This is a genomic window from Corynebacterium falsenii, from assembly GCF_020099275.1.
GTDB classification, from domain to species: Bacteria; Actinomycetota; Actinomycetes; order Mycobacteriales; family Mycobacteriaceae; genus Corynebacterium; species Corynebacterium falsenii.
In genome coordinates this window covers 1152379-1210049 of sequence record NZ_CP083646.1, presented here as the reverse complement: position 1 = coordinate 1210049, position 57671 = coordinate 1152379, and the positions used below count along the sequence as shown (strand labels likewise).

At 63.7% G+C, this 57671-nt stretch carries 49 protein-coding genes and 2 tRNA genes (2 of these 51 only partly in view); 15 read left to right on the top strand and 36 right to left on the bottom strand.

Annotation, left to right across the window (positions count from 1 at the left end):
- Positions 1–1060: the 3' portion of an aminotransferase class III-fold pyridoxal phosphate-dependent enzyme gene (locus LA343_RS05360; RefSeq protein ID WP_025402322.1), read on the top strand. Its footprint begins 341 nt before the window's first position; the window shows 1060 of its 1401 coding nt (coding positions 342–1401); the start codon falls outside the window, past its left edge; the stop codon is at positions 1058–1060.
- Between the two features lie 88 nt (positions 1061–1148).
- On the opposite strand, the gene LA343_RS05355 is transcribed toward LA343_RS05360, so the two are convergent.
- The 6 genes from LA343_RS05355 to LA343_RS05330 all read right to left on the bottom strand — a co-directional run bounded on the left by LA343_RS05355 (position 1149) and on the right by LA343_RS05330 (position 8321).
- Positions 1149–1346 carry a CsbD family protein gene (locus LA343_RS05355; protein ID WP_182840959.1) on the bottom strand — a complete coding sequence of 66 codons (198 nt, stop codon included), beginning with the start codon at positions 1344–1346 and terminating at the stop codon, positions 1149–1151.
- Between the two features lie 164 nt (positions 1347–1510).
- Positions 1511–2365 carry a 3-hydroxybutyryl-CoA dehydrogenase gene (locus LA343_RS05350; protein WP_025402320.1) on the bottom strand — a complete coding sequence of 285 codons (855 nt, stop codon included), beginning with the start codon at positions 2363–2365 and terminating at the stop codon, positions 1511–1513.
- A gap of 129 nt (positions 2366–2494) precedes the next feature.
- The gene (locus LA343_RS05345; RefSeq protein WP_081737282.1) at positions 2495–4642 is read right to left on the bottom strand and encodes a BCCT family transporter; all 2148 of its coding nucleotides are present in this window, start codon (positions 4640–4642) and stop codon (positions 2495–2497) included.
- Between the two features lie 335 nt (positions 4643–4977).
- Positions 4978–6810: a thiamine pyrophosphate-binding protein gene (locus LA343_RS05340; RefSeq protein ID WP_025402318.1), complete on the bottom strand. Its 1833-nt coding sequence runs from the start codon at positions 6808–6810 to the stop codon at positions 4978–4980.
- An 83-nt stretch (positions 6811–6893) separates the two neighbouring features.
- Positions 6894–7655: a hypothetical protein gene (locus LA343_RS05335; RefSeq protein ID WP_025402317.1), complete on the bottom strand. Its 762-nt coding sequence runs from the start codon at positions 7653–7655 to the stop codon at positions 6894–6896.
- 63 nt (positions 7656–7718) lie between these two features.
- Positions 7719–8321, bottom strand: a complete 603-nt coding sequence (locus tag LA343_RS05330; protein ID WP_025402316.1) for a metallophosphoesterase — start codon at positions 8319–8321, stop codon at positions 7719–7721.
- 183 nt (positions 8322–8504) lie between these two features.
- Between LA343_RS05330 and LA343_RS05325 the strand changes: the two genes are divergently transcribed.
- Both LA343_RS05325 and LA343_RS05320 read left to right on the top strand, forming a co-directional pair.
- On the top strand, positions 8505–9581 hold the full coding sequence (locus LA343_RS05325; protein ID WP_025402315.1) for a bile acid:sodium symporter family protein: 1077 nt from the start codon (positions 8505–8507) through the stop codon (positions 9579–9581).
- Between the two features lie 34 nt (positions 9582–9615).
- Positions 9616–10578, top strand: a complete 963-nt coding sequence (locus tag LA343_RS05320; RefSeq protein WP_025402314.1) for an NADP-dependent oxidoreductase — start codon at positions 9616–9618, stop codon at positions 10576–10578.
- Between the two features lie 32 nt (positions 10579–10610).
- Here the strand turns inward: LA343_RS05320 and LA343_RS05315 are convergent, their stop codons facing one another.
- Positions 10611–11141, bottom strand: a complete 531-nt coding sequence (locus tag LA343_RS05315; protein ID WP_025402313.1) for a hypothetical protein — start codon at positions 11139–11141, stop codon at positions 10611–10613.
- A 28-nt stretch (positions 11142–11169) separates the two neighbouring features.
- Positions 11170–13020, bottom strand: coding sequence for a translation elongation factor 4 (lepA, locus tag LA343_RS05310; RefSeq protein WP_025402312.1), 1851 nt, complete (start codon positions 13018–13020; stop codon positions 11170–11172).
- Positions 13021–13138: 118 nt separating this feature from the next.
- Here lepA and LA343_RS05305 point away from each other — a divergent pair, with 118 nt between their 5' ends.
- From LA343_RS05305 to LA343_RS05290, 4 genes are all read left to right on the top strand, one after another.
- Positions 13139–13693, top strand: coding sequence for a type II toxin-antitoxin system PemK/MazF family toxin (locus LA343_RS05305; RefSeq protein ID WP_025402311.1), 555 nt, complete (start codon positions 13139–13141; stop codon positions 13691–13693).
- Positions 13694–13940: 247 nt separating this feature from the next.
- Entirely contained in the window at positions 13941–14204 is a 264-nt protein-coding gene (gene rpsT / locus LA343_RS05300) for a 30S ribosomal protein S20 (RefSeq protein ID WP_025402310.1), read from the top strand.
- 250 nt (positions 14205–14454) lie between these two features.
- The gene (locus LA343_RS05295; protein WP_025402309.1) at positions 14455–15495 is read left to right on the top strand and encodes an ADP-ribosylglycohydrolase family protein; all 1041 of its coding nucleotides are present in this window, start codon (positions 14455–14457) and stop codon (positions 15493–15495) included.
- Positions 15496–15516: 21 nt separating this feature from the next.
- Positions 15517–16008: an arsenate-mycothiol transferase ArsC gene (locus LA343_RS05290; protein ID WP_025402308.1), complete on the top strand. Its 492-nt coding sequence runs from the start codon at positions 15517–15519 to the stop codon at positions 16006–16008.
- A 46-nt stretch (positions 16009–16054) separates the two neighbouring features.
- On the opposite strand, the gene holA is transcribed toward LA343_RS05290, so the two are convergent.
- The 7 genes from holA to nadD form a co-directional block, all read right to left on the bottom strand.
- Positions 16055–17032, bottom strand: coding sequence for a DNA polymerase III subunit delta (holA, locus tag LA343_RS05285; RefSeq protein ID WP_025402307.1), 978 nt, complete (start codon positions 17030–17032; stop codon positions 16055–16057).
- A 5-nt stretch (positions 17033–17037) separates the two neighbouring features.
- Complete coding sequence (locus tag LA343_RS05280; RefSeq protein WP_081737281.1) at positions 17038–19131, bottom strand: ComEC/Rec2 family competence protein; 2094 nt, start codon at positions 19129–19131, stop codon at positions 17038–17040.
- The gene (locus LA343_RS05275) at positions 19115–19972 is read right to left on the bottom strand and encodes a ComEA family DNA-binding protein (RefSeq protein ID WP_039910881.1); all 858 of its coding nucleotides are present in this window, start codon (positions 19970–19972) and stop codon (positions 19115–19117) included. Before LA343_RS05275 ends, LA343_RS05280 begins: the two co-directional genes overlap by 17 nt.
- 110 nt (positions 19973–20082) lie before the next feature.
- Positions 20083–21186: a DegV family protein gene (locus LA343_RS05270; protein WP_025402304.1), complete on the bottom strand. Its 1104-nt coding sequence runs from the start codon at positions 21184–21186 to the stop codon at positions 20083–20085.
- Positions 21183–21947 carry a histidine phosphatase family protein gene (locus tag LA343_RS05265; protein ID WP_025402303.1) on the bottom strand — a complete coding sequence of 255 codons (765 nt, stop codon included), beginning with the start codon at positions 21945–21947 and terminating at the stop codon, positions 21183–21185. The genes LA343_RS05270 and LA343_RS05265 overlap by 4 nt, the downstream gene beginning before the upstream one ends.
- A gap of 6 nt (positions 21948–21953) precedes the next feature.
- On the bottom strand, positions 21954–22424 hold the full coding sequence (gene rsfS, locus LA343_RS05260; protein WP_025402302.1) for a ribosome silencing factor: 471 nt from the start codon (positions 22422–22424) through the stop codon (positions 21954–21956).
- Positions 22425–22609: 185 nt separating this feature from the next.
- Positions 22610–23245, bottom strand: a complete 636-nt coding sequence (gene nadD, locus LA343_RS05255) for a nicotinate-nucleotide adenylyltransferase (protein ID WP_052337522.1) — start codon at positions 23243–23245, stop codon at positions 22610–22612.
- Positions 23246–23491: 246 nt separating this feature from the next.
- Here nadD and LA343_RS05250 point away from each other — a divergent pair, with 246 nt between their 5' ends.
- The gene (locus LA343_RS05250; protein ID WP_025402300.1) at positions 23492–24466 is read left to right on the top strand and encodes a YwiC-like family protein; all 975 of its coding nucleotides are present in this window, start codon (positions 23492–23494) and stop codon (positions 24464–24466) included.
- A 12-nt stretch (positions 24467–24478) separates the two neighbouring features.
- On the opposite strand, the gene LA343_RS05245 is transcribed toward LA343_RS05250, so the two are convergent.
- The 6 genes from LA343_RS05245 to LA343_RS05220 form a co-directional block, all read right to left on the bottom strand.
- Positions 24479–25792: a glutamate-5-semialdehyde dehydrogenase gene (locus tag LA343_RS05245; protein WP_025402299.1), complete on the bottom strand. Its 1314-nt coding sequence runs from the start codon at positions 25790–25792 to the stop codon at positions 24479–24481.
- A gap of 130 nt (positions 25793–25922) precedes the next feature.
- On the bottom strand, positions 25923–27260 hold the full coding sequence (gene proB, locus LA343_RS05240; protein WP_025402298.1) for a glutamate 5-kinase: 1338 nt from the start codon (positions 27258–27260) through the stop codon (positions 25923–25925).
- 85 nt (positions 27261–27345) lie between these two features.
- Positions 27346–28872: a GTPase ObgE gene (obgE, locus tag LA343_RS05235; RefSeq protein WP_025402297.1), complete on the bottom strand. Its 1527-nt coding sequence runs from the start codon at positions 28870–28872 to the stop codon at positions 27346–27348.
- Between the two features lie 157 nt (positions 28873–29029).
- The gene (gene rpmA, locus LA343_RS05230; RefSeq protein WP_025402296.1) at positions 29030–29311 is read right to left on the bottom strand and encodes a 50S ribosomal protein L27; all 282 of its coding nucleotides are present in this window, start codon (positions 29309–29311) and stop codon (positions 29030–29032) included.
- Between the two features lie 56 nt (positions 29312–29367).
- Entirely contained in the window at positions 29368–29670 is a 303-nt protein-coding gene (rplU, locus tag LA343_RS05225; protein ID WP_025402295.1) for a 50S ribosomal protein L21, read from the bottom strand.
- Positions 29671–29983: 313 nt separating this feature from the next.
- Entirely contained in the window at positions 29984–33355 is a 3372-nt protein-coding gene (locus LA343_RS05220; protein ID WP_025402294.1) for an Rne/Rng family ribonuclease, read from the bottom strand.
- A gap of 281 nt (positions 33356–33636) precedes the next feature.
- Here LA343_RS05220 and LA343_RS05215 point away from each other — a divergent pair, with 281 nt between their 5' ends.
- From LA343_RS05215 to LA343_RS05200, 4 genes are all read left to right on the top strand, one after another.
- On the top strand, positions 33637–34422 hold the full coding sequence (locus LA343_RS05215; RefSeq protein ID WP_025402293.1) for a hypothetical protein: 786 nt from the start codon (positions 33637–33639) through the stop codon (positions 34420–34422).
- A gap of 88 nt (positions 34423–34510) precedes the next feature.
- On the top strand, positions 34511–35743 hold the full coding sequence (locus LA343_RS05210; RefSeq protein ID WP_025402292.1) for an ammonium transporter: 1233 nt from the start codon (positions 34511–34513) through the stop codon (positions 35741–35743).
- A gap of 163 nt (positions 35744–35906) precedes the next feature.
- A complete protein-coding gene (locus LA343_RS05205) occupies positions 35907–37043 on the top strand; it encodes a tyramine oxidase subunit B (RefSeq protein ID WP_025402291.1) in 1137 nt (378 codons plus the stop codon).
- A gap of 78 nt (positions 37044–37121) precedes the next feature.
- Entirely contained in the window at positions 37122–38315 is a 1194-nt protein-coding gene (locus LA343_RS05200) for an FAD-dependent oxidoreductase (RefSeq protein WP_025402290.1), read from the top strand.
- A 130-nt stretch (positions 38316–38445) separates the two neighbouring features.
- On the opposite strand, the gene ndk is transcribed toward LA343_RS05200, so the two are convergent.
- The 6 genes from ndk to LA343_RS05170 form a co-directional block, all read right to left on the bottom strand.
- Positions 38446–38856, bottom strand: a complete 411-nt coding sequence (gene ndk, locus LA343_RS05195) for a nucleoside-diphosphate kinase (protein WP_025402289.1) — start codon at positions 38854–38856, stop codon at positions 38446–38448.
- A 19-nt stretch (positions 38857–38875) separates the two neighbouring features.
- Entirely contained in the window at positions 38876–40138 is a 1263-nt protein-coding gene (locus LA343_RS11725; protein WP_025402288.1) for a peptidoglycan recognition protein family protein, read from the bottom strand.
- Positions 40139–40281: 143 nt separating this feature from the next.
- Positions 40282–40761, bottom strand: a complete 480-nt coding sequence (locus tag LA343_RS05185; RefSeq protein ID WP_025402287.1) for a DUF4233 domain-containing protein — start codon at positions 40759–40761, stop codon at positions 40282–40284.
- A 139-nt stretch (positions 40762–40900) separates the two neighbouring features.
- On the bottom strand, positions 40901–42472 hold the full coding sequence (gene folC, locus LA343_RS05180; protein WP_025402286.1) for a bifunctional tetrahydrofolate synthase/dihydrofolate synthase: 1572 nt from the start codon (positions 42470–42472) through the stop codon (positions 40901–40903).
- Positions 42469–45324 carry a valine--tRNA ligase gene (locus LA343_RS05175; RefSeq protein WP_039910879.1) on the bottom strand — a complete coding sequence of 952 codons (2856 nt, stop codon included), beginning with the start codon at positions 45322–45324 and terminating at the stop codon, positions 42469–42471. The genes folC and LA343_RS05175 overlap by 4 nt, the downstream gene beginning before the upstream one ends.
- A gap of 13 nt (positions 45325–45337) precedes the next feature.
- The gene (locus tag LA343_RS05170; RefSeq protein ID WP_025402284.1) at positions 45338–46336 is read right to left on the bottom strand and encodes a malate dehydrogenase; all 999 of its coding nucleotides are present in this window, start codon (positions 46334–46336) and stop codon (positions 45338–45340) included.
- Positions 46337–46532: 196 nt separating this feature from the next.
- Here LA343_RS05170 and LA343_RS05165 point away from each other — a divergent pair, with 196 nt between their 5' ends.
- Positions 46533–47387, top strand: a complete 855-nt coding sequence (locus LA343_RS05165) for a hypothetical protein (RefSeq protein WP_025402283.1) — start codon at positions 46533–46535, stop codon at positions 47385–47387.
- On the opposite strand, the gene clpX is transcribed toward LA343_RS05165, so the two are convergent.
- The 7 genes from clpX to LA343_RS05130 form a co-directional block, all read right to left on the bottom strand.
- Positions 47384–48661 (bottom strand): ATP-dependent Clp protease ATP-binding subunit ClpX, encoded by a 1278-nt coding sequence (clpX, locus tag LA343_RS05160; protein WP_025402282.1) that lies wholly within the window; start codon positions 48659–48661, stop codon positions 47384–47386. The genes LA343_RS05165 and clpX overlap by 4 nt on opposite strands.
- A 317-nt stretch (positions 48662–48978) precedes the next feature.
- Complete coding sequence (locus LA343_RS05155) at positions 48979–49599, bottom strand: ATP-dependent Clp protease proteolytic subunit (protein ID WP_025402281.1); 621 nt, start codon at positions 49597–49599, stop codon at positions 48979–48981.
- A 5-nt stretch (positions 49600–49604) separates the two neighbouring features.
- Positions 49605–50159 (bottom strand): ATP-dependent Clp protease proteolytic subunit, encoded by a 555-nt coding sequence (locus LA343_RS05150; protein WP_052337632.1) that lies wholly within the window; start codon positions 50157–50159, stop codon positions 49605–49607.
- Positions 50160–50508: 349 nt separating this feature from the next.
- Positions 50509–52062: a trigger factor gene (gene tig, locus LA343_RS05145; protein WP_025402279.1), complete on the bottom strand. Its 1554-nt coding sequence runs from the start codon at positions 52060–52062 to the stop codon at positions 50509–50511.
- A 324-nt stretch (positions 52063–52386) separates the two neighbouring features.
- Positions 52387–52460: transfer RNA gene (locus LA343_RS05140), tRNA-Pro, on the bottom strand.
- Between the two features lie 137 nt (positions 52461–52597).
- On the bottom strand, positions 52598–53455 hold the full coding sequence (locus LA343_RS05135) for a potassium channel family protein (protein ID WP_052337521.1): 858 nt from the start codon (positions 53453–53455) through the stop codon (positions 52598–52600).
- Between the two features lie 103 nt (positions 53456–53558).
- Positions 53559–53633, bottom strand: a tRNA-Gly gene (locus LA343_RS05130).
- A gap of 285 nt (positions 53634–53918) precedes the next feature.
- Between LA343_RS05130 and LA343_RS05125 the strand changes: the two genes are divergently transcribed.
- Positions 53919–54146 (top strand): helix-turn-helix transcriptional regulator, encoded by a 228-nt coding sequence (locus LA343_RS05125; protein ID WP_081737279.1) that lies wholly within the window; start codon positions 53919–53921, stop codon positions 54144–54146.
- Between the two features lie 256 nt (positions 54147–54402).
- Here LA343_RS05125 and LA343_RS05120 read toward each other — a convergent pair whose 3' ends face one another.
- Positions 54403–54882, bottom strand: coding sequence for a ribose-5-phosphate isomerase (locus LA343_RS05120; RefSeq protein WP_025402277.1), 480 nt, complete (start codon positions 54880–54882; stop codon positions 54403–54405).
- Between the two features lie 94 nt (positions 54883–54976).
- Positions 54977–55636 (bottom strand): DsbA family protein, encoded by a 660-nt coding sequence (locus LA343_RS05115; protein WP_025402276.1) that lies wholly within the window; start codon positions 55634–55636, stop codon positions 54977–54979.
- A 122-nt stretch (positions 55637–55758) separates the two neighbouring features.
- Between LA343_RS05115 and pepN the strand changes: the two genes are divergently transcribed.
- A protein-coding gene (pepN, locus tag LA343_RS05110; protein WP_025402275.1) for an aminopeptidase N crosses the window boundary here: on the top strand, positions 55759–57671 show its 5' portion. 814 nt of this gene lie beyond the right edge of the window; 1913 of the gene's 2727 nt are visible here — the first part of the coding sequence; its start codon is at positions 55759–55761; the stop codon falls past the right edge of the window.

Genomic DNA, 57671 nt, shown 5'->3' with positions numbered 1-57671 from the left:
CGCCAACGACGTGCGCGGCGAATTGGCAGACACCATCGTGGAGCGCGCCCAGGGCGAGTTCTCCCACGTGTTCTTCACCAACGGCGGCGCGGACGCCATCGAGCACGCCATCCGCATGGCTCGCCTGACCACGGGCAAGCAGAAGATCCTCAGCGCCTACCGCAGCTACCACGGAGCGACGGGTTCCGCGATCATGGCCACCGGTGAGGCCCGCCGTCTCGGCAACCCGACCACTGACGGCGATATCAAGCACTTCTGGGGCCCGTTCCTCTACCGTTCCCCCTTCCACTCCACGACGGAGCAGGAGGAGTGCGAGCGCGCTTTGGAGCAGCTCGAGCAGACGCTCATCTTCGAGGGCGATGTGGCCGCGGTCCTCGTAGAGCCCGTGGTGGGTTCGTCCGGCATCATCGTCCCGCCGGAGGGCTACCTGCAGGGCGTGCGCGAGATCTGCGACCGCCACGGTGCCAAGTGGATCGCCGATGAGGTGATGGTGGGCTTCGGCCGCACGGGTCGGATGTTCGCCTACGAGCACGGCGGCAGCGACCTGCAGCCCGATCTCGTGACCTTCGCCAAGGGCGTCAACGGCGGCATGGCGCCGCTCGGTGGTGTGATGATGACCGAGGAGATCTACAACCGCTTCAAGGACAGCTCCTACCCCGGTGGGCTTACCTACTCCGGTCACCCCGTGGCCTGCGCTCCCGGCGTGGCCGCCCAGGAGGTCTACCGCCGCGAGGGCACGTTCGATCACGTGGCTCAGGTGGGCGATGAGGTGATCCGCCCGGCCCTCGAGAAGATCTCGGAGGCGCACTCCGAGGTAGGCAACGTTCGTGGCCGCGGGTTCTTCTGGGCAATTGAATTTGTCGCCGACGCCACCAGCAAGCAACCCATGGATGCCGACCGGATGGGTGCACTGGGCGCTGCCCTGAAGGCATCCGGGTTGTGGCCCATGGTGTCGGGCAATCGCCTGCACATCGCTCCCCCGCTGGTGACCACCGGCGAGCAGATGGAGTGGGTCATGGAGCAGATCACCGCCGCGGTGGATGAGGTCTTCGGCGCCTAGTTTGCGGCGTACGCGCCCCGACACAACGAAACACCACGGGGGCTGTGCTCGTGCACAGCCCCCGTGGTGTTTTACTTCGCTTCGCGGCTTAGTTCTTTGCGTCGCCCACGATCTTGTTGAAGGCGTCGGAAGCCTTGTCCTTCAGCTCGTTGGCCTTCTCCTTGATGTCAGACTTGGTCTGATCAGCGCGGCCTTCGTTCTTGAGGCTGTCGTTGTCGGTGGCTTCGCCGGCAGCTTCCTTAGCCTGGCCTGCAACGCCCTCTGCCTTGTTCTTCAGTTCATCCATGGACATAGTATGCCCTACCTTTCTTGAGCCGTCGTGGCTCAAATCAAAAGTGTCGACGGTGCCCAGGTAGCTTGTCACCGTAGTGATACCTGGTTGTAGGTCACAAACAACGTGGCGTTGTTCTCCCGCAACCATATACGGCTTGTGCCAACTAGGCAGTGGGATTAATTGTACTCGTAGAATCCCTTGCCGGATTTACGCCCGGTGTGGCCGGCGGTGACCATGCGGCGCAGCAGCGGCGGGCATGCGTAGCTCGGGTCGCCGTACTCCTTGTACATGACATCGGCGATAAAAGCGCAGGTGTCGAGGCCAACCATGTCCGCGAGGGTGAGCGGACCCATGGGGTGGTTAGCACCCAGCTTCATGCCGGCATCGATGTCTTCGGGGGTTGCCACACCGTTTTCCACCATGCGAACCGCAGACAACATGTAGGGAACTAGCAGGAAGTTCACAATAAAGCCCGAGCGATCCTTCGCGCGGATGGCGGTCTTGCCGAGCACGTCGGTGGCGTAGGTCTGGGCGCGCTCCACGACGGACTCATCGGTGGTGAGCGCGGGAATGACCTCGACGAGCGGCAAAACCGGCACGGGGTTGAAGAAGTGCAGGCCCATGACGCGCTGCGGGTTCTCCGTGGCGCTGGCGATCGTCTGAATCGGCAGGGAGGAGGTGTTGGAGCACAGCGGAGCGTTCTTGTCCTCCACGATCTTGTCCAGCTTGGAGAAGACGTCCTTCTTGATGTCCTCGTTTTCGATGATGGCTTCCATCACCATCTCGCGGTCGGCGAAGTCCTCCAAGTTGGTGGTGAAGGTCAGTCGGGACAGCGCTGCATCGCGGTCCTCTGCAGACAGCTTGCCGCGATCCACGGCCTTGCTCAGGGACTTCTCGATCCGCTGCTTGCCAGCGTCCGCGAACTCCTGCTTAGCTTCCCACACCAGAACGTCACTGCCTGCCTTGGCGGCAACCTCTGCAATGCCGGAGCCCATGAGGCCAGCACCGATAACGCCTACACGTTGAACCATCTTTGTTGCTCCTCTCGTCTGCCCGGAACGACCCTGTCCCGCACAGCTTGATTGCGGTTATTTTTAGATCTTTTCAACCTGTAGCCAGTGTAACGCTTCTCACTACCCCACTGGCTTGGTTCGACAAGATCACTGCTGAGGGCTCTCCCCTGCCGGGCGATCCGGTTCGCCGGTAAGGTCTTCTAGCCGACGACCTTGCTCGTCGATGCGGTAGCCTTCGGCGTCGACCCAATGACCTTCCTCGTCAATGAGGTTGTCATCCTCATCGACCAAGTGACCGTCCTCGTTGATGAGGTTGCCCTCTTCGTCGACGAGGTGACCGTCTTGGTCGTAGAGCTTCTTAGTGGGAGTCGGTTCAGGTTCTTCCTCCATGCGGCCGAACACGCCCAGGTCGCCCTCGATGAGGACGTTGCCGGGAATGATGAGGTTGCCCTTCTCGTCGAACTCGAAGCGCGGGAAGGCGTTGCCTTCTTCGTCGTAGCCGGGGGCGGGGGCGGCCTCGAACTCGGCGAGCTTCTCCGCGCTGTCTGCCTTGCCCCACTGGCGGGTGACCGGCTCGGGGCGGGCGGCGTAGTCGGAATTCATGCCCTTGATGAGCGAGTACATCATCACCACGTTGGTCAGCATGAAGGGGAAGCCCACGATGATCACGGTTTCCTGCAGCGCCGTGATACCGGATCCAGGTGCCATGATCAGGATGGCGCCGGCCACGGCGCCGATGACCACGGCCCACAGGATGCGGAAGTACACCGGGGTGGCGGCGTCCTCACCGGAGGCAAACATGTCGTTGATCAAAGCGGCCGAGTCGATGGACGTCACGAAGAAGATTGCCACCACGAACAGCGCCAGCAGGCTCACCGCGAAGGTCCACGGGAAGTGCTCGAGGAATCCGAAGAGTGCCGCGGACGTGTCGCCGTCTTGGACCACCGGTCCGGACAACACGCCGGGATCCTTACGCTCGATGTCCAGACCCGCGTAGCCGAAGATGGCGTACCACACGATCACGAAGGCAGTGGGCAGCAACAGCACGCCACCGATGAACTCGCGCACGGTGCGGCCGCGGGAGATGCGGGCCACGAACATGCCCACGAAAGGCGACCAACAGATGGTCCATGCCCAGTAGAACACGGTCCACTTGCCCTGCCAGCCCGGGTGTACGTCTTGGGAGTCAGACCAGAACATGATCTTCGGCAGGTATTCGGCGTACAGAGACGTGGCATCCATCGTGCCGCGCAACAGCAACAGCGTGGGGCCGGTGAGCAGCACGAAGACCATCAGGCCGGTGGCGGTGAGGATGTTGATATTGGACAGCCACTTGATGCCCTTGTTCAGGCCGGTGGAAACGGACACGGCCGAGGCCGTCACGATGACCGCGAGGATTCCGATCTGCACCCACGCCACCTGGGGAGCACCGAACAGCTTGGCCAGGCCGGAGTTGATCTGGAGCGTTCCCAGGCCCACGGACACGGCGATGCCGAAGACCGTGCCGATAATCGCTAGCGCGTCGATAATTTTGCCCGGCCAGCGGTAGATCGCATACCCCAGCAGCGGGGCGAAGATACTCGAGACGCGTGGCGGCAGGTGGCGCTTGTAGATGAAGTAGCCCAAGGCCAGTCCCGGCAGCGCCAGGATGACCCACATGTGCAGACCGAAGTGGTACAGGGTGAAGCCCATGGCCTCGCCCACGGCCTTGTTGCTCAGCGGCTCGGCATCTTGCATGGGGACGTTGACCGCGTGGTTGAGCGGTTCCGCCACGCCATAGAACATCAGGACGGATCCCAGGCCACCAGCGAAGAGCATGGCGAACCAGGACTTCGTAGAGTGCTCGGGTTGTTCACCATCGACGCCCAACCGCATCCTGCCGAAACGGGATACGAACAGCACCATGAGGAAGATGAAGCAGATCGACACGCTGCCGATGTAGAGCCAGTTGAAGTTCGTCAACAGCCAGTTGGCGGCGGTGCTGAGGACGTCCGCAGCACGCTGCTTGAACGTGATGGTGGTGATGACGAAGATGAGGATGGAGCCGAAGGACAGCCCGAAGATGAGCGGATCAACCTTGGCCTTCTTGCGCGTCGGTTCCGTTGCGGAGTCGCTAGACGCTGCGGGGGCATCCGCGGTGGCTACCGAGCCGGTGGAGCCCGCGGCTGTGATGCCGGCAGTAGTGGTGCCGGTGGTCTCGCCGGAGCTACCTCCCTTGTTGGGGAGGGTGGAGTACTCGGAGAGTATCTCGGAGCCCTTTCGCACCCGGACTGCGCGAATCTTTTTATTCGCCATCAACGATCACTCTTTCTTGCACTCGATGTTCTCCTTGCGACGTCAGTCATCCGTACACATTATCGGCAACGGGGAGCCTGCTGGAAAAAAGTAGCGCTGCAGGCACTGAAGAATTCACTACAGAACCTCTACCGACCTAGCAGAGCTCCCACAGCTTTCCTCAAGGAAGGCAGTTTAGATTAGTGATCACTGGTCAACAGAAAGGATCACAATACGAACGGTCATTCTCCTCTTGAAACGTCAGCGCTGAGCCCCCAGGTCTAACGGACCTGGGGGTTTGGTGTTGTTCTGGAGAAGGTCGCTCGACTGTGGTGCGCCTAGGCACACCGGGCCCGCTATTCGCGCAGGAAGTCGGCGATGGGGTCGCGGCTGATCTTCACATCGACGATCACGGCCTCGCCGCGATGCTGCTCGAGGAACGTCGCCAAGGCCCCGCCGACCGCCAGCTCCTCCGGGCTGGTGATCGTGATGCCCTCCACCCCGAACGGCGCTCCGGCCGCGGCGAAGCTAACATCCGGCACCTCCATGGGATCCAGCTCCAAGCCCTTCCGGGCGTACTGGTGGACTTCGGCGCCATAGGCCGCGTCGTTGAGAACAATAAGCGCCCCTCCCCCGGCCGAGTTCCCCACTTCCGCCAGGAATGGCTGCGCGTCGGCCAGCCCCATGAGTGTTCCGCCATCACCGCTGATCAGCGCCGTGAATGATTCCGGACGCGCCGCCGCCACACCCACGCCGGAGGAAAGCCCCAGGCCGATGGTCATCACTGCCGTGCCCACGAGGATCGTGCTGTACGGATCCGGTGCGTCCACATACTTCGGCACCCACCCCAGGAAGTGCCCACCATCCGTCACCACGCTGCGGCGTGGGGGAAGAAGGGCGTTGAGGCGTCGGAGAACAAAACGAGGATCGAGCTTTCCATCGCTGGCCACCTCATTGAAGCAACCCAGATCCAGCTCCTCGGTTTCCTCCGGCGGCAACGTGCCGAGTTGATCGCGCCACGTGCCTGCCGGAACGTCCGTGGCATCATCCGCCACGGCGGCCAGCAGGTGCGGAATCGCCTGCTCGAGCGGCGCGCGCAGATCGCTATCGACGGTGACGAACGGGCGGTGCAGCGGATTGGAGTCGATGCGCACAACGCGGGCGCCATCGCCAAAGAGCGTGCCGGCCCGCGTCTGCAACTTGTTCAGGCTCGCGCCCAGAACGAGCACAAGATCCGCGCTGCGGAACGTTTCCAGGCGACCGCGGTGGGCAAAGCCACCGGCAACACCGAGGTTCCAGTGGGGATCCACGCTGCTGCGCGCCATCACGGTGGTGCAGGTCAGGGCGCCGAGGGTCGCGGCCAGTTCGTCGATCTGCGAGCATACCCCGGCCTCCACGGCACCTCGGCCGACGACGATGAGCGGACGATGTGCCGCGCGCAACTCGTTTGCCAGGGACTGAATGAATTCATCGGTGTTGTCCACGATGGTGCGCACTGTGTTGTGGTTCCCGGCGGCCTCGGTGTCAGGTGCGTTGACCACCGCCCACTGCGTGCGGCGCATCTCTGCCCGGCCTGCCACGGCGACACTCTCAGGGTCCTCCCCCGCCTCGCGATCGGTGGGGTGATCGATGCTAACGGCACCCGGATCGGCCAGGGTCCCCTCCCGCACCACCAAGTCGAAGGGGACGAACACCACGACCGGCAAGGAGGTCCGCCGGGCCGTGTTGAAGGCTTCGGCCACGAGGTCGGCGGCCTGCTGCACATCCGCGCAATGCTCCTCGGTCACCACCACGGACTGCAATCCCATGGCAGCGGCGATGGCGCGCTGATCAATGTCGATGGGTCGCAAACCCGCCGCCGGAGCGTCGGCGGTGATGTAGACCAGGGGAATCCTGGCCGCGTGGGCCTCGCTCAGGGGTGTCAGGGCATTACTGAACCCCGGCCCGTACGTGCTGGTCGCCACCGCGATCGTTCCGGTGGCGCGATAGAAGGCGTCAGCTGCGGCGACGGCACCTGCCTCGTGCCGCGTGGAGATGTACCGTCCCCCGGCGCGGTGGAAGTCGCTGACGATGTGAATGTTCCCGTTGCCCACCACACCGAAAACGGTTGCCTGCTCGGCGAGGAGTTGGCGGGCGATGAAGTAGGCTACATTCTTGTGTTCGACATTCTTATGTTCGACATGATTCACGATCGCTAAGTGTAGCTAGTGGACGCGACAAGCACATGGCTTATCGCCTCTACTGCCAGTGCTCCGTCACCCCGCCGTCACCGCTACGGTCGCGGTAGATCGGGCACCTCGCTGAGGAGGCTCTCGATCGGGCTCGGCACATCGGTGATCGTGGGCAGTTCGATGCTCGGCGGGGTTATCTCCGGCAGATCCGAACGCCCAGGCAGCTGGAACCCGCCGTTGTCCTCGGGGGTCGTTTGGGTCGGGGTGGGCGTAGGCGTGTTGGCGGTCTGCTCGGTGCTGGTGGTCTTTTTATCCGACGCCGGATCGTCCCCGCTGCCCAGGGTGTTAAACAGAATCACGCCGATAATCACCAACACAATAACGGCGATGAGCGTGATCGCGATCTTTGCAACGCCGGAACCGCCGCCCCGCCCCGAGGACGCTGGCGTGGCCGCGCGGGAGCCAGGACCGGGGCCGAACGACGGCTGTCCGTTGCGCGGGTCGTAGCCGGGGCGGGGTTGCCTAGGTTGCTGCGCGGGTTGTTGCGGCCCCTGTTGCATCGGCTGCTGCATGCCTGGTTGCATGGGCAACTGCTGGTAACCACCTTGCTGATAACCGCCTTGATGGACCCCTGCCCCGTATGCCGGGCCGGCGCTAAAGTATTGCGTCTCGTCGTGGCTGTAATCCGAGTTGTAGTCCGGGTTGTAATCAGCAGCCCGGCGGTACTGCGGAGGCTTCGGTCCGCGCTGCGGTTCGGACTCGAGGTCGGGGCGGCGAAACTGCTGGGTCTTATCGTTAGCGTTGTCAGCGTTGTCGGCGTTATCGGCATTACCCGAGTAGTCAAAGCCCTTGTCGGAACTCATGGGGGTTTCTCCTGTTGCGTCAGTTCACCAGCGTTGCTGGCAGCTCAATCGTTGGTGGCAGGGTCAGCGGAAAACGAGGTTCATCACGTCGTCGCGGCGCACGGGGCTCAAATCCCACGCATCCACTCCCACATCCACTTGGCCCGGCCCGGTCACCGGCTCGACGGAGTGCAGGTGGCCATGGACGAGGTGCGGAACATCCAGCCGCAGGGGATCATGGCGAGACACCATTCCCTCGTGGTCATAGCCCGGCCTTGGGAAGTGGCACATCCAGTAGTCCTGCCCCTCCCAGATCGCGTACTGGAATGACTGTACCGAATCGAAGACATCGAGGAAGTCCGCTTGAGACTCCGAGCTGTGCTCATGCAGCGGATGGCTGGAATCGTGGTTTCCGCTAATGAGGTGGAATCGCACGGGCTCCGCAGCATCGCCGGTGTGGCGCAGCGGGGTAAACAGCTCCTTGAGCAACCGCAGTGCCCGTTGCTCTTGGGGCGCCCATCCGGAAGAGATGTCACCGAGCACCCACAGAGTGTCGCCCGGGGAGAGGGCCTGGGACAGGTTGTGGAGAATCACGCGGTCGTGTTCCTCCACGTCGTCGAAGCCTCGAAGTCCCGCCACAAAGGGGTGGCCGAGGTGGAGGTCGCTGGTGTACCACGTCTGCGCCATGTGGTGTTCGTGCCTCCTGCTCTGTCTCGTCTCTGTCTCGTTTGTTTCTCGTCGGGTGCGATGGGGTCGACTCGTCGCCGCCACTCACAGCTGCCACGTGTAGCCGCCAGTATAGCCATAGTTAATCGCCGCTAACCATACCCCATGCCACTCTGTGAGATTTCTGTTTCATATAGTGGATACATGACTCGAGAGGACACCCAACACCAGCAACCATCCCCCAGCGCGCCATCCCCCAAGGCGCCATCAGCCAGCGCGCCATCCGCCGCCGAGGAACGCTCCGCGACCATCGCCGTGTGGGCCTTCCCCGCGTTCATTCTCATCGGCGCGGCCGCGGCCTTCTTCTTCCCCGCGCCGTTTACTCCCCTTGCTCCGCATGTCACCACGATGATCGCCGTGATCATGCTGTGCATGGGCCTCACACTCACACTCCCGGACTTCGCCCTAGTTCTCCGCCGCCCGCTGCCCATCCTCGTCGGCGTCATCGGCCAGTTCGTCATCATGCCCCTCGGGGCCGTCGCCGTGGCCAAGCTGTTCGGACTCAATCCGATGCTCGCCATCGGCCTGCTCATGCTGGGATCCGTGCCCGGCGGCACCACCTCCAACGTGGTCAGCTACCTGGCCCGCGGAGACGTCGCCCTCTCCGTCACCATGACGTCCGTATCCACCGTCCTCTCCCCCATCGTCACGCCCATCATCATGCTGCTGCTAGCCGGGGAGGAAACGCCCGTCAACGGCTCGGCCATGGCCCTCGCCCTCGTCAAGACAGTGCTGCTGCCCGTCATCGGCGGCCTCGTGTTGCGCGTGGTGTTCAACCGCGCCGTCACCGCCATCCTGCCGATCCTGCCGTGGCTGTCCATCGTCGCCATCGGCGGTGTGGTTTTCCCCGCCGTCGCGAAATCCTCCGCCACCCTGGCCACGGTGGGCCTCACCGCGCTGCTCGCCGTGATCATTCACAACCTCATTGGCTACGTCCTCGGCTACGGCGCAGCCAAGGCCACCGGCGCCAGCGAGGCGGTCTGCCGCACCACCTCCATCGAGATCTCCACCCAGTCCGCGGGCCTGGCCTCGGGCATGTCCGGGACCTACTGGGGCCCGGAAGCCGCCATCCCAGGCGCCATCGCCGCCGTGTGGCACAACGTCTCCGGCGCAATCTTCGCCTTCGTCATGCGCCGCGTGGACGCCCGCCGAGCCGCCGCGTCCGATGCACTTGCCCCAGCCGACGCCTCCCACGCCCCCATCGCACCCACGGCGTCCTAGCCCGGGCCCGCGCTCACCTTCTAGACTGGGGCGCATGCGAATCTACGGCTTTGACTCCTACGGCGGCCCCGAAGTGCAGCGCTTCCTCGAGGTCCCGGACCCCACCTCCGCCGAGGGCACCCCTGGTGGCGTCGCTATCGAGACCACCGCGGTGGGACTCAACCCCGGCGACATCAAGGTGCGCAGCGGCCAACGCCAGGGTGCCTTCCCCGTCGAGTTCCCCATGGCCATGGGTCGCGAAGCCGCCGGTCGCGTGATCTCCTCCGATCCTTCCACCGGCCTGTCCGCCGGCGATCGCGTGTTCGGCTCCTGTCTCGCCGGCGTCGGTGCCCTCGGGGAGGTCACTATTCTCGACGCCACCTCCACCACCCCCATCCCCGATGCCGTGGAGGACTTCCAGGCGGCGTGCCTTCCCGTCGCGGCAGGCACGGCGTGGGACGCCCTCCACGAGCTCAACGCCGGCGACCCAAATGCCGAAAAACCCCAGCGCGTGCTCGTCCTCGGCGCAGGCGGCGGGGTGGGCACGTTCGCCGTGCAGATGGCCCGATACCTGGGCTACTCAGTGGTTGGCGTGGCCAGTTCTGCGAAGAAACTGCTGGTGGAGCGCCTAGGGGCGCATCATGTGGACTATGCGGAGTTTCTCAACCAACCCGTCAACCAATCCATCGAGGTGACACGAGAAGTGGCGCGGGAAATCATCGGCCCCGTCGACGCGATTGTCGATGCCGCCGGTGGAGATTCGCTCCGCATCCTCGCGGGACTGGCTCCGGAGGGAGCGGTCCGCAGCGCTGCGGACCCGGCACTCGCCAGCGAGCTGGGCGGGCGGGGAATACGGCGGCGTCGAACACGAGAAGTCTTCGCGGAGCTCGCGGACTTGGTCGCTGAGGGTGCCGTGACGCCAGTGATCGACAACCAATTCTCCTTCGACCACGCAGCGGATGCGGTCAAGGACGTCGAGGCTGGGCACAGCTTGGGCAAGACCGTCGTGCGGCTATAGCGGAGCACCGCCGGGGGCCCGAGTGGTGGGTGCTACACCTGGGGTGGCAGCAGGCTTCCGCCGATGAAGGCGAGCACGAACATCGCGATGATGATGGCCCACCAGTGGCGCTTCGGCAGCAACGGCAGCTCGTCGGTGGGGGTGGCGAACGCGGCCTTGGTCATGGGGTCCAGGGATTCCCACACGTCCCAGTACTCGCTGGAGGTGGAGGCCCACTCGCGGACGATCTGACTGTCCCGGCGGTTCCGCCACAGCCAGTAGGCACCCGGAAGGACGAACATGGCCATGTAGCACAGGGCCATGATGACCTGCGATGTCATGCTCATCGTCTCGTACCCGGGCTGGCGGGAGGACTGATCGAACACGGGCATGATCATGATCGCCCCGAGGCCTATGCTGGTCCACGAGGCGATCTTTTTCGCCTTCCTAGGGCGGTACTTCGTGAGCCGGTGCTGGCGCACCGCAACGTCCGCTCCCCGACCGCGGTTGGCGGGGTCGTTAGGGTTCCCGGTGTCGTCGGAATCGTCCGGGAACCATCCTTCGAGGGATTCGTGATGGCGCATGGTTAATTCTTATCGCTAGTTGTTATCACTAGTTGTTGTCCGTGGACAGGGCGGCGACGAAGGCCTCCTGCGGCACCGAGACGGAGCCGATGGACTTCATGCGCTTCTTGCCTTCCTTCTGCTTTTCCAACAGCTTGCGCTTACGCGAAACGTCGCCGCCGTAGCACTTGGCCAGCACGTCCTTGCGCAGGGCGCGGATGTTCTCGCGGGCGATGATCTTGGAGCCGATCGCCGCCTGGACGGGCACCTCGAACTGCTGGCGGGGAATGAGCTCCTTGAGCTTCACGGTCATCTTGTTGCCGTACCACTGCGCATTATCGCGGTGAACGATGGCGCTAAACGCATCCACCGGATCACCCTGCAGCAGGATATCGACCTTAACCAGGTCTGCCAGCTGCTCGCCTGCCTCCTCGTAGTTGAGGGAAGCATAGCCCTTGGTACGAGACTTCAGCTGATCGAAGAAGTCGAAGATGATCTCGCCCAACGGCATGGTGTAGCGCAGCTCCACGCGATCCTCGGAGAGGTAGTCCATGCCGCCCATCTGGCCGCGCTTGGACTGGCACAACTCCATGGTCGCGCCCAGGAACTCAGCCGGGACGATGACGGTCATCTTTACGATCGGTTCATAGACCTCACGCATCTTGCCGCCGGGCCAGTCCGAGGGGTTGCGGACATAGACCTCGGAGCCGTCTTCCTTGACCACGCGGTACACCACCGACGGCGCCGTAGAGATGAGGTCCAGGCCGAACTCGCGCTCAAGCCGGGTACGGGTGATCTCCATGTGCAGCAACCCCAAAAAGCCGCAACGGAAGCCGAAGCCCAGGGCCACGGAGGTCTCGGGCTCGAACGTCAGCGATGCGTCGTTGAGCTGCAATTTCTCGATGGCTTCGCGCAGGTCCGGGTACTGATCGGCGCTGATGGGGAATAGTCCGGAGTACACCATCGGGGTGGGCTCTTCGTATCCCTTCAGCGGCTGGGTGGCGCCGTTGGTGGCCCACGTGATCGTGTCGCCCACCTTGGACTGGCGCACGTCCTTCACGCCGGTGATGATGTAGCCCACCTCACCCACGCCGAGACCCTTGGTCTTGACGGGTTCGGGGCTGACGACGCCAATTTCTAGCGTCTCGTGGGTCGTGCCCGTGCTCATCATTTCGATCTTCTGGCGCGATTCCAGGCGGCCATCCATCATGCGCACGTACGTAACCACGCCGCGGTAAATGTCGTAGACCGAGTCGAAGATCATGGCACGGGCCGGGGCATCCGCATCACCCACCGGCGGCGGGACGAGCTCGCAGACGCGATCCAGCAGCTCGGGCACGCCCTCGCCCGTCTTGCCGGACACGCGCAGAACCTCCTCCGGCTCGCAACCGATGATGTGTGCCAGCTCCAGGGAGTACTTTTCTGGATCAGCGGCGGGAAGATCGATCTTGTTGAGAACCGGGATGATCTCCAGGTCGTTTTCCATCGCCAGGTACAGGTTCGCCAACGTCTGGGCCTCAATGCCCTGGGCGGCGTCGACAAGAAGGATGCAGCCCTCACAGGCCTCCAACGCGCGCGAGACCTCGTACGTGAAGTCGACGTGGCCGGGGGTGTCGATGAGGTGCATGATGAGCTCTTCACCAGCGTGCTCACCGCTGCGGGGAACCCAGGGGAGGCGCACGTTCTGCGCCTTGATCGTGATACCGCGCTCGCGTTCAATGTCCATGTTGTCTAGGTACTGATCGCGCATATCGCGGTCATCGACCACGCCGGACATCTGCAAAATGCGGTCGGCGAGCGTGGACTTACCGTGATCGATGTGGGCAATAATGCAGAAGTTACGGATCCGCGATGGGTCCGTAAACGTCTCCGTGGCGTAGTTCTTCTGCTTCGCTGCCATGGATTGCCCTCCTCTAATGGTTAATCGAAAGTCAACCCTACCTTGTACGAAAGCCCAGGTGTGAAAGCCCTGTATAAGTTCGACCTCCCCCTTGGACTCACGATGTAGGATGAGACACATGGGTTCTGGCAAGGAAAATTTCCTGCAGCGTTTCATAGCGCGCCATTTCCAGCGGCGCGACAACTTGGAACGCGGCCTGCGCGGGCTCAATTCGCACATGGGTCTGGCCAATCGGCGCGACACCGTGCATGAGCACGAGCACGAACATGAGGTAGCCGACGAAACCATCAAGACCCCCAGCCAGGAACTCGCCCGCCCCATCTTTTATGCCCCCGATATGGACGGCCAGGCGGACCCCGGCGAGGTCGTGTGGGCAGATATCCACACCCACCACGGCGAAACGCTGGATAAGCGCGCTGTGCTCATCATCGGACGCAAGGATCACACGCTGCTCGCCATGCTGATTTCCTCGAACGACGAACACGCCAATCAGAAGAATTGGCTGGAGGTCGGCAGCGGCCCATGGGATCCGGCGGGGCGGGAAAGCTGGATCAGGGTGGATAAGATCCTGCAGATTCCGGAGTCGCTCATTCAACGGCGCGGTGCCGCCATGCCGGAACGGCGCTACGAGAGGATCGCCAACTACCTGCGTAGTACGTACGGCTGGTACTGAGGGGTCTTGGGGCTCGGGTCTTGTGACTCCGGGTAATTTTCGGCTCCCAGCCTGCAGCTGGTAGAGTCTCTACAGTTCATTAGTTCCCTGAGCTGATGGGTGGCACTACCGCACCGCGCTTATACCTTGGGCGTGGTGTTAGAGAACGTAGCGCCACGGATCGTCGAATACCGATTGTTGTCCGTAATCACCCGCAGCCCAGGTTCCACCCGCTGTGAACGTGAGATTGGAAAGAGGTACGCCACCCATGGCAAACATCAAGCAGCAGAAGAAGCGCGTTCTCACCAACGAGATCGCTCGTCGTCGCAACCAGGCAATCCGTTCCCGCCTGCGCACCGAGACCCGCAAGTTCAACGCCGCTGTTGAGTCCGGCGACAAGGAAGCAGCCGAGGCACAGCTTCGTCTGGCTTCCAAGATGTACGACAAGGCAGTGACCAAGGGCACCATCCACCGCAACAACGCGGCCAACAAGAAGTCCGGCATGGCCGCTCGCTTCAACAAGATGGCTTAATGCCCCACGGCGGATCACTCGCCGTGGCGTTAACTCTGTTAACTCGCATTTGCTGCAGCTCACCGCGTAAGCACCGAGCTGGTCGCCAGCCCGCATTCTCATTCACGGTAGCTTTGTAAGAAAGCACACCGACGGTGAGGATGCGGGCTGGTGTCATTGTTGGGCCACTGTGGAGCCACTGTGGAGCCACAGTGGCCGACCAGCCCCGCTCTCGCCGACACTTTTGCCCCGGAGGAGGCGTCTTAAGTTCATGAAGACCCGATTCAGATCAGCGCTGCTTGGCACCGCACTGGGGGATGCCTGGAGTTATCCCTACCAGTTGCCACCGCAATCCTCGGCCACTCCCCTCCCCGAGCGCTTGCAGATCAGCGACGACACCCAGATGACCCTGGCTCTGTCCACTGCCATGCGCGCTATCGACGCCGAGAAACTCGACCGGGATGCCGGCATGCGCGAGATCGGTCGGCAGTTCTTGGACTACTACGGCGACCCAGATTATGACCGCTTCCCCGGCGCCTCCACCACGGAGTCGCTCAAGCGGCTGAAGGAAAAGGGCACGGAACAGTGGTCGGAGGTCTCCACGCACTCCGGTGGCTCGGGTGCCGTCATGCGCGTCTCCGCCTCGGCGTTGCTCGCTCCCTCGCAGCAGGGCGTGGGCTGGTCTGTGTTGCAGGCGATCCTCACGCACGATTCCGGTGTAGCCCGTGCGTCGTCGGCCGTCGTGGCCTGCATGATGATGGCGGAGAAGGGCTCCGACCTCATAGAGGTGGCCGGTGGCATCGCCGGTGATAAGAACTTCGATTCGGATGTGCTGCTCACCAGCGAGGAAAAGTCCGGCATCCTCACCGACCTCGATGAGGCACTCATCAAGGATCTCACCGGCCCGGATGTTCCCTTCACCGAGCTCGTCTCCCGCGTCGCTGAGGTCCGCGACTACCTCACCCCCTTCCTGGTAAAGGATGATTTCGAGGAGCTGTACCGGCACGCGCGCAAGTTCATGCAGATCTTCGGTCGCGGCTGGGACTCCGGGTCCTGCACCGCCTCGGCCATGCTGTTGGCCCAGTTGTACCTGGATCATCGCCAGCGCTACTACCCGCACGATTTCCTCCACGTCGCCGCCAACTGGCCGGGCAACCGCAATACCCGCGCGTCGCTGACGGGTGCACTCATCGGCGCCCACCTGGATAATGGCCCCGAGCAGTGGGAGGAAACCCGCACCTACGGGTTCGAGCCGCGTTACAACCACGCGATCCACTCGGGCTCGTGGAATGGCTTCTCTCGGCACAGGTAAGCAACCACTAGGATTCTGGGCATGACCAACACCACCCCGAACGCACAGCCCGAGTCGATCGTTTTCGTCTGCCAGAGCAATCGCGGCAAGTCCGCCATGGCCGCGGGTCTGTTCGCCAAGCGTGCCGCCGACGCCGGCCTGAGCGTCCACATCGATTCCGCCGGCACCCGCGCCGAGGACGGCACCACGTACAACGAGGAGTCCGCGGAGTCCCTGGCTCGCGTCTCCGCAACGATGGGTGCGCCGGATCAGGCTGGTCCGCAGCGCGCCACTGCCGAGATGCTCGGCTCCGCCGATCGCGTAATCGTGGTGGGCGGGGCGGATCTCGGTGAGGTCTCGGGCTTCGACGCCGCTACGAGCGCACACGTCTCCCGGTGGACTCCCGCGGAGCCCAGTGAGGAAGGCTTCGAGGGCGCCGAGCGCATGGATCTGCTGCGGGATCGCATTGATGCGTACGTGACCGACCTGGTCGACGAGATCACCGCTGCGCACGGCGACACGGAGAGCTCCTAGGCGACAACACCCGGGGCGCACGTCTCCGTGCCCGTACCCACGCTCCTTAGCGCGCCGGCCGGGCCGCCGCGAGCTCCGCGATCTGACGTACCGCCGATTCCACGGCGAAGTTGATGTCCGCGCTGTGCCCCTTGACCCCGGCATCGAGCGTGGCAACGATCTGCACTCCCCTGGCCACCATGGCAGGGTTCCATGCCCGCGCGGTACGTGCTGTTTTCTCCAGCTTCCACGGGGGCATGCCAAGCGCTGCGGCGTCGCGCCGGGGGTCAACGCGATTGCCTGCCACTTTGGCAATGTCCGCCATGGAACCGCTCAGGGCGCTGGCGAGCAGCACCGGTGGCGTGCCGAGCTGCAGGGCCCGCCGCGCAAGAGCCACGGCGGCGGTGACCCTGCCGTTGGTGGCCTCGTCTGCCACGTCGAACCCGGAAACCTCCGCCTTGCCGGAGTAGTACTTCTTGGCCGCGATGAGATCCACGTTGCCGTCTGTGTCAGCGACCAACTGGCTCACCGCACTGGCGAGCTCCCGCAGATCGCTGCCGACGGCGTCGAGAAGAAATTGGGTGACATGCGGGTCAACGCGGACCTTGTAGCGGCGAAACTCCTGGTCCACGAAGTTTTGCCGCTCCCGTCCTTTGAGCTCTGCGGCTTCGTGCACCACGGCTCCGAGCTTGGGCCAGCTCTGCACGAGCTTCTTGTTCCGCCCCTTGCCGGTGTGGATGAGGATGAGCACTACCCCGTCGGCCGGATCGGTGATGGCCTGTTCGATGAGAGTGATGGTCTCCTTGCCCGCATCTTCCACGCCGGAGATGACGATGATGCGGTCCTCGGCAAAGAGGCTGGGGCTGAGCAGCTCCGCGAGCTCCGGGGCGGACAATTCCGAGGCCTTGTGCATCTCCACGGGTAGGTCCTCGTTGCCGCTGGCCCGGCGCGCTTGCTGGACGATGGCGCTGCGGCGCCGTTCGGCGAGGAAGTCGTCTCCGCCGACGATCAGATTGACCGGGGCGGGATGCTGCGGGGAGTTCATGGTGTCTATCGTGCCAGATCGATTCCAGTGATGGATATGTGGTCGGCGCAGGGATACACCACGGGTTGGCCGGTGGGCAGGTAGCTCGGTCTATCGTGGGGTTTCCCGCACGCGGTGACCACCACAACCTCCGGCGGTGAGGCTGAGGTACCTGCGGCCAGAGCAGCCGCATCGTCGGGGACCACCGCCACGGCTTGGCCGGATAGATCCAGGCTAGATGGTGGCACCCGGGTCGGTGATTCGGTCGACGTCAGGCTCACCGCACCGCACCGGATAGCCACCGCCAGAGCCGCCACGGCTACGGCGGCGGGCCAGCGCCACCAGCGCCAATAGCGCCGCCACACGATGCAACCAATACCGCCGCAGATCCCCACCAAGGCAGCGATCGCCCACACCGTACCGCCTGAGGTGTGGATCCGAGGCGCGTCGGCAAGGTGGCCGGCGACGGTGGTCACCCACCACGCGCCGGGCCACGCAGGAAAGAGTGCGACTTCGGCAATCCAGGTCGGCCCTCCGAGGGCGACCACGCCGGCGCAGATCGGTGCTGCCAGCAGACCCGCCACAGTCACGAGGGGCACCACCCACGCGACGGCGAAGTTGGCCGGAACCGCGACCAGCGATACCTCGCCGCTCATGTGCACGATGATGGGGATGGTCGCTAGGTCCGCCGCGACGGTGACGCACACCAAGCGCACCAGCATCGCCTCGGCCTCGGTGGGCGCCCGATCCCAATGCCTACCCAACCACCCCGCGTAGCGCCGCAGAATCACCCGCGCCCACCACGGGCTCACCACCACAATTCCGGCGGTCGCGGCCACGGAGAGCGCGAATGCGTAGCCGGTGACCACACCGGGAGCCGCCACGCACAGCACAATGGTGGCCACGCTGAGTGCTGCGAGGATATCCGACCACTTCGACGTCACAACGGCCACCAACCCCACGGATCCCATGATCGCTGCACGAAGCACGCTGGGTTCTGGGCCGACTACGAGGACGAATCCGAGCAGCGCCAGCGCCGCCGCGACAAAGCGTGCCCGTTTTCTGAGTCCCAGGGCGGCGCAAGCGACAACGACCGTGCCCGTGACGACCGCAACGTTGGAACCGCTGACGGCCGTGAGGTGGCTAAGCCCGGTGGCAATGAACTCCTGCCGACTGGCGATGGGTTGCATGGAGGTATCCCCCACCACCATGCCGGGGATGATGGTCCCACCATCTGCGGGCAGCCCATCCGCTGCCACGGCCAAGCCCCGGCGGATCGCCGCGGTGAGGGCAAGCAACCCGGTGGGTTCGGATACCTCTACCCCACCGCCGGCGCCTCCTGGGATCGGGTCGCGGGCCGTGAGGGTGATGGGGACAAGCCCGGCGCGGTCGGAGGCATCGACCGTGGCGGTGATCGACAGCCGGGTACCGGGTTGCCAGGCCAGGATCTGCTCGCGGGGGTCGGCGCCGCTGGTCACGCCCGCCGGATGACCGGGAGCAGGGTGGCCGCGGAGCTGGGTGGGAGGGATAAACAACGGCACGTCGCCGAGACCATCGACATCGACAGGAACGTGAACGCCACCGTTGCGGGTTGGCCGGGGTGAACCGGAGATCGTGAGGTCAAGCCGGGATGTGGTGGAGGATGTGGGCGGCGTGGGCAACCTATGCGTGCCAGGCCTGTTGGGTGCTGCTTTGACGCCGCGGACCAATGGGTTGCGGTCGATACGCCACACGCGGACGTACGCCGCAACCGCTGCGACCGCCGAGCACACCACCGTGGCTGCAGCAGTGTAGGCCCCCGCGGCTATGGCTCGAACAATCGTTGTCCTGCGGTTAGGCAGTATGGCGGCGCAACCAGCGGCGATACCAACTGCCGCAAAGCACACCGCCGGAACGATGGCGATGGCCCACCAGTGGCGAAGCGCCACGACACTGGCCACGCCACACCACATCGCCCCAGCAATGGGAACGAGGCGCACGTCCCAGCCGCGGGCTGCGCGGATCGCCTCCGGCGAATGTGGATCCCGGTGCGCCAGCGTTCGCTGGTCTGGGCGACGCTCACTTACCGAGGGTCGCCGGTCGGGTGCGAGCACGCTCCGGGGCTTAGAGGGTGATGGCATCTTTGATCGCCTCGAACTTGGCCGGTCCTATGCCCTTGACTTCCATGAGCTGTTCTACCGAGGTGAAGGGTCCGTGGCTGTCTCGGTGGGCCACGATGGCCTGCGCCGTGGCAGGTCCCACGCCCGGCAAGGATTCGAGCAAGCGGGCATCAGCCGTGTTAATGCTCACGCCGCCTGCGCCCGGTCCTCCCATGCCGTGCGCCGGTGGTGAGCCAGATGCGCCAGGTGTGCCGTTCCCACCGGGATGTGCCTGGCCCGCCGCGCCGGGGTAGCGCACCTCCGAGCCGGAATCGGTGACGGTGATCTGCATGCCATCCGTGACACGCTCGGCCAGGTTGATGTTGTGCAGTCGCGCCTGTGGATGTGGGCCGCCCGCGAGGTCGATCGCCTCCCCCACCCTCTGATCCGCCGACGCGCGGAGAAGACCCGGCCGGGAAACCATGCCCTGCACGCTGACAACCACCTCGGTGGGAGAGCCATCGGGTGCTTGACCCGATGGTGTGGGCTGAGCGGACGTGTCCGTTCCACGAGTCGCCGCGGTAGGTGAGGGCGGCAATCCACCACCTGCGTAAGGATCTACAGGTGAGCCACTGGTTGAACCGGCGCCTGGATCGGTAGCAGGATCAGTGTCAAAGGGCAGAACCGTGAGCACAATGACCAGCGCTCCCACGGCAGCGACAACCGCCGCGATCGCAATGGCAGTGCGCTTAGACAGGACCGCGCGGGTGTCGAGGTCAAGGTTGCTGACCTCATGCTCGGCCATTGGCTCAGCCAAGGCTTCAACGCGTTGGCGCACGCGCGCAGCCGTGGACGCGGCAGAAGCGGGTAGATGAGGTCGCATGGCATGGAGTGAACCACGCTTCTCCTCCGGTGAGCCGTGAACGCTGGTGCGTCAGCGGGGGTCGCTGTGGATAACTGCCTGGCTGTGGATAACCCGCGTAAACCGCTGAGTTACCCCAGCGCCAGGGCTACTCCCACGGCACCAGGACCTGCGTGCACGGCGAGCTCTGGGCTGAGCTCGACCATGATGAACTCCACCTCGGGGAACTCAGAGAAGGTCACCGGAATATCGGCTTTGTTCTTGGCCTTTGCCGGGATGACCTTGCCCTCTTTTCGGGGTGCCTCGAGTGAGGCCTCCATGCGGGACATCAGCTCGCCCGCGACCTCTAGCGCATCACTGTGGTGCACCGCAATGCGAACCGTGCGCGGCGTGGTCGAGTGGCATTCCTCCGGAGACTTTAGCGGGCGAACGAAGGACGGCGAGTCGTTCTCGCCCGCACCGCCGTCAGCAGGGGCATTGGCTTTAGCACCTGCCGTCGTGTTCTCTCCAACACCCTCGCCAGCATCTGAACCAGCACCCGCGGTCAACCGCGTCGCGGCGTTTGAGGCAGAAGAGCGCGTAGCGGCGTCGGCGTGCGAAGAGTTCTTCTCGGCGAATGCCCGCTCGGCCTCGGCCACTACGGCCGAGTGCACAATGTCCACGAGCTTGTCCATCGCCTTGGCCTGCGTGCGCGTCTTGGCGGCGAGGATCAGCTTGCCCTCAGCCAATTGGAAGATCGGCTTGATGGCCAAGGCCGTAGTCAGCAGCGATTGACCAGCGCTAATCCGCCCGCCCTTGCGCAGCGCGTCGAGCCGGTGCACGTAGAGCCACAGCGACGATTGCGCGATTGCTTCCTGCGCGCGCTCGGTGACCTCCTGCAGGCTGCCGCCTGCCTGGGCCACCTCGGCCGCGCGCAGAGCGGCGAATCCGAGCACCATGCCGATGTTGTTGGTGTCGACCACCGTGACCAACCCGTCGAATACACCCGCAGCGGACACCGCGTTAGACCACGTCGCGGACAGTTCCTTGGACAGGTGAATTGCCACCACGCCATCATCGCCGCCGCGCTCCAACAGGCGCGCGTAGGCCGCAGCGAGCTCCAGCGAGCTCAGACCGGCAGTGGTCTTCTCCCCGTCCTCCTCGAAGGCGTGCAGCTTCAGCACAGTCACGCCGGCCTTGTCGGCGACGTCCTGGGGCAGGCAGCTGGAGGAATCGGTCACAACATGAACGGTCATTCCGGGGTGTCCTCCCCGCCCTCGTCCGGGCTGGCGGCCTGGGTGGGTGCCGCGGCGTTGACGCCCACATTCCACCCCTCCAAATGCCATTTCGGGTTCTTCCACCAGTCCTTGGCGGTGTTGGGAACCAGCGGGACGGTGGTGCCATCAATGGCAGGCTCACTGCACACCCCGTCGCCGCTGACGAAGCGGGGGCGGGCGAGCAGCTGCGACCAGCACACATTGCCCAGGCCGCTAAAGACGAGATAGTGGCTGTGGGGGACGTCGAGCAGCCGGGCGGTCAACGCGCCGATGGTGCCGCCGTGGGCGACCATGACCACGTCGCCGTCATCGAAAGCCTCGGTGCACATGGTCTCCATCACGAGCTCATGGGCGCGCTCGGCGACCTGCAGGCGCGTCTCGCCACCTGGTGGTGCCCACGTGGGGTCGAAGCGCCAGTAGGCACGCTGGCCGGGATAATCCTTATCAACCTCCGTGTGGGAGGCGCCCTGCCACAACCCGAGGTCCGTTTCGCGCAGCCGGGGATCTTCGGTGACGTCGCAGCCCCAGGCATCGGCCAGGATGCGCGCGGTATCGCGGGCGCGGATGAGGTCACTGGACCAGACGTGGGAGACCTTGCGCTCGCGCAGCACCTGGGCGGCCTCCATCGCCTGGGCGCGGCCCACGTCGGAGAGCTCGGTATCCAACTGGCCCTGCATGCGGCCAGTCGCGTTGTAGTCGGTCTGTCCGTGCCGGACCAGGATCAAACGGCGTTCGCCCATCGCGGATTACATCTCGTCCGAGTCTGGGGTGGGGCCAGCCAGCGGGAGATCATCGATGCTGGTGGCATCCAGCACGTCCACGTCATCGGCATCCCAGTTGCTGCCACGGTCGATCTGCTTCACGCCATCCACGGGGATCTGCGGCGCGTCGCGCCACAGACGGTCGAGTGCGTAGAACTCGCGCTCCTCGCGGCGCTGCACGTGCACCACCACGGTGCCGTAGTCCAGCAGCACCCAGTGGCCCTCGCCGCGGCCTTCGCGGCGGGTGGGCTTCACACCCTCGTCGGTGAGCTGATCCTCGACCTCTTCCACGATGGAGTTCACCATGCGCTCATTATCGCCGGTGACCACCACGAACACGTCGGTGATGGCTAGGCGATCGGACACGTCAATGACGAGGATGTCCTCGCCCAGTTTGTCGGACGCCGCGCGCGCGGCAACGCTCGCGAGTGCAATGGAATCTGCAGTGGCAGTCAAATGGTCAGCCTTTCACATGCTGAAGGGGTGGGTGAATCTTGGGTTTTGGTCGCTCCTGGCTCGCTGGTGCGCAATCTCGGGCGATCTCCCTGATAGCGCAGTCAGCACGAAATGTGCTGAAGGTCCAGAAGGCACAGAAGGCACAGCGAAACTCAGGAACACAACAGCTCTAGCCTACCGCAGCACTACCGCAGGTACATACCGTGTTTCGTGATGTATTGCACCACGCCCTCGGGCACGAGGTACCACACGGGCCGCCCCTCCTCCGCGCGGCGGCGGATATCCGTGGAACTGATCGCCATGGCCGGGATATCCACCAGAGACAACCGCCCGGCATCCACCTCTCGTTGCAGCGGCCCGAGGTCGGCCTCGCTGTCCCCGCCGGGTACGGGCAATTCGTACCCCGGCCGGGTCACTCCCACGAAGTGGGCCAAGTCGAACATGGATTCCCAGTCACGCCACGTGATGATCTTCTCCAGCGCATCCGCGCCCGTGATGAAGAACAGCTCGTCATCGGGGAATTGCTTGCGCATGTCGTGGAGCGTATCGACCGTGTACGTGTCCCCCTCGCGGTCGATATCTACTCGCGAGACCAGGAACCGCGGGTTGGATGCCGTGGCGATCACCGTCATCAGGTAGCGGTCCTCGGCTGCGGAAACCTTTTTGTCTTTCTTCTGCCACGGGTGGCCGGTAGGCACAAAGTACACGACGTCGAGGTCGAATATTTCAGCCACTTCGCTGCCCGCCACGAGGTGACCATTGTGAATGGGATCGAAGGTTCCACCCATAATCCCGATTCTCTTGGCTTTCACGTCACACATCCTTTGTCGCTGGCGGGCAATCATTTACAGTCAAATATAGGGAATCCTAACTCGCGGCGTTCCCCGTGGCTGGCACTGGCTGGCACCGACTGGCCCTAGTTGGAACTGGCTGGCACCGACTGGCCCTAGTTGGAACTAGCCGACACTGCATGACATTGTCTCACAGCAGCGCCCCGCCGAGATCACACGAGTAGGTTTCATCAGGTCTGCTACCGCAGTGGACACGAACGCGTAAGGACAAGAGGCATGGATGCACCCCAGACCACCTCCCGGGCGAAGACCACGGTGGCGTCACGACGAAAGCCGCCGACACGCCCCACACGCACCTCTCGTGCCGGCGGAGTCAACCCGTGGGTGCCGAATCAACACGGTGCGTGGGCCATGCTGGTAGTGCCGATCATCACCGGGTGGGTCGTGGCGATCACCAACGCCGCGGAGTTGGGGGCGCGCCAATGGGTCACGCTCGTGGCGCTGCCGGTGGCATGGTTCGTGGGCTATTTCTCGTTCTTCGCCGCCGGTCTGTGGTGGAAGGCTCGCAATCCACAGCGCAAGGCCAGCTACGCCAAGCCAATGGTGGTCTACGGCGCCATCGCGGCGCTGTGTGTGCTGATCGCGGTGGTGGCGCGCCCGTCGCTGCTGTGGTGGGCAGTGGCGTTTGTGCCGTTGATCGCGGTGGCGGTGTGGGAGGTTTATCGGAATCGTCCGCGCAGTGTGGCCTCCGGGGTGTCCGCCACGCTGGCCAGCGCGTTGATGCTGCCGGTGGTTGCCACGTCGGTGGATCTCACGCCCGCGTTCCACCCAGACATGGAGGCGCTGCGCGTGCATCCGGCGTGGCTGGGTATGTGGTGGGCCACGGTGGGCATGGTGCTGTATTTCGTGGGAACGATCTTCTACGTCAAGACCATGATTCGGGAGAAGAACAACCCGCAATTTTATCGGGTCTCGGTGGGCTATCACGCGGTGGCGCTTGTCGTGTCCGTGGTCGCGGTGTGGGCGTTGGTCTTTCTTGTTGGTTCGACGCCACCCCCAGGCACCCATTCCAGCATCCGGTTATGGGTCTCGGCGGCGGTGCTGATCCTCATGATGGCTGCGGCGTGTGCGCGGGCGGTAGTAATCCCCCGGCTGGCACACAAAAACCCACGCGCCTGGACGCCCAAGCGCGTGGGGATCTATGAAGTTCCGCTGTGCGTGCTGGCCGCAGCGGTGGCGTTGGTGGCCTAGGGCTGCGTTGGCCTAGGGGCGCACCTGGCCGTCACCGTTGATGACCCACTTGGTGGAGGTCAGCTCCGGCAGGCCCATGGGGCCGCGGGCGTGCAGCTTCTGGGTGGAGATGCCGATCTCCGCGCCGAAGCCGAACATCTCGCCATCGGTCCACGCGGTGGAGGTGTTGATGGAGACGGCTGCGGCATCCACGAAGGTCTCAAAGTAGGAGGTCGTGGAGTAGTCCTGGGCGGCGATGCCCTCGGTGTGGCTGGTGCCGTAGGTGTTGATGTGCTTCACGGCTCCTTCCACGCCATCGACGAGGCCCACCGTGATGTCGAGGCTCAAGTACTCGTCGGTCCAGTCAGACTCCTCGGCCTGGACAACGTTGTCGGCCAGTCCCTCGAGCTCGGAGGTGTTGCCGTGCAGCGTGACTCCAGCTTCCTGGATGGCCGAGAGCACGCGCTTCTTGTCCTCATCCGGCTGCGCCTTGTCCAGCAGGACAACCTCGGTGGCGTTGCACACGGAGGGTCGGCGAGTCTTGCCGTTGAGGACCAGCTCGATAGCCTGGTCGATCTTGGCGGACTTGTCCACGTAGAAGTGGCAGTTGCCGGTGCCCGTTTCGATGGTCGGCACGGTCGCACCGAGCACCACGGCGTTGATGAGGCCAGCACCACCGCGGGGGATCACGAGGTCAACGAGACCGCGGGCAGTGATGAGGTCCTGGACGGAATCGTGAGTATCGCAGGGCAGCAGCTGCACGAGCTCGCGGGGCAGGCCCTCCGACTCGGCGACATCCTGGAGGATGCGCACGAGGATCTCGTTGGTGTGGCGGGCGGACTTTGAACCACGCAGCAGGGGCACGTTGCCAGACTTCACGGCTAGGCCGAAGGCATCGACGGTCACGTTGGGCCGTGCCTCGTACACCATGCCCATCACGCCGAGGGGCACGCGCACCTGCTTCATCCGCAAGCCGTTGGGGCGGGTGCTACCGCGCACGATCTCGCCGACGGGATCAGACAGGCCGATCACCTGGCGCAGACCACCGGCGATGCCGTTGATGCGCTCTTCGTCGAGGCTCAGGCGGTCCAGGAGGGAGTCGGCGAAGCCGCGCTCCTTGCCTGCCTCGAGGTCTAGCTTGTTCTGTTCGATGATCGCTTCTGCGTTGAGAACAAGTGCGTCTGCTGCGGCGGCGAGCAGGTTGTTCTTCTGCTCCGTGGACAACAGGACAGTCTGGCTAACCTCCTTGGCCTTGCGGGCCTTGGCGAGAACCTCGTCTCGCTCGGCTTGGCGCTCTGGGGTTAGGTTGTCGTTCAGAGTGTCGTTAGTCTCAGTCGTCTCAGTCATGTCACCCCATGATACGGAACAGCGGGGAGACTTCGCAGCCCTGCTGTGGTGTATCTCGCTGATGGGGAGCCGTTGTGGCGAATTCGCGTAGGCGCTGGCGCAGGATCTTGCCCGGGATCTAGCCCAGGATCTAGCGCAGCGAAGCGCGGTTGGAGTAGTGCGACATGTAGTCCGCGTGGATGACAGGGCGGCGGGCGAAGTCCGGCAGCTCCTTGGTGGGCTGGCCGATCATGCCCTGGAGCATCGTGGAATCGTAGGCCACCTCGCCACGGCCCACCAGGGCGCCGTCGGAGTTGACGATGTCAACAATGTCGCCCTGGGAGAAGTCTCCCTCCACGTCCGTGATGCCCACGGCCAGCAAGGACTTATGGCCCTCAGTGACAGCGCGGACTGCTCCGTCGTCGAGATGAACACGACCGTGGGAATCAGCGGCGTAGAGCACCCAGAACTTCCAGGCACCCAGGCGATCGCGATCCGGCCAGAAACAGGTGCCGACCTGGGCAGTATCGAGCGCCGCACCAATGTTCTCCGTGGAGGTCAGCAGCACCGGCACGCCGGCGCGCGAGGCCAGACGAGCGGCAGAGACCTTGGCGGCCATGCCGCCGGTACCCAGACGGCCACCGTCGCCGGCGACCACGCCACGCAGGTCCTTGGCGGACTTCACTTCGGGGATGAAGTTGGCGTCGGGCTCAGCAGGGTTGCGGTCGTAGAGGCCGTCAACATCAGAGAGCAACACACACGCATCGGCGTAGGCTAGGTGGGATACCAGGGCCGCGAGGCGGTCGTTGTCGCCGAAGCGCATCTCCGATGTGGCCACCGTGTCGTTTTCGTTGACGATCGGCACCGCCTTGAGCTGGCGGAGACGGTCGATGGTGCGCTGGGCGTTGCGGGCGCGGTCGCGCTGCGCCGCATCGGAGGCGGTGAGAAGCACCTGGCCGATGGTGCGGCCATAGCGTGCGAAGCTACGGGCCCATTCCTGTGCGAGCAGCACCTGTCCCACGGAGGCGGCGGCCTGCTTGGTGGCCAGGTCGGTGGGGCGCTGGCTGAGCTCCAGCGGGCCCATGCCGCAGGCCACGGCACCGGAGGACACCACGATGACGTCCGTTCCGCGGGCCATGCGGGCCTCGAGGGCGTCGGCGATCATGTCAATGCGGGCTGGGTCAACCAATCCATCGTCGTTCGTCAGCGAGGACGATCCGATCTTTACCACCAGTCGGCGGGCGTGAGCCAGGTCACCGCGTACGTCGGAGCTGTGCCCCATCGCGGGGTCATCTGGATCCGCCTGTGGCTCGGGAAATTCCACGCTCGTGGCGGGTACCACTGGGCCCGGCTCGTGCACCGGCCGCGTGCCGTAATTCGGCACGGGCGGGTAGATCTCCGGGCTTATCTCAGCCGGTCCGGCATACACGAGGCCGGACTGTGCTGAATCGTAGGGCACGCCGTCTTTGTCGGAATTCGATGTGGACATGCCCACTAGTATGCCAGCGTGACCTCATCTGGGCAGCTATCACTGCATGTTAGTTGCAGTAATCACATCGCACGGTGAGTGTGGTCTATCCCTGCCAGCGCTCGGTGTCGGCCTCTTCCCCATCGCCGTAATCGAACTCATCGATCAGGCCGCGGCGAGCCTGGGAGGCGCGCTTACGCTGCTCTGGGGTGGCGCGGGTGTTCTGCTCCAGGCGGGCATCGGTGCCGCGGCCCGTTCGGGTCACGTCTACGCCAGCGGCGGTCTGCGGGTCCCATTCGAAGGTGATGTCTCCGATGGTGACTTCCGAACCAGCCTGGGCACCGGCCTTGTAGAGTTCCTCTTCCACACCGGCCTTGGCTAGGCGGTCGGCCAGGTAGCCCACGGCCTCGTCGTTTTCGAAGTCGGTCTGGCGGATCCACCGGTTGAGCTTGTCGCCGGTCACAATGAAGCCATCCGCGGACTCAGGATCGCGGGCGACCTCGAACTCGGCGAAGCGCCCACCGCGGTTGTTGCGCTTGCCCTTGGGTGTCACGGACTGCGGTGTGATGACCGTGGACGCGGTGGAGGTCGGCGGGTTGTCCTTGCGGTGCTTCTTGACGATGTCTGCTAGGGCGTACTTGAGCTCGTTGAGGCCCAAGTGCGCCACGGTGGAGATGCGGAAGATGGGCCAGCCGAACTCCTTGAGCTCTTCTTCCTGCAGGTCCGCCATGTCCTCGGCATCAGGCACGTCCATCTTGTTGAGGATGATCACGCGCGGGCGTTCCCGCAGATCACCCAAGCCGGAGTCGGTGGCCAGTTCGGTCTGGTAGTTCGCCAGCTCGTGTTCTAGCGCCTTGATATCCGCCACGGGGTTGCGGTCGGCCTCCATGTTGGCGGCATCGACGACGTGCGCGAGCACAGCGGTGCGCTCGATGTGGCGGAGGAAGTCTAGGCCCAGGCCCTTGCCTTCGCTGGCGCCGGGAATCAGCCCCGGCACATCGGCGATGGTAAAGACCTCGTGCCCCACGGTGACCACGCCCAGGTTGGGGACCAGGGTGGTAAACGGGTAGTCCGCGATCTTCGGCTTCGCCGCGGACAGCACGGACACGAGCGAGCTCTTGCCCGCCGAGGGGAAGCCGACCAGGCCCACGTCTGCCATGGACTTCAGTTCCAGGGTGATGTCCTTGGCCTCGCCCGGTTCGCCAAGCAGAGCAAAACCGGGAGCCTTGCGACTCTTGGAGGCCAGGGCCGCATTGCCCAGGCCACCGTGGCCACCCTCGGCCACGATCATCCGCGTGCCCTTACCCATGAGGTCGGCCAGCACGTTGCCCTTGTCGTCGAGCACCACGGTGCCCTCGGGCACTTCGAGCACAAGGTCCTCGCCACGGGCGCCGTGCCGGTGGTCACCAGCACCGTTGTTGCCGCGCTGAGCCTTGATGTGCGGGTGGAAGTGGAAGTCCAGCAGCGTATGGACTTGGGGGGAAACTTCCAGCACGATGTCGCCACCGTGTCCGCCGTTGCCGCCATCCGGTCCGCCCAAGGGAACGAACTTTTCTCGACGCACGGAGGAACAGCCATGTCCGCCGTCACCTGCTTGCAGGTGCAGCACCACGCGGTCCACGAATTGAGGCATCCGTTCGTCCTTTCTGGGTAGATCCGGTTGGGTCACCAACCAGGGTAGTTCACGCTGTTAAGCGCTCATGATGTCATGAGAAAACCCCGCGGGCACTAGCCTACAAACAGCCGGTGCTTCCGCGGGGTTAGTGGCAAAAGCCTAAAACAGATTCCTCTTAGGCCTCTACGGTCTCGTTGGTCTCGGTAGCGTTCTCAACGATGTTAACCATGCGACGCTTGCGCTTGGTAGAGAACTGCACAGCGCCAGCCTTGAGGGCGAACAGGGTATCGTCGCCGCCACGGCCGACGTTCTCGCCGGGGTGGAAAGAAGTGCCGCGCTGACGGATCAGGATCTCGCCGGCCTTGACCTGCTGGCCGCCGAAACGCTTCACACCGAGACGCTTGGACTCGGAGTCACGACCGTTGTTGGAGCTAGAAGCACCCTTCTTGTGTGCCATTAGTCTCTCCCTCCTTCAGGAAGATTTCTCGAAACTCTTCGAGGTGTCTCGGTAGTTTACTTGATACCGGTGACCTTCAGGACCGTGAGGGCCTGACGGTGGCCGAAGCGGCGCTTGTATCCGGTCTTGTTGCGGTAGTGCATGCCGCGGATCTTCGGTCCACGAACGTGCTCTACGATCTCAGCGTTCACGCTGGCGTTGGCCAGCTTGTCACCGGAGGTGACATCAGCGCCGTCGACGACGAGAACCGGGGTGAGAGCCACGGACGAACCTGGCTCACCCTCGATCTTCTCGACCTTGACGAGGTCACCTTCGGCAACCTTGTACTGCTTGCCGCCGGTCTTGACGATCGCGTACATGTAGGGCTACCCCTTTATTTCTCATATCGGCTCAGGCAGCTCCCGACCTACCGTGTACGCGAAGGGCGTGAGCATCCTGACTGGACTTACTTGTTTGCTTTCACTGCGTCCAACTCGCATCTAGCTCCGGAACCCGGTTTCCAGCTTCGGTGTGAAGCTGTCGCGGGCCTGGGCGATGAGCACCGATGCGGTGCCGTGACCTGCGCATGTTAAGCCAAGTCACCAGCGAATTGAACAGCGACTGCTCAAGACTACCCGCTGGCCTGGCGTAACTCCAAATCCCATGGACGTGAGTTACCGCCAGGCCCGGCTCCTACCGGTCGTGGCGCGAACGCACCACTCGCCGACCCCGGCTGCGGGAGCCACCGCGGCCATTCCGGTTGCTGCGGTTGTCCTGGCTGTCGCGGTTACCGCGGTTGTCACGGCTCCCCTGCTTGGCGCCGGAAGCCTGCGCAGCCTTGTTTCCCCGCTGCCGTTGCGGAGCCTGGTCGCCCTGGTCCTGCGGCGGCACGTCCGAGCGAGAATTGCCGCGCGTCGCGCGCTTGCGGCGCGGCGAGTTCTCGAACTCCTCGCGGGATTGCTGCGACCCCTTCACCGCTGCGCGCTGGGCGCTTCCGGCGGAACGCTGGCCCGTCGTGCGCTGTGACGTCGTGGCCGTTGTGGCCGTCGTCCGCTTACGCACCACACGCCGCACGCGCCGCTTGCGGGCTGCGGAGGACTCGTTGGAGGTCTGGGCATCAGCCTGACGCTCCTGCCGCTTCTCCTGCTTCGGCTCGGCCTTCTTCTCTGCCTTCTCTGTCTTCTTGCGGTCATCACCCTTTGCGTCGACGCCGCTACGAACGACCCGATTCACCACTCGACGGCGCCGGCGCGTTCCCCGCTGCTCGTGAGACGGGGACTCAGCGGCCTCATCGGCCACATAATCGGAGCCCGACGGCTCATCGGGATCTTCCTTCGCCGCGGTACGCAGCGCATCAGAAGCGATCTTGGCGACATCGGTGTGCTGATCGTTGTGGCGTCGAGACGAAGAACGACGACGGGACTGACCCTGCGAGTTATCGCGCGAATCCTCCGACTTCTCCGACGACTTCTCCGAACCGTGAGACTCGTCGGAGCCGTGAGAGCCATGCGAACCGGACGTGCGACGGCTGGCATCCTGAGCATCGCGCTGGCGGCGAGCCTGCTGACGCTCCTTGCGGTGACCATGATCGCGGCGGGGCTCCGACTCATCCGTGTGCTCCACAGGATCGGCATGGATGATCACACCACGGCCATCGCAGGCCTCACAGGTGGTAGCGAAGGTTTCCAGCAGGCCGGTGCCCAGGCGCTTGCGAGTCATCTGCACCAGGCCCAGCGACGTGACCTCGCTGACCTTGTGACGGGTGCGGTCCCGGCCCAGGTACTCCGTGAGGCGGCGCAGCACCAGATCCTGGTTCTCCTCCAGAACCATGTCGATGAAGTCCACCACGATCATGCCGCCGAGATCGCGCAGGCGCATCTGTCGGACGATCTCCTCGGCGGCCTCGAGGTTGTTCTGGGTAACGGTCTCCTCGAGGTTGCCGCCGGAACCAATGAAGGAACCAGTGTTGACGTCGATGACCGTCATGGCCTCAGTACGATCAATGATGAGGTAACCGCCCGACGGCAGCCACACCTTGCGGGACAGCGCCTTGGCCAGCTGCTCGTCAAGCCCCTTAGCGGCGAAGACGTCCTCGTCATCGTGCTGACGCGGATCCCACTTGACCACGCGATCCTTCAGCTCCGGAGCCATGCGGCCGACGTAATCGCGGACGATCTTCCACGACTTCGCGCCCTCCACGACGAGCTCGGAGAAGTCTTCGTTGAACAGGTCGCGGACGACCTTGACCAGCATGTTCGGCTCTTCGTAGAGCGTGATGGGCTTGCTGCCCTTGCGCTCGCGGGCCTGCTGCTCTTCCTTCTCGATGTGCTCCCACTGCTTGTGCAGGCGCTCGACGTCCGCAGCGATCTGCTCTTCCGACACGCTCTCGGCGGCGGTGCGGATGATGGCACCACCCTCGCCGGGGATGACGTCGGCGAGGATGTCCTTCAAGCGCTTGCGCTCGGGCTCGGGCAGCTTGCGGGAGATACCCGCCGTGGTGCCGCCCGGGAAGTACACCAGGTAACGACCGGCGAAGCTGATGCGGTTGGTCAGACGGGCGCCCTTGTGGCCCAGCGGGTCCTTGATGACCTGGACCATGATCTGGTCGCCAGCCTTGAGCGCGGACTCGATGCGGCGCGATTTCGTGTGCAGGTGTGGCGAGTGCCAGTTCATCTCACCGGCGTAGAGCACAGCATTGCGGCCCGTTCCAATGTCGATGAACGCAGCCTCCATGCTGGAGAGAACGTTCTGCACCCGACCCAGGTAGATGTTGCCCACGATGGACTGCTGCGTCTCGCTGGTAACGAAGTGCTCCACGAGCATGCCGTCTTCCACCACGCCCACCTGAGTGGTCAGGCCCTCGTGGTCGGAGCGGTGCGAATCGCGGACCACCATGGTGCGCTCCACGGACTCCCGGCGCGCCAAGAACTCGGAGCGGGTGATGGCCTTGAAATTCTTGTCGCGGTTCTCCGCACGCCAACGGCGCTGGGACTCCAAGCGGGTGGAGCCCTTGAGGCGCACGGGCTCGTCGGCGACGTCCGCATCCTCGCGCTCGGCGGGGTGGAGCTGCTCGGGCTTGGGCTTCTTCTCGGCGGGCTTGCGCTCGGAGGTGTTCTGGGCGCCGTTCTGGTTCTTGCGGCCCTTGTGCTTGCGCTCGGTGGCCTCAGTGCGCTCAGTGGAATCCTCGGCCTGATCAGTCTTTGCTGGCTTCTCAGCCTTGTCAGAATTCGCGGCGTTCGCAGCCTTTTCGGAGTCGGAGTGCTTGGCGGCCGCTGGGGACGTCACGCGACGGACGACCCGGCGACGCACTCGCCGACGGCTCGAGGAGCTAGGCTTGTTGCCCTGTTCGCCGGCCGCTGCGCTCTCCGCTGCGGTGTTCTCTGCTGGGGTGTTCTCCGCTGGGGCATTGTCAGACCGTGTCTGCGCCGGGGCGTCCTGCTGGATGGCCAGCTCAACGTTGTCTTGCGACTGATCCGCGTTCTTGGACTCGCTATTGGACTCGCTCTTGGACTTCTGTGCCTTCGTCGACTTCTTCTCGCCCTGAGTTGACTTCGACGTCTTGGATCCCCGGGAACCCTTGGACCCCTTGGAACCCGTTGACTCCTTGGGAGCATTGGAAGCGTCCGAAGCATCGGCAGCCTGCGCCTTGTTCGCCGGAGCCTTCTTCTCGGATCCCTCCTGCGCAGACTCCTTCTCGGCAGCCTTCGCGCTGGACTTCTTAGCCTGCGCCTTCTTGGCCGGGGCCCTCTTCGCAGTGGTCTTCTTGGCCTGCGTCTTCTTGGCCGGAGCCTTCTTTGCAGCAGTCTTCTTCGCCGACGTCGACTCGCTCGCTGAACCGGAGGCGTTGCCGCCCGCAATGGCGTCGAGAAGACCCTCCACCTGCGAACGGGTCAACGTGGAAGCCGTTTTCTTCCCCGCAATTCCGTGATCCTCCAACACCCCCAGGAAGTCGCTGGCGCGCACACCCAATTGCTTCGCAATGGTGTGCACACGCACCTTCTCCCCCAACGTGCTTTTATCAAATTGTGCAGCTGCCGCTGCGGTTTCCGGGCTAATCGTCGCCACGAACTCTCCTTGAACAAAAAGTCTGTAAGTCTTCTTAAAGTCTGTGTTGTCGCCACGGCGCCGCCCGAACTGGGCATGGTCACGAACGTGGTCGCGGACCGCTCGCCTCATCATCGTTGTGGGCCACGCGCGATCCCCTCGAACTCCTATTGTGTCACACCTGCCCGACTACCCTATTAATACGCGCGTGAAACTGCGCGCGATCCTGTGTGCATTGCGGTCGCCGAACCCCGATCAGCCACACGCACAGCGCCGCAGTGGCAATGTTAGAGTTCTTCACCATGAAGCCCCTCGATTCCGACACCTTCGTGGATATCTACCGCCGCACCAAACCGCCGTGGATCGCGCAGGTCGCGGTGGCAGTGCTGATCGCCGCCGCAGTCGTGGTCACCGCATCGCCGATCAAGGGTGGTCTACCCACGCTGGTGCTCGCCGTGGCGTTTATCGCGGTAGGTGTGGTGTGGTGGTTTTTCCTGCGACGTCACGGCCAGCGGGGCAACGACTACGACCCTCTGAAGACGGATGACGAAGCCGCCCGCACCCCCTTCAGCTGGAAAGAGGAAGGCCGCTTTGTGTTCCTGCTGATCCTCTCCATGGCACCGCTGCAGTTCTCGTCCGTCATGGATAGCTGGAAATTTGCCTGGTCCGCCGGCGCATTGACCCTGGTCGTGGCCTTGTGGACCATGTTCCACGACACCTGGCGGCCCGTCCGCTATGTCAGCCCACTCGCCATCGCCAAGGCCCACCCGGAGATGTCACTGTCCGAGCCCGCCGAGTGGATGTGGGGTTATTTCTACGCATCGAAGCTGTGCCCTCGTGGTCGGCAGATTCGGTCCGACGCTCTCACGAACGCCCTCGCCAAGTGGTCCTGGGAGCCGCAGGCCGCCTTGGCCGCGGTGGATGAGTTGTGCCAACGCGGGGACATGGTGAAAATCAGGGAGCTGCGCTCCACTGCAGAAAACGCCACGCCTGTGTACTGGCTCACGCTCACCGAGGCCGGGCGCGATAGATTCCAGGCGCGCTTCCCTGTTGGAAACAATTCGGGCAAGAAAGAAACAAGCGCTTAACATTCGAGCAATTAGCTCTGAACATAATCCTCATAATCTCATGGTGTGCACGAAAAGCGGTGCACCTGAGTTATGAGGAGTTTCATTTATGCAAGGCGTAGATATCGCGTGGATATTAGCGGCATTTTCCATGGTGCTGTTAATGTTCCCGGGCTTGGCAATGTTATACGGCGGAATGCTCAACGGCCGTAGTGTGCTGAACATGATGATGATGGTGATGTCCTCCCTCGGCATCACAGCCATCGTGTACGTCATTGTTGGCCACGGCCTGGTGATGGGAAACTCCGTGGGATCGTGGGGCCTGATCGGCAACCCCTTCGAGTTCTCTTTCTACCAAGAGTTTCTGCACGACAACGGCAAGGGCGGCACCCTCTTCGCCGCGTTCTACATTCTCTTCGCGGCGATCAGCGTGGCCCTCGTGTCCTCGGGTGCTGCGGGACGCATGCGCTTCGACGCGTGGATCGTCTTCGCCCCGCTGTGGGTTCTGCTGGTGTATTGCCCGATCGCCCACTGGGTATTCGCTCCCAGTGACCCGGCCGCCGGTGTGGTGGGTGGATGGATGCGCAACACGCTCCACCTGCACGACTTCGCTGGCGGCACGGCAGTCCACATGAACGCGGGCGCCTCCGGCCTGGCCCTGGCCATGGTCTTGGGGCGGCGCGCCACCGTGGAACACCGTCCGCACAACCTGCCATTGATGCTGGTGGGAGCCGGTCTGATCTTCATGGGCTGGATGGGCTTCAACGGCGGCACCGCAGGTGGAGCGAACTTCCTGGCCGAGTACGTGGTGATGACGACCCTGCTCGCACTGTGCGGTGGCATCGTGGCCTACTACCTGCTGGAGCGCTTCCTGCGGAAGAATGCCACCCTCGCCGGTCTCGCAACGGGTTCCATCGCCGGCATGGTGGGCATCACTCCGGTGGCGGACGCGGTGAGCCCCATGGCCGCCATCGCCGTGGGCATGCTGGCCGCCAGCGCTGCCTACTGGGCCATCGATTTGAAGCGCAAGCACAAGGTGGATGACTCCTTGGACGTGTTCGCGGTCCACGGCATCTCCGGCATTGTCGGGGCCCTGTTCGTCGTGTTCTTCGGGGTGGCCTCCGCCCCGGCCAATCACGCGGGTGTGTTCTTCGGCGGATCGCCCGACCTGATCTGGCGCGAAATCGTCGCCATCGTCTGCACCCTGGCCTACTCCTTCATCGCCACCTACGCGCTGGCGTGGGTGATGAGCAAGTGCTTCACCTTGCGCCTCTCCGAGGAAGAGGAAAAGGCGGGCGTAGATAAGACCCTTCACCGCGAGGTTGCCTACGCAACGACTTAAAAGAATCACGCGTCAACGCAGCACTGTTTCTCAACCATTTCTCACCACATTCTTTTTCAGTACCGCATTCTTTTCACACCCCTAATGGTGTGTAACTCTCAATGTTTTCTTCTCCCGCAATACACCCCTTATTGCCGCGGGAGAATGACCGAAAGGAAAAATCATGTCTCGCAATCCTCGTTCCGTTGATTTCATCTACCTCTCCGAGCCGGAAATGATCGAAGCTGGTGTCACCGACATTGCGCGCTGCGTAGATGTCATGGAGGAAACGCTGATCCTCCTGGACGATGGCAACTACGTCATGGCAGGCCAGAATCGCAACTCCCACGGCGCCATGCTGGGCTTCCCCGCAGAGCCCGAATTCGCGGGGATGCCCAAGGACGGCCCGGACCGCCGCTTCATGGCCATGCCCGCCTTCCTCGGTGGTCGCTTCGGCACCACGGGCGTGAAGTGGTACGGCTCGAACGTGGAGAACAAGGACAAGGGCCTGCCCCGCTCGATCCACCTGTTCGTGCTCAACGACACCGATACCGGCGCACCGCTGGCCCTCATGAGCGCTAACCTGCTCAGTGCTTACCGCACCGGCGCGGTCCCGGCCGTGGGTGTGAAGCACCTGGCCAACCCCGATTCCACCACGCTCGCCGTCATTGGCCCCGGCGTGATGGCACGCACCAACACCGAGGCCATCATCTCCCAGCGCCCCGGCATCACCACGATCAACCTCGTGGGGCGCAGCCAGCGCGGTATCGACTCCTTCACGGCCTTCGCCGCCGAGAAGTTCCCCAACGTCACGGTCAACCCCTGCAGCAGCATCGAGCAGGCCTGCGCCGGCGCTGACATCGTGCTCGCAGCGGCCACGACCGATGCCGGCGGTGTGGAGAAGTTCCCTTACTTCAACAAGAAGTGGCTCAAGCCCGGCGCGTTGGTTCTGTTGCCCGCCGCGGCACGGTTCGATGATGACTTCCTCATCCACGATGCCCGTCTCATTCTCGACGCCCGCGGCCTCTACGACGCCTGGGCCGAGGAATATGGCCCGGAGGCCTACGTACAGCTCGGCATTCCCGGCACCTACTGGCACAGCCTCATGAGCCGCGGGGAGATCCACGAGGATCGCCTCGAGGTCATTGCCTCCGTGGCCAAGGGCAAGGCTCCCGGCTACGACCCGAACAAGGTCACCCTCTACTCCGTGGGTGGCATGCCCGTCGAGGATGTCTCCTGGGCCACGGAGATCTACGGCAACGCCCTGCGCAAGGGCCTGGGCACCAGTCTCAACCTCTGGCACGAACCCGCCATGGCCTAATCGGCTGTAGCCGGATGCAGCCGGATGCAGCCAACTACACGGACGAGACAGACAACCGAAGCAAGGAGACAACGCACAGTGACGTATTACGACTATGTTGTGGTCGGCTGCGGCACCATGGGATCCATGGCCCTGTGGCAGCTGACCGAAACGGCACCGGAAGGCAGCACGATCCTTGGCGTCGAACAATTCGGCCGAGTGCACACGAAGGGCTCTTACGCAGGAGAATCCCGCCTGTTCCGCCTCATCATGAAAGAAGGCGGCCAGTACGTGGATCTGGCTCGGCGCGCCCGGCAGTTGTGGCTGGAGCTCAATGAGAAGTCCGGCCGGGACGTGTTCATCCCCACCGGCGCGCTGAGCATCGGCACACCGGAGATCCCCGCCATGGACGTGCTCGATGACGTCATCGCGGAGCACGGGTTGGACAGCGAGAAGCTCGATTCCGAGCAGCTTGCAGAAAGGTTTCCGCAGTTCCACCAGCACGAGGGCGACCGCGGCATCCTCGACCCCATGGGCGGGGCGATCCGCCCCGAGGTAGCCGTGGCGATGGCGCAGAACCTGGCGCTGGATAACGGGGCCGAATTGTGGGACCACACCACGGTGCTGGCGATTGACAGGGCCAACAACGGCGACAGCGGCGACAGCGGCTTCGTCATCTCCACGGACAAAGGCACCGTCCGCGCCGGCACGGTCATTGCCACGGCGGGGTCTTGGTCCGCGCATCTGTGCCCGGAGCTGGCGGACTACGTTCGGGTGAAGGGCATCCCGCTGAACTGGTACATGCCCAACCACATCGACGAGTTCACCCCGGATTCCCTACCGGTGTTCATCAAGGATTTCATCGCCGACGATGGCCGCAAGGTGCACGTCTTCGGCGCCCCGAGCCTGGACGGTTGGAGTGTGAAGGTCTCGCCGCTGGAGCAGCCTTACCGCTACACCACCCCGGAGGCCGTTGCCCTCAACGACGACGATGTGGACGGCTACGTGGCCGACATGAGCGAGGCGGTCACCGGCATGATCCCCTCGACCGTGCGCACCTCCATGCACCACGACGGTTTCACGGCCACGGGCGCGCCGATCGTGGATGTGTCCCCCTCCACCGGTGCCATCGTGGCGGCGGGTATGAGCGGCCGTGGCATGAAGTTCGCCCCGATCTACGGTCGGCTGCTCGCCGAGATGGCCGTGGATGGCCACTCCGAGCTGCAGCTTCCCGAGTTCACCCTCGCCGAGCACGTGGATGTGGAGCGCGCTGATAGCATCGTGCGGCTCTAGCGCAGTTGGGCTTTTTGACTCCGACGCCACAAGCAGCACGAAGCGCCCGAGCTCACGCTCGGGCGCTTCGTGCTGTGCCCAGTGTTCAGGGAACTGATCTCGGCGTATCAGGCCGAGTGACCTGGAGTGTTTACAGGTTCGGGAACCAGATGGCGATCTCGCGCTCAGCGGACTCTGGGGAGTCGGAGCCGTGCACAACGTTTTCGCCCACGGTCAGGGCGAAGTCGCCGCGGATGGTGCCCGGGGTGGCCTTGGACACCGGGTCGGTGCCACCGGCCAGCTGGCGCCATGCCTCGATGGCGCGCTCGCCCTCAACGATGCCAGCGACCAGCGGAGCGGAGGTGATGAAGTCCACCAGCTCGCCGAAGAAGGGCTTGTCGGAGTGCTCAGCGTAGTGCTTCTCGGCGGTCTCGCGGTCTGCGGTGCGCAGATCCATCTCGACGAGCTTGAGGCCCTTGCGCTCGATGCGGGCGATGATCTCTCCCACGTGGCCGTTCTTCACACCGTCGGGCTTGATCAGAATCAGAGTACGTTCAGTCATGATTTGAGATTCTACAGGCCTAGACCGACTGACGCACAGTCTCCAACAGTGGGTACGCCATGTCGCCCGGGCAGCTGGTGTAGCTGGACACATCAGCCCAATCGCGGTGCCCACAGATCGCGGGCTTGGTGGTGCGCGCGCCGCCGAAGGTGTTGCTGTAGACCACCTGGCTGCGCGGGTCGAGGTTCAGCCCGTTACACAGGTGACGGATCACGGTAGTCAGCGCGTCCATGGCGGCTTGGGTGGGCCGGGAGCTCGAGAAGTCACCCATGAGGCAGATGCCGATGTTGCCATCGTTGGCGTCGTACACATGACCGCCAGTGACCACGTGGGGCTTCAACCCCACGCTGCCCGCCTGGAACACGGCCTGGCCGGGCAGGCCGGTGGTGCGGCCCTGGTAAACCGTACCGTTGGGGTCGATGAGCAGCTGGTAGCCGATGTCTCCCCAGCCCTGGGTCACGGCATGGTAGGAGTGAATGCCGCGCACCGCAGCGCTGTAATCGGTCAGACCGGAGGTGACGATGGCGGAGTGGTGAACCGTGATGAGCTGGGCCGGGGAAAACGACGGGCCCCATGTGGTCACGGACTCATCGCAGCCCCACTCGGCCCGGGATACTACTCGGAGACCATCGATGACGTTCGCGCCCGAGCCTGCACCGGGTGTGCCAGGAACCGAGGGAACCTGCGGATTGGCGAGCCCCACCCGGCGCAAGACATCCAGCAGGTTGGAGGAACCCTGGGCGCCCATCTGCGCCAATTCCTGCGCTCGAGCTGGGTCGAAAGGCAAGGCGTACGGGGTGAGTCCGCCATCGATAACGGCCTTTTCCTGCCCTGCCTGCGCCTGCAGGACATGCAGGCATGCGCGGGCATCGGGGACATCGGAGGACAGGGCCGCCGTTGTGGCGTCGGCGGGAACAGGGATCGGTTCGGAGAAGCGGCCCGGCGGCATGTGATCGGGCCCGTGCGACGAGGGTTCCGCGTGGACGTCGGTGGTGGTGCCGTCCGCGAGCGTGTAGCTGATGACGGCGCTGCCCTGGCCGCTTGGGAAGGCCAGGGACATGAAGCGTTCCCCGCCCGGCAGTTGGGCCGCAGTGTTGGGGACGATGCCGGTGGAGGTGATGAAATTCGCCACATCAGTGGAGCCGATGGGTGCGCCGGAGGACCCCATGGTGGCGGCGGAACGGCCGCCGAAGTTGGTGGCGTTGGCGAAAAGGAGGGACCCGCCGGCGGCAGCGCCGGCGACGGTGGCGGAGCGGAGGAATGTGCGGCGGGAAAACGTCATGATTGTGCATGCTAGTGCACAAATGGGGGTAATGGTTTACTGACGCGTCCACCACCCCCAGAACAGGGTATTCCCAGGTCAATGTTACGGATGTTACTCAAGATACTTGAGTGACGCTGGCGCGAAGTCGGAAAACGTTACCTTTATTCGCTCGCGGGGGTAGTGGCAGAACGCGGGTTTCCATCCGCGTCAAGGTGCTGGGAGGGCAGCAAACCGCGGCGCATGCGCTCCACCAAATTGCGGCGCAGGTGGTAGATGTACCACCACACCAAGGCAAAGAGGATGCCCATCGCGCCCATCGACGGGTGGACGATGAAACCGGCGATGGCGAACACCTGCAGCACGATGTTCAGCACCCCGGCCCACGGCTTCTTTTGGAGGAAGGCCGCGACGAGCATCGCCAGGCCCACCACCGTGACGTAGACGATGTTGAAGGTGGTGGCGTCTTCGCCATCATGGACGCGGGTGATCACCGTGAGCACCAGCAGAATGACGATCGACTCGAGCACCAAGGTCCCGGCCATCACGCCGCGTAGTCCCTTGAGCGGATCGTTCTCCGGATCGTGCCCGGGGCCGAGAGGTCCGACCTCGACGTCGTGTGCCTGTCGCTTGTTTCTAGCCACTGTGTTTGCCTCGTTGTTCCCTAGTTGTTGTTCCCTAGTGGTGTTTGTGCTCCCAGCGCTGGGGCCGCCTTGTGCGCCTTGCGCTGGGGGCTGCCTTGTGCGCCTTGCGCTGGGGGCTGCCTTGACGTTCCCCAGCGCGTTAGGCGGGTTCGTGTCCAAACAGAGTACGCGCCTCACCGGCGGTGACAACAGACCCGGTGATCACAATGCCGGAGCCAGAGACCACCCCGTCCTCGTCATCCTCGGCCAGCTCCATCGCCAGCTCCACGGCACCGGGGACATTCCCAGCCACGTGCACTCGTTCTTCGCCGAACGCATCCCGGGCGTATTCCGCCAACACGTCTGCCTCCAACGCGCGCGGCGAAGAGGTTTGGGTGATGACCACTTCATCGAAGACCGGCTCCAGCTCCGCGAGGATGCCACGGGCATCCTTGTCTCCCAGCACGGCGACCACGCCCACGAGGCGGCGGAACTCGAAGTCCCGGTCCAGCGCCGCCGCCAGGGCCTTGGCACCGTGCGGGTTGTGGGAGGCATCAACGAACACACTGGGGGTGGACCGCACGCGCTCCAGCCGTCCCGGCGAAGCCACCGTGGCGAAGCCCTCGCGCACCGTGTCGATATCGAGCTGACGCTCGCCGCCCGCGCCGAAAAACGCCTCTACAGCTGCCAGCGCCGTCGCGGCGTTGCGCGCCTGGTGTTCGCCGGACAGCGGAAGGAAGATGTCGGTGTACTCCCCGCCCAGCCCGCGAATAGTCAGCGTCTGCCCGCCCACAGCGATGCCGCTGGCGAGCACCGCGAACTCAGAACCCGCCCGAGCCACTGCGGAATCCTTCTCCACAGTTTCGGCAAGAATGACCTGCATGGCCTCGGGTTCCTGCTCGGCGACGATGGTCACGGTATCGGGAGGGGTCAGCAAATCATCGCTATCCCAGCGGGCCTTGATGATGCCCGCCTTCTCCCCCGCGATCTCCGTGAGGGTGTTACCCAGGTAATCCATGTGGTCGTACCCAATGGGCGTGATGACGGCGACCTCACCGTTGGCCACGTTGGTGGCATCCCACCGACCACCCATGCCGGTCTCCACCACGGCGACGTCAACCGGCGCATCGGCAAACGCGGCATAGGCCATCGCCACGAGCACTTCGAACTTGCTCATCTGCGGCCCGCCGGTTTCGGCGCTGCGGGCATCAACCATCTCCACGAAAGGCTTGATCTCTTCCCAGATCCGCACGTAATCCTGCGGGTGAATCGGCTTGCCGTCGATGGCGATGCGCTCGGTGACCAGCTGCAGGTGCGGGCTGGTGGTGCGCCCCGTCCGGCGGTGGAACGCGCGCAGCAGCGACTCGATCATGCGCACCACGGAGGTCTTGCCGTTCGTCCCCGCCACGTGGATGACGGGGAACGTGCGCTCGGGGTGACCCAGCAGGTCCATGAGCAGCTCGATCCGCTCCAGGGACGGGTCGATCTTCGTCTCTGGCCACCGCTGATCCAGCTCGGCCTCGACCTGCGCCAGGGCGGCCAAGTCCTCGGTCGTGATGGGGCGCGGGGGCAGCTGCTCGGCCCCCGCGTCATCGCCGTCACCGGCATCGCCGCCGGTATCGGGAATCACCGAGTCCAGGGGCAGGGACAGTCCGGCGTCGTCCAAAACAACATCGTCCGGCCGCGAACCCTCCTGGTCATCCGGGGTGGCGGCATCGTCGCGGGGTGTCATTGCTTCGGCAGTCCTTCCAGCCGAGCGGTGATCCGCTCGTGTTCTTCCTGCGCCACGCGCTGGCGCTCGCGGATGCCCTCCACGACCTTTTCCGGCGCCTTGGCCAGGAAGGACTCGTTGCTGAGCTTCTTCGCCGCGTTATCGAGCTCCTTCTGCGCGGCCGCCAAATCCTTCTCCAAGCGCTTGCGCTCGGCAGCCACATCCACGGTTCCGGAGGTATCCAGCTCCACCGCAATGGTGGCCTGCGACAGGCGAACTTCGATCGACGCCGTAGCGCTGAATCCCTCGGCCGGTTCCTCGAGGCGCACCAGGGAGCGCACCGCGGGCTCGAACTCGGTGAGATCCGCTGCGGCGAAGTCCAGCCGCGCGGGAACCTTTTGCGAGGGCTTGACTCCCTGGTCGCTGCGGAAACGGCGCAGCTCGGTGACGAGCTTGTCGACATCCTGCATGCGGCGCACGGCATCGGCATCAGTGGTGGCCCCACCGTTGGTGAGGTCCTGCCCCGGCCACTCGGCCACGGCGAGGCTGGCGGGGTAGCCCTCCACGCCGTCAGTCAGCGCCTTCCACAGCGTGTCGGTGACGAACGGCATCGCCGGGTGCAGCATGCGCAGCACGGAATCGAGCACGCGGCCGAGCACCAGCTGGGTGGACACGCCGCGCTCTACCTGCTCCGGGGTGGCGGCATCCCAGTCGCGGGGGATCTGCACCTTGGCGATCTCCAGGTACCAGTCGCAGAACTCGCCCCAGGCGAAGCGGTAGAGGTTCTCGTTGGCCAGGGAGAATTCGTAGCGATCCAGGGCGTCATCGACGAGCACTCGGATCTCCTCCAAGCGGTCGAGGATCCAGCGGTCGGCATCGGTGAGCGTGGAGCGCTCCGGCAGCTCACCCACGTGCGCGCCGTTCATGAGGGCGAACTTCGTGGCGTTGTACAGCTTCGTGGCGAAGTTGCGGGAGGACTGCGCGGAATCCTCGCCGACCGGCAGGTCGGAACCGGGGTTGGCGCCGCGGGCCAGGGTGAAGCGCAGGGCGTCGGCGCCGTAATCGCGCACCCAATCCATGGGGTCGATGCCGTTGCCCAGCGACTTCGACATCTTGCGGCCCTTTTCGTCGCGGACGAGGCCGTGCAGGAAGATATCCCGGAACGGCACCTGCGGACGGGACGTGCTGCTGTCGCCGTTGTTGCTGCTGTCGCCGTTGTCATCGCTGCCACGGCCACCCAGCGGCGAGTCTTCCAGGGTGTCGGCGAAGGTGGCGAACATCATCATGCGGGCAACCCAGAAGAACAGGATGTCGTAGCCCGTCACCAGCACGCTGGTCGGGTAGAACTTCTGCAACTCGGGGGTGTTGTCCGGCCAACCCATCGTGGAGAACGGCCACAGCGCGGAGCTGAACCACGTATCCAGCACATCCTCGTCTTGGCGCCAGCCCTCGCCCGTCGGCGGTTCATCGTCCGGCCCGCAGCAGACCACTTCGCCATCCGGTCCGTACCAGATGGGGATGCGGTGGCCCCACCACAGCTGACGGGAGATACACCAATCGTGCATGTCATCAACCCAGTCGAACCAGCGCGGTTCCTGGCTGGCGGGGTGGATCACGGAATCGCCTTCGCGGATGGCAGCGCTGGCCATCGCGGCGAGCTCGTCAACCTTCACCCACCACTGCTCCGACAGGCGCGGCTCCACGGCCTCGCCGCTGCGCTCGGAGTGGCCCACGCTGTGCACGTAAGGTGCCTTGCGCCCAACAATGCGGCCCTGCTCCTCCAGCGCCAGGCGGATCTTCTCGCGAGCCTCGTAGCGGTCCATGCCATCGAACTCGGTGCCGGTGTTGGCGATGTGACCGGTGGCATCCATAACGTCGGGCATGGGTAGGTCGTGGCGCTGGCCCATGGCGAAGTCGTTGGGATCGTGCGCAGGGGTGATCTTCACGGCACCGGTACCGAACTCCGGATCCACGTAATCATCGGCGATCACGATCATCTGACGGTCCGGCAGGAACGGGTGCGGCAGGGTGGTGCCCACGAGATCCTTGTAGCGCTCGTCATCGGGGTGGACGGCCACTGCGACGTCACCCAGCATCGTTTCCACACGGGTGGTGGCCACGATGACGTGCGGCTCGTCGTCGTTCAGCGAGCCGTAGCGGATGCTCACCAGCTCGCCCTCGTCATCGGAGTAGACAACCTCGATGTCGGAGATGGCGGTCTGCAGCACCGGGGACCAGTTGACCATGCGGTTGGCGCGGTAGATCAACCCGCGATCGAACAGCGCCTTGAAGATGGTCTGCACTGCACGAGACAAACCCTCGTCGAGCGTGAAGCGCTCGCGCGACCAATCCACGGAATCGCCGATGGCGCGCATCTGGCCCTGGATCACACCACCGTATTGTTCCTTCCACTCCCACACGCGGGAGACGAACTCCTCGCGCCCGTAGTCGAAGCGATCCTTACCCTCGGTCTTCTTCAGCTGCGCTTCGACCTTGGTCTGGGTAGCGATGCCAGCGTGATCGGCGCCCGGCAGCCACAGCACCTCGTAGCCCTGCATGCGCTTGCGGCGGGCCATGTGATCCATGAGGGTGTGGTCCAGGGCGTGCCCCATGTGCAGCTGCCCGGTCACGTTCGGCGGGGGCAGCACGATGCTGAACGGGGGCTTGGAGCTGCCCGCGTCAGCAGTGAAATATCCGGCATCGACCCACTCCTGGTAGAGCGTGGTTTCTACCGCCGCGGGATCCCACGCTGCCGGCAGCGAGCTGGAACGATCCGCGCCGATGCGCGCATCGTTGTGGGGCTGTTCTTGGGCTGGGTTCGCACTGGTATTACTCACGATTGACCAGTCTAATAGACCTTGCGACAACACCAGCCACCAGTGGCGGCTAGACCAATCCGGCTTCCTTTACGGCCGCCCATTCTTCCTGCAGTTCCTTAACGTTCTTGTCGAGCATCGCACGCTGGTCGTCGCTAATCTCCAGGCCCTGAACGATCTCCCATTCGCCGTTGACGCTGCGGCACGGGAAGCCGAACTGCAGTCCCTCTGGGATGCCGTAGGAGCCATCGGAGGGCAGAGCCACCGATACCCAGTCATCTTCTGGGGTGCCGTGTACCCAGTCGCGCATGTGGTCCAGCGCAGCGCTGGCTGCAGATGCCGCCGAGGAACGACCACGAACCTCAATGATCTCGGCACCGCGCTTGGCAACGCGCGGAATGAACTCGCCTTCCACCCACTCATCATCGAGGCGACCACGAGCGGGCTCGCCGTTGACGCGCACCTCGGTGGCGTCGGGGAATTGGGTGGCCGAGTGGTTGCCCCACACGGTGACGTGCGACAGGTTCTTCACGGGCTCGCCCAGCTTGTCGGCCAGCTGAGCCAGCGCGCGGTTGTGATCCAGGCGGGTCAGGCTGGTGATGCGCTTCGGATCCACACCCTCGGCATGCGCGGCCACGATCGCGGCGTTCGTGTTGGCCGGGTTGCCGACCACGAGAACTCGCACGTCATCGGCGGCTTCCTTGGCGATGGCCTTGCCCTGCGGGGCGAAGATCTTGCCGTTGGCTGCAAGCAGGTCGGCACGCTCCTCGCCCTTGGAGCGAGGCTTCGAGCCCACGAGGAACGCGGCGTTAGCACCGGCGAAGCCCTCGTTGGGATCGCTGGTGATCATCATGTCGTTGAGCAGCGGGAAGGCGCAGTCGGCGAGCTCCATGGCCACGCCCTTGGCGATCTCGGCGCCCTGCTCCGTTTCGATGAGCTTGAGGTTCAGCGGGCGGTCCCCGAAGACCTCGCCCTGGGCCAGGCGGAATAGGAGGGAGTAGCCGATCTGTCCGGCTGCTCCGGTGACGGAGACGGTGATGGGTTCGGTGACATGAAGGTTGTCGGTCATGTGGCGCACATCCTTAAAAAGAATCGTCGGTAAACGTCCGGATATACTTTCCAGCCTAATGCGCTTTCAGGATCCGCGTCGGCCGTGAACGCCCCCGCTCCCGCGGGCTGCGTGTGCTGGATCCATCACCCCCACCTGCCCCACTCTCCCCTGTCTTTCCCGGCGGCTGCCCCGGCCCGGGCGGTACGATGAGCCCGTGCATAACTTGCCTCTTATTCGCTCCATTGCTCACCGATATCACCTGTCGGCTGAGCAATTCGTCGGCGCCATGGAAGCCACCCTTCCCATCGCCGCGCGGGTAGGTACGCGCATGAACGACCGCCATGTGGCAGCGATCGCGAAGGCCTCCGGCCTCCCGGCCTCGGCCGATGTGTTCGCCTCCCCCGAGGGCTTGTACTACGAGGCGCTTCGCTACGCTCACGCGTGCATCTGGCCGCGGCCGGCCTCTGCGGACGATGTGCCAACCAAGGTCACTCCAGCCACCGCTGTCCGTCAATTGGTGCGCGAAACCTACGCCAGGTTCGAGGACAACCCGAACGCGCTGCGCCTCATCGCCTCCGAAAACATCTTCGGCGACGGCGACATTTCCCCGCTCATCGGTGTGTTGAAGGACTCCCCCGTGGTGCTCCACGTTGATCGTGTGCTCATGCTTGGTCACGACATCGGAGCGTTCCGCGAGGGTGTCTCCGCCGAAGACGTCTACATTCTCATGAGCTCCCTGTGCAGCTTCGCCATCACCCAGGGTCGCACGTTCCACGCCCTCTACGGCATGGATGCGTTCGATGAGACGAACCGCCGCGGTCTCGTCGAGCTCACCTGCGACGCCGTTCTCGCGTTCCTCACTACGACCATGCCCACCGAACAGGGTTCGTCCTACACCCACTCGTCGCATTCCGCCGCAGTCGGTTCGTCGGTGGCCGCCTCCCTGTACTCCACCGACCACTCGGCCGCGGGCACTCACCCCCTTGGGGACGGCGCTGGTTTTGGCCCCCTAGACTCCGACGCCACCACGGGCGGACACGCCGGAGTCAGCGACCTGTACCACGACTAGGCGCTGCGCTTATCGCGCTTGGCCACCTCGTCGTGGCTGAGCAGCGTCGGCTCAGCCTTCCCCGCCGCACAGTCCTCGGTGATGATGACCTCACCGGTCTCTTCGTCTTCGGGGATGCTGTACATCACGGGCAGCAGGATGCTCTCCATGATGGAGCGCAGGCCACGCGCACCGGTTTCCCGAGCTAGAGCCTGGCGGGCGATTTCCCGCAACGCATCCTCCTCGAACGTCAGGCGCACACCGTCCATCTCGAACAGGCGCTGGTACTGACGGACGAGGGAGTTCTTCGGCTCCGTGAGCACGCGCACGAGGGCATCCTCGTCGAGGTGGCCAACGTGGGTAAGCACGGGCAGACGGCCGATGAGCTCGGGAATCAGCCCGAACTTCACCAGGTCCTCCGGCTCGACGTACTGGAAGGGATCCTTGTCCTCCTCGGACTTGCTGGAGATTTCCGCGCCGAAGCCCAGGCCCTTCTTGCCGCGGCGTTCGGAGATGACCTTCTCCAGGCCCGCGAAGGCACCGGCCACGATGAACAGAACGTTTTTCGTATCGAACTGGATGAACTCCTGGTTCGGGTGCTTCCGGCCGCCCTGCGGGGGCACGGATGCCACGGTGCCTTCGAGGATCTTCAGCAGCGCTTGTTGCACGCCCTCGCCGGAGACGTCGCGGGTGATCGATGGGTTCTCCGACTTGCGGGAGATCTTGTCGACCTCATCGACGTAGATGATCCCGCGTTGTGCCTTCGCGAGATCGAAGTCCGCGGCCTGCAACAACTTGAGCAGGATATTCTCCACATCCTCGCCGACATACCCGGCCTCGGTGAGGCTGGTGGCGTCGGCGATAGCAAATGGCACATCGAGCATCCGTGCGAGTGACTGCGCCAAATACGTTTTGCCCGAGCCGGTGGGGCCGAGCATGAGGATGTTGGACTTGGCCAGCTCCACCTCGTCGTCGCTGCGACGGGCGGTCGCGTTGGCCTCCTCGACCTGGATGCGCTTGTAGTGGTTGTAGACGGCCACGGCGAGGGTGCGCTTGGCGACGTCCTGTCCGATGACGTAATTGTCGAGGAACTCGGAGATGGCCTTCGGCTTCGGGAGTTTGTCGCCACCATCGCCGGCGGAGGGGTCCGCGATCATCTCCTCTTCGATGATCTCGTTGCACAACTCGATGCACTCATCGCAGATATACACCCCTGGTCCGGCAATGAGTTTACGGACCTGTTTCTGGCTCTTGCCACAGAAGGAGCACTTCAGCAGCTCTGCACTTTCCGGCATACGTCCCTTCGGCTTTCTTCTTGTGCGTGTCAGCAACTCTCAACAATACCGCCCGCCGAGACATTCCCCGGGCATTCCCCGCCGTGGCGAGAGCGTGTGTCGAGTCACCTTGGTGCGCGGTGCATGGTTGTGGTGTGTGGTTGTGGTGCTTGGTTGTGATGATCGGCCCCAGTGCGTGAACCTACCGCGCGAATCCAACAACGGGTCACCAACACTACACCCCAGCACGGACAGGGGCTCCTGTCGGTGCTGGGGTGCGTGTTGGTGTTGCTAGATGCAGCTACTGCGCGAAGCTGCTGTGTGCATCTTCTGCGGGCTTAGCGCTGCGCGGACAGCTTGCGGTAGTCGAACACCTGGTCAATGATGCCGTACTCCTTGGCCTCCTCGGCCGTGAGGATCTTGTCACGATCGGTGTCGATGCGAACCTGCTCAGCCGTGCGGCCGGTGTGGCGAGCCAGCGTTTCCTCCATGAGGGTACGCATGCGGTCGATCTCCTTCGCCTGGATTTCCAGGTCGGAAACCTGACCCTGCACGCCACCGGTTGCGGGCTGGTGAATCAGCACGCGGGCGTTGGGCAGAGCAGCGCGCTTGCCGGGCGTACCTGCGGCAAGCAGCACGGCGGCGGCCGATGCGGCCTGGCCCAAGCACACGGTCTGCACGTCGGGGCGCACGTACTGCATGGTGTCGTAAATAGCCATCAGGCTGGTGAAGGAACCGCCGGGAGAATTGATGTACATCGTGATGTCCCGATCGGGGTCCAAGCCCTCGAGCACCAGCAGCTGAGCCATGATGTCGTTAGCCGAGGCGTCGTCAACCTGGGTTCCCAGGAAGATGATGCGCTCCTCAAACAGCTTGTTGTAAGGGTTAGATTCCTTCGCGCCGAAGCTGGAGTGCTCCACGAACGAAGGCAGAATGTATCGCATTTCAGGCATGTGCATGGTTGTTAGCTCTCCTTCGCAGAGGTGATGACGTGGTCTACAAAGCCGTAGTCCTTGGCCTGCTCAGCGGTGAACCAGCGGTCACGGTCGGAGTCCTTGGTGATCTGCTCAACGGTCTGGCCGGTGAACTCAGCGATCAACTCAGCCATTTCACGCTTGGTGTGGGCGAACTGCTCGGCCTGGATGGCGATATCAGCGGCGGTGCCGCCCACGCCAGCGGAAGGCTGGTGCATCATGATGCGAGCATGCGGCAGGGCGTAACGCTTGCCCTTGGTGCCAGCGGACAGCAGGAACTGACCCATGGATGCGGCCAGGCCCATGCCGTAGGTGGCGATGTCGCACGGGGCGTACTGCATGGTGTCGTAGATAGCCATGCCTGCGGTAACGGAGCCGCCAGGCGAGTTGATGTACAGGCTGATATCGCGCGTGGGGTCCTCCGCCGACAGCAGGAGAATCTGGGCGCACAGCTTGTTGGCGATTTCATCGTCCACCTGGCTGCCCAGGAAGATGATGCGCTCGCGCAGCAGGCGCTCGTAGACCGAGTCGGTCATGCCGGGCATATCGGAACCACTAGCAGCAGTAATGCCGGATTGGGTACTCAATGGTGCTCCTTGATGGGTCACTAAAACGGTTTGTCCTTGAGGTATGAACCTGTTGGTATGCGCCCCAGCCTAGTCACGCGATGGGCGTGGGCGGCAGCCAGACGGGCCATGTTCGCTGTCAGCGCACGCGGTGACTGCGGTGAGTAGGCCATAAACTCTGGGCAAACTCTGGGCGCGAAAAGAACCGGGGCCCGGTGCGCTGGCTATCGCCGGCACCGAGCCCCTGTCCCACTCCCTCATCGCGCGTGGCCTGGCCTTTCAGCCTCAGCCTTTCAGCACGGCCGCGCACGATGCGGTCAGAGAGTGATTACTTGGAATCCTTCTTGGAGTCCTTCTTCTCGCTCTTCTTCTTGGAGTCCTTCTTCTCAGACTTCTTGGACTTCTCAGCCTTGTCAGCCTTCTTGTCAGAAGCCTTCTTGGTGGACTTCTTTTCAGCCTTCTTATCGGAGGCCTTCTCCTGGGACTTCTTCTCAGCCTTGTCGGCCTTCTTCTCGGCTTCAGCCTTGTCAGAGCACTCAGCCTCAGCAGCCTCGTCCGTCTCCTCAGTGCCGAAGAACTGCTTCGGGTCAACCTCGTTGCCCTCGGAGTCCTTCACGGAGGTCTTGGCGATGTTCAGGGCCAGAGCCTTGCCGCGGCGCACGTCTGCGAACAGGTTGCCCAGCTGGCCGGCCTGCTGCAGCTGCATGATGAACTGGTTCGGATCCATGCCGTACTGGTTGGCAGTGAAGGCGATGTGGTCCATGAGCTCTTCCTGGGACACCTCGGGCTGCTCAACGTCAGCCAGGGCGTCGAGGAACAGCTGGGTGCGCACGGAGTCCTCAGCGGAGGAGCGTGCGTCCTCCTCGAACTTCTCGCGGGTCATGTCCTGAGCGGCCAGCATGGACTCGAAGACCTTCTCGTCGCCGCCGACCTGCTGGATGATCTGCTGGATCTGTGCCTCAACCTGCTCGTTGACGATAGCCTCGGGCAGCGGAACCTCGGTCTTCTCCAGCGCTGCGGCCAGGACCTTGTCGCGGATCTCGCCAGCCTGGGTGTTCTTCAGCTGCTGCTCGACCTGGGTCTTCAGGGATTCCTTCAGCTCGTCCAGGGTGTCGAACTCGGATGCCAGCTGGGCAAAATCGTCGTCCAGCTCCGGCAGCTCGCGCTCCTTGACGGAACCGACCTTGACGGTCACCTCGGCCTCTTCATCGGCGTGATCGCCGGCAACCAGCTTGGAGGTGAAGGTGGACTCTTCGCCTTCCTTCATGCCGATGAGGGCGTCGTCGAGGCCCTCGATGAGCGAGTCGTTTCCGACCTCGTGGGACAGCCCCTCGGTGGTGGCCTCGTCCACGGTCTCACCGTCGATGGTGGCGGAGAGGTCGATGGAGACGAAGTCACCCTTCTCCACGCCGCGGTCGGCGGGCTTGAGGGTTCCGAAGCGAGCCTGCAGGTTCTTCAGCTCTGCGTCAACAGCCTCGTCGTCAGCCTTGATGGCCTCAACCTCAACGTCGATCTCGGAGAAGTTCGGAACGTCGATCTCCGGGCGAACGTCGACCTCAGCGGTGAAGACGACCTTGTCGCCGTCTTCCAGCTCGGTGATTTCGATCTCGGGCTGGCCGAGAACCTTGAGTTCGTGCTCCTCTACGGCCTCGCTGTAGCGAGACGGCAGCATCTCGTTAATAACCTGGTCCAGCACAACGCCGCGGCCAAGACGAGCCTCGAGGATCTTCGGGGGAACCTTGCCCTTGCGGAAGCCGGGCATGTTGACCTGCTGGGCCAAGGAAGCATAGGCCTTGTCGAACTCCGGCTTGAGTTCGTCGAAGGGGACCTCAACGGTGATCTTGGTGCGGGTGGCGCTCAGCTTCTCTACAGAGCTCTTCACGAATGCACACTCCTGTGTCTTTGTCTATGAGACCGGCGCACAGCTCGCGGTTTTCTTGAGATCGTCACACCCAGGCGAGCGGTATGCACCGGCTACGGTCGGTTTACAATTTTATAGTGCTACCTTTCCCAGGGTACGCAGGGGTCTGCAAACGCCGCCATCTCCCCCTCAATCTTCACCAAATGTGCTGCTCAGAACTCATTTCTTATCCGACGCCACCAGCCTCCCCACCCCGCAGGCTCCCCGGATGTGGTCACGAAAAAACGCAGGAAGGCTCACAACGCTTAAGCGTTTTCAGTGAGTCTTCCTGCGCTACGTACGGTGTCGGGATAGCGGGATTTGAACCCACGACCCCTCGCTCCCAAAGCGAGTGCGCTACCAAGCTGCGCCATATCCCGAGCAACATGTGCGAGGGTCACTTTACGGGCAAGGGCATGAATCTACAAAACGAATCACCAGCGCCCACTCCCCCGTATCCGCTCGTCGCTGGGTGCATCGTCGCCCCTCGCGACGCGTCGTCTCGCCCACCTTGCCACTAGTGACTGTGTGACGAGTCAGGACCGACGTCGGGCGTCGAATCTTGAGACCCTGTGGTGCCGTCTCCTCTGGCGACTTCGCGGCGCAGCGCCGCAATTTCGGCGCGCATCTCCGCCAGCTGCTGGTTGAGCTCGACAAGGTGCGGAGATGGTTCCGGCTCTGCCTGAACATCTTTCTTGACGGTCGTGTCAACCTGTTCGACCAGCCACGACGCAACCGTCGCCGTCACGACACTAGCCAACGCGATACCACCGGACATGAGGACCACACCGACGATTCTTCCGCCTGCCGAGACGGGAACGATCTCACCATAACCGACCGTGGTGACGGTGACGATCGACCACCAGAGGGCGTCGCCGAAATTCGTGATCTTCGACCCTGGGTCGGCAGCCTCGAGGTCGAAGATGGAGATGGCGGCGACCAAGATGAGCAGCACGGTGCTGACTGCGGTGTAGAGAGCCACGCTGACGCGCTGCGAGGATGCGGAGTAGCGCTGCATGAGCACCAGGATGGGAACGACTCTGAGCACACGCAGCGCCCGGAACATCGGCAGAACCACGATCGCCAATTCCCAGATATGCCGAATGAACCAGCGCGAACGATTCTCGGCGAGGATCAGACGGACCACGTAGTCCACGACGAACGCCACCCACGTCAGCCACATGCCCACCTGCGCCACAGTGGACCACACGGGGTGTGCTTTGCCCAGTGCCGACCATGCGTACAGAACGATGAATGCGATCGAGATGATGAGCATGGGCCCCTCGACGCGCATTTCCCATTTGCGTTGGAGGGAAGCGTCTGGGGGAATGTCCGGCTGGAAGATTTCTCGCAGTGCTCTCTTCAGTCGCTTCATATCAAAACACTATGACACGAGAAACTTCTGGAACACGAATGAAAACGTGGGGACACATGCAGAAAGCCCGCGACTCTGTGTAGATGAGCCACGGGCTTGTACGTGGAGGGAACGACGGGAATCGAACCCGCGTCTTCAGCTTGGAAGGCTGAGGTATTAGCCACTATACGACGTTCCCATGTGCGCTATCCCTTGTCGCCGGTGAGCCCGGCGGGATACGACTTCACACCATACACCATGCGACCTACCCCGATACAAACTCCCACTGTGCCGGGGTGGTTCGCGGAACCGGTTCACTGGGTCAGTTCACACGGCCATTGTGTTGCGAACATGTTGCGCACTCGTTGCCCGCATATCAATTTTCCGGTAATCATTTTCGTTATAGTGAAGTTTGTGAAGAAATGGTAAGAAACTGCCCAGCTCAGATTGTTCTAGGAAAAACTGGATAGTAAACTCCAATTTTATGGAACCAGTCATTGTCGATAAAACAACTGGACACGAGCTGTGGACTGCGGCTCAGTGCGCTGAGTACTCCGGTACTGCCCGAGGAACTTTCACTAGCTATGCAGGTCGTGGGCGTGCTCCCAAGCCGTCCGCCCGCCTTCACGGCCTCACACTGTGGGATTCCACCGTGATTAGGGAATGGCAGGAAAAGCGCCAGCGCCAGCGGGACAATAAGCAGGATTCTTAAGCGAGACTCTCGGGTTCTGTCTCGCTCCCCCGCTCCTCCCCCTCACTCGTTTCCACCCCCAGCTTTCGCACCCTCATCCTTCGCAACCTTAGCCTGACGCACCAACGCCCCTGAGCCAGAACACGTTTCTGGCCCAGGGGCGATTCTCGTGGCGTCGGGAGTCTGAGCCGCACAAGGCAGCTCCAGCATTCTCCGGACTGTGGCAGACTGTGCCCGACTGTGCCCGACTGTGCCCGACTACGTCCAGGTATCTTGGCTAAGCCTGGCTACCCGGGACCTCCGGAGCCTCACCGGTGCGCTCGTACTCGCTGAGGATGTCGATGCGGCGTTGGTGGCGCTCCTCCTTGGACCATTCCTGGGTCACGAAAGCATCCACGATCTCCAGTGCCTGCTCCTTGGAATGCATCCGGCCACCCAGGCCAATCAGCTGAGCGTTGTTGTGCTCGCGGGCGAGCTTGGCCGTCTCCACGGACCATGCCAGCGCGCAGCGAGCGCCCGGCACCTTGTTCGCGGCGATCTGCTCACCGTTGCCGGAACCACCCAGGACGATACCGAGAGAGCCCTCATCGGCCACGGTCTTCCTGGCGGCGTCGATACAAAAAGCGGGGTAATCGTCATTCGCGTCGTACTCGTGAGCTCCGCAATCGACGACCTCGAACCCCTTGGACTCCAAGTGATCCTTGATGATGTTCTTCATTTCAAAACCGGCATGATCGGCACCTAGGTAAATACGCATGGTGCCCATCATATCGGTTTGTGCCGGTTCGTCCCGGCTTCGCGGCGCCAATCCCAGCTGAATCTGGGGTTAGAGCTGCGTGGGGTCTGCTGGGCTAGTCTTGCTGGGCCTTCGGCGACTCAGTGCGGGAGCGCTTGAGCTCGAAGAAGTGCTCGTAGCCTCCGAGAGTCACGGAAGCGTCGAAGAGCTCGCCGGCCTTCTCGCCGGTGGGCACGCGCGTGAGAACGGGGCCGAAGAAAGCGGAATCGCCGAACTGCACCACGGGGGTTCCCACGTCGTCGCCCACGAGCTCGATGGCGTGAGCGTGGCTGGAGCGAAGGTGCTCGTCGATGGCCTTGGGGCTACCGAACTGGGAATCCTCGCCCTGTTCCTCGTGAGCCACGGCGGCAAGCTCGGCGGGCAGGCCGACCTCGGCGAGAGACTGCTCGATGACCTTGTCGTAACCGTGGATATCGGCCTTGTCGGCGGCCTCCTCGTTGTGAATGAGGGTACCGATGGCGGTGTACCACTCGCCCAGCTTGGCGGGCTCGTTCTTGTGGATGGCGGCGGAGACGCGGGCGGGTGCCCAGGCGGCCTCCATGCCCTTCATGTAGTCGGGGTCGAGGTCGCGGCCGTCGTTGAGGACGGACAGGCTCATCGGAGCCCATTCGATGCTCAGATCGCGGACCTTTTCTACCTCAACGAGCCAGCGGCTCGTCACCCAGGCGAAGGGGCAGATGGGATCGAAGTACATGGTTACTTTGTTTGCTGTCATGTCCCCCACTGTAACCCCACTGGGGCTATGTTGTGGGCAGCGCTGGTGGCAGCTCTATCGGGCGGCGGTTGTTCTCGCCCTTTCCCCACTCACTGTCTGCCCACCTGACTAGGGTGGAGACCATGACTTCTATCAATCTGACCCGCGACGAGGCCAAGGCACGCGCCGAATTGGTCTCTGACGTGCACTATTCCATCGACCTAGACCTGTCCACCGGCGGTAGCTCCGAACAACGGACCTTCTTCTCCACCACCACCGTCACCTTCACCTCCAGCTCCGGATCCACCTTCATCGACCTGCGGGCCGAATCGGTGGAATCTGTTGTTCTCGATGGCACGGACATCACCGCATCCGCTGTTCCTACGAAGGATGGTGGGTACGACGCCGCTACGGGCATCCAACTCGCCGATCTCACCTCCGGCGAACACCAGTTGGTCGTTGCCGCGGATATTCCTTACTCCACGACCGGCCAGGGCTTGCACCGTTTCTTCGATCCCTCAGACGGCGAAACCTACATGTACACCCAGTTCGAGACTGCCGATGCCAAGCGCGTGTTCGCCTGCTTCGACCAGCCCGATATCAAGGCCACGTACGATGTGAGCCTGCTGACCCCTACGTCGTGGAAGCTGGTGACCAACAACCACGTCACCGAGCAGTCCGAAACGGTGGAGGGTTCGGACGAGCAGCTCACCCGCCACACGGCGCGTGTGGATTACCTACTGTCCACCTACCTGGTGGCCTTCTGCGTGGGCCCGTGGCACGAGGTGCGCGACGAATGGACGGGCACCATCACCGAGCACCCGGAGACGAGCGACGACGCCACGGCCGCAGCGCGCCAACGCGGCGACCTGCAGACCAGCGGCGAGCTGACTGTGCCGCTTGCGATCTACTGCCGCCAGTCGTTGGCTGAGTCCTTGGATGCGGACGAGCTATTCACCGTCACCAAGCAGGGCTTTGATTGGTACGGCGAGCACTTCGGCATCGCGTACCCGTTCTACAAGTACGACCAGATCTTCTGCCCCGAGTACAACATGGGCGCGATGGAAAACGCTGGCGCGGTGACAATCCGCGACGAGTACGTCTTCCGTTCCCAGGCCAGCCACTACCAGTACGAGCGCCGTGCCGACACGATCCTCCACGAGCTCGCCCACATGTGGTTTGGCGATCTGGTGACCATGAAGTGGTGGGATGACCTGTGGCTCAACGAGTCTTTCGCCACCTGGTCCGCAGCGATGAGCCAGGCGGGTGCCACGAAGTTCACCACGGCATGGGTGACGTTCGCCAACAAGGAAAAGGCCTGGGCATACAGCCAGGATCAGTTGTCCTCCACCCACCCGGTGTTCTCGGACGCCACGGATATTGAAACGGTCGAGGCCAACTTCGACGGCATCACCTACGCCAAGGGAGCCAGCGTGCTTAAGCAGCTGGCTGCCTACGTGGGCCTGGATGCCTTCCTGTCCGGCCTGCGCGCACACTTCGCTGCCCATGCGTGGTCCAACGCCACCTTCAGCGACCTACTGGGCGCCCTGGAGAAGTCCAGTGGACGCGACCTGTCCGATTGGGCGGACCAGTGGCTGCGCACCACCGGCATCAACACGCTGAGCCCAGAGTTCACTGTGGAAGATGGAAAGTACACCAGCTTCTCGGTGGCGCAGACCGGCGCAGAACCCGGCAAGGGGGAAACCCGCACGCACCGCATTGCGGTGGGCATCTACCGCGTCACCGATGGTGGCGAGGTGGAGCGTGTCCAGCGCGCCGAGCTGGATATCGCGGGCCCGTCCACGGAGGTCACCGAGCTCGTGGGCGCCGAGGCAGGTGACTTGGTGCTCGTCAACGACGATGACCTCACCTACTGCCTCATGGCCCTCGACGAGGCGTCGCTTGAGACGGCGACGTCCAAGATCGATGCGATCACCGACCCCATGGCGCGCTCCCTGGTCTGGTCTGCGGCATGGCAGATGACCCGCAACGCCCAGATGCCCGCCCGCGATTTCGCGGCGCTTGTGGCCCGCGGGTGTGCCTCCGAGACGGAGCT

Excerpts from the sequence above, each read along its gene's own strand:
- LA343_RS05150 (WP_052337632.1), bottom strand. The coding sequence starts at position 50,159 with ATGCCCGGCATGACCGACTCGGTCTACGAGCGCCTGCTGCGCGAGCGC.
- lepA (WP_025402312.1), bottom strand. The coding sequence starts at position 13,020 with ATGGCAGCGAAGCAGAAGAACTACGCCACGGAGACGTTTACGGACCCA.
- LA343_RS05355 (WP_182840959.1), bottom strand. The coding sequence starts at position 1,346 with ATGGATGAACTGAAGAACAAGGCAGAGGGCGTTGCAGGCCAGGCTAAG.
- LA343_RS05335 (WP_025402317.1), bottom strand. The coding sequence starts at position 7,655 with ATGAGTTCCGACAAGGGCTTTGACTACTCGGGTAATGCCGATAACGCC.
- LA343_RS05210 (WP_025402292.1), top strand. The coding sequence starts at position 34,511 with ATGCAAGGCGTAGATATCGCGTGGATATTAGCGGCATTTTCCATGGTG.
- rpmA (WP_025402296.1), bottom strand. The coding sequence starts at position 29,311 with ATGGCACACAAGAAGGGTGCTTCTAGCTCCAACAACGGTCGTGACTCC.
- folC (WP_025402286.1), bottom strand. The coding sequence starts at position 42,472 with ATGACACCCCGCGACGATGCCGCCACCCCGGATGACCAGGAGGGTTCG.
- nadD (WP_052337522.1), bottom strand. The coding sequence starts at position 23,245 with ATGTGTGACGTGAAAGCCAAGAGAATCGGGATTATGGGTGGAACCTTC.
- ndk (WP_025402289.1), bottom strand. The coding sequence starts at position 38,856 with ATGACTGAACGTACTCTGATTCTGATCAAGCCCGACGGTGTGAAGAAC.
- LA343_RS05205 (WP_025402291.1), top strand. The coding sequence starts at position 35,907 with ATGTCTCGCAATCCTCGTTCCGTTGATTTCATCTACCTCTCCGAGCCG.
- LA343_RS05135 (WP_052337521.1), bottom strand. The coding sequence starts at position 53,455 with ATGAAGCGACTGAAGAGAGCACTGCGAGAAATCTTCCAGCCGGACATT.
- LA343_RS05120 (WP_025402277.1), bottom strand. The coding sequence starts at position 54,882 with ATGCGTATTTACCTAGGTGCCGATCATGCCGGTTTTGAAATGAAGAAC.
- LA343_RS05325 (WP_025402315.1), top strand. The coding sequence starts at position 8,505 with ATGACTCGAGAGGACACCCAACACCAGCAACCATCCCCCAGCGCGCCA.
- LA343_RS05305 (WP_025402311.1), top strand. The coding sequence starts at position 13,139 with ATGGGTTCTGGCAAGGAAAATTTCCTGCAGCGTTTCATAGCGCGCCAT.
- LA343_RS05250 (WP_025402300.1), top strand. The coding sequence starts at position 23,492 with ATGGATGCACCCCAGACCACCTCCCGGGCGAAGACCACGGTGGCGTCA.
- LA343_RS05295 (WP_025402309.1), top strand. The coding sequence starts at position 14,455 with ATGAAGACCCGATTCAGATCAGCGCTGCTTGGCACCGCACTGGGGGAT.
- LA343_RS05290 (WP_025402308.1), top strand. The coding sequence starts at position 15,517 with ATGACCAACACCACCCCGAACGCACAGCCCGAGTCGATCGTTTTCGTC.
- LA343_RS05330 (WP_025402316.1), bottom strand. The coding sequence starts at position 8,321 with ATGGCGCAGACGTGGTACACCAGCGACCTCCACCTCGGCCACCCCTTT.
- rpsT (WP_025402310.1), top strand. The coding sequence starts at position 13,941 with ATGGCAAACATCAAGCAGCAGAAGAAGCGCGTTCTCACCAACGAGATC.
- LA343_RS05155 (WP_025402281.1), bottom strand. The coding sequence starts at position 49,599 with ATGCACATGCCTGAAATGCGATACATTCTGCCTTCGTTCGTGGAGCAC.
- holA (WP_025402307.1), bottom strand. The coding sequence starts at position 17,032 with ATGAACTCCCCGCAGCATCCCGCCCCGGTCAATCTGATCGTCGGCGGA.
- LA343_RS05125 (WP_081737279.1), top strand. The coding sequence starts at position 53,919 with ATGGAACCAGTCATTGTCGATAAAACAACTGGACACGAGCTGTGGACT.
- LA343_RS05350 (WP_025402320.1), bottom strand. The coding sequence starts at position 2,365 with ATGGTTCAACGTGTAGGCGTTATCGGTGCTGGCCTCATGGGCTCCGGC.
- LA343_RS05265 (WP_025402303.1), bottom strand. The coding sequence starts at position 21,947 with ATGGGCGAACGCCGTTTGATCCTGGTCCGGCACGGACAGACCGACTAC.
- LA343_RS05170 (WP_025402284.1), bottom strand. The coding sequence starts at position 46,336 with ATGACCGACAACCTTCATGTCACCGAACCCATCACCGTCTCCGTCACC.
- rplU (WP_025402295.1), bottom strand. The coding sequence starts at position 29,670 with ATGTACGCGATCGTCAAGACCGGCGGCAAGCAGTACAAGGTTGCCGAA.
- obgE (WP_025402297.1), bottom strand. The coding sequence starts at position 28,872 with ATGCCTCAATTCGTGGACCGCGTGGTGCTGCACCTGCAAGCAGGTGAC.
- clpX (WP_025402282.1), bottom strand. The coding sequence starts at position 48,661 with ATGCCGGAAAGTGCAGAGCTGCTGAAGTGCTCCTTCTGTGGCAAGAGC.
- LA343_RS05320 (WP_025402314.1), top strand. The coding sequence starts at position 9,616 with ATGCGAATCTACGGCTTTGACTCCTACGGCGGCCCCGAAGTGCAGCGC.
- LA343_RS05280 (WP_081737281.1), bottom strand. The coding sequence starts at position 19,131 with ATGCCATCACCCTCTAAGCCCCGGAGCGTGCTCGCACCCGACCGGCGA.
- LA343_RS05115 (WP_025402276.1), bottom strand. The coding sequence starts at position 55,636 with ATGACAGCAAACAAAGTAACCATGTACTTCGATCCCATCTGCCCCTTC.
- LA343_RS05275 (WP_039910881.1), bottom strand. The coding sequence starts at position 19,972 with ATGCGACCTCATCTACCCGCTTCTGCCGCGTCCACGGCTGCGCGCGTG.
- LA343_RS05315 (WP_025402313.1), bottom strand. The coding sequence starts at position 11,141 with ATGCGCCATCACGAATCCCTCGAAGGATGGTTCCCGGACGATTCCGAC.
- LA343_RS05345 (WP_081737282.1), bottom strand. The coding sequence starts at position 4,642 with ATGGCGAATAAAAAGATTCGCGCAGTCCGGGTGCGAAAGGGCTCCGAG.
- LA343_RS05270 (WP_025402304.1), bottom strand. The coding sequence starts at position 21,186 with ATGACCGTTCATGTTGTGACCGATTCCTCCAGCTGCCTGCCCCAGGAC.
- LA343_RS11725 (WP_025402288.1), bottom strand. The coding sequence starts at position 40,138 with ATGACGTTTTCCCGCCGCACATTCCTCCGCTCCGCCACCGTCGCCGGC.
- LA343_RS05245 (WP_025402299.1), bottom strand. The coding sequence starts at position 25,792 with ATGACTGAGACGACTGAGACTAACGACACTCTGAACGACAACCTAACC.
- proB (WP_025402298.1), bottom strand. The coding sequence starts at position 27,260 with ATGTCCACATCGAATTCCGACAAAGACGGCGTGCCCTACGATTCAGCA.
- LA343_RS05215 (WP_025402293.1), top strand. The coding sequence starts at position 33,637 with ATGAAGCCCCTCGATTCCGACACCTTCGTGGATATCTACCGCCGCACC.